At 74.7% G+C, this 56,479-nt stretch carries 56 protein-coding genes and 1 pseudogene (1 of these 57 cut by a window edge); 37 read left to right on the plus strand and 20 right to left on the minus strand.

Annotated features, from left to right (window positions below; genetic code table 11):
- Positions 1–21: 21 nt before the first annotated feature.
- The 4 genes from ACZLKG_RS03435 to ACZLKG_RS03450 all read right to left on the minus strand — a co-directional run bounded on the left by ACZLKG_RS03435 (position 22) and on the right by ACZLKG_RS03450 (position 3,476).
- On the minus strand, positions 22–459 hold the full coding sequence (locus tag ACZLKG_RS03435; RefSeq protein WP_463647970.1) for a septum formation family protein: 438 nt from the start codon (positions 457–459) through the stop codon (positions 22–24).
- A gap of 158 nt (positions 460–617) precedes the next feature.
- Positions 618–1,637 (minus strand): anion permease, encoded by a 1,020-nt coding sequence (locus ACZLKG_RS03440; protein ID WP_463647971.1) that lies wholly within the window; start codon positions 1,635–1,637, stop codon positions 618–620.
- Positions 1,634–2,260, minus strand: coding sequence for a hypothetical protein (locus ACZLKG_RS03445; protein ID WP_463647972.1), 627 nt, complete (start codon positions 2,258–2,260; stop codon positions 1,634–1,636). The genes ACZLKG_RS03440 and ACZLKG_RS03445 overlap by 4 nt, the downstream gene beginning before the upstream one ends.
- Before the next feature lie 466 nt (positions 2,261–2,726).
- Positions 2,727–3,476, minus strand: coding sequence for a winged helix-turn-helix transcriptional regulator (locus ACZLKG_RS03450; protein WP_463647973.1), 750 nt, complete (start codon positions 3,474–3,476; stop codon positions 2,727–2,729).
- A gap of 117 nt (positions 3,477–3,593) precedes the next feature.
- On the opposite strand from ACZLKG_RS03450, the gene ACZLKG_RS03455 reads away from it, so the two are divergent.
- The 6 genes from ACZLKG_RS03455 (at position 3,594) to dtd (ending at position 8,425) form a co-directional block, all read left to right on the plus strand.
- Positions 3,594–4,352, plus strand: a complete 759-nt coding sequence (locus tag ACZLKG_RS03455) for a hypothetical protein (protein ID WP_425707761.1) — start codon at positions 3,594–3,596, stop codon at positions 4,350–4,352.
- A gap of 133 nt (positions 4,353–4,485) precedes the next feature.
- Positions 4,486–5,067, plus strand: a complete 582-nt coding sequence (locus ACZLKG_RS03460; protein WP_463647974.1) for a heme-binding beta-barrel domain-containing protein — start codon at positions 4,486–4,488, stop codon at positions 5,065–5,067.
- Positions 5,067–6,230: a CAF17-like 4Fe-4S cluster assembly/insertion protein YgfZ gene (gene ygfZ / locus ACZLKG_RS03465; RefSeq protein WP_463647975.1), complete on the plus strand. Its 1,164-nt coding sequence runs from the start codon at positions 5,067–5,069 to the stop codon at positions 6,228–6,230. Before ACZLKG_RS03460 ends, ygfZ begins: the two co-directional genes overlap by 1 nt.
- Positions 6,231–6,235: 5 nt before the next feature.
- Positions 6,236–7,453: an FUSC family protein gene (locus ACZLKG_RS03470; protein ID WP_463647976.1), complete on the plus strand. Its 1,218-nt coding sequence runs from the start codon at positions 6,236–6,238 to the stop codon at positions 7,451–7,453.
- A gap of 77 nt (positions 7,454–7,530) precedes the next feature.
- Entirely contained in the window at positions 7,531–7,902 is a 372-nt protein-coding gene (locus ACZLKG_RS03475; RefSeq protein WP_425707765.1) for a DUF2516 family protein, read from the plus strand.
- Positions 7,903–7,990: 88 nt separating this feature from the next.
- Entirely contained in the window at positions 7,991–8,425 is a 435-nt protein-coding gene (gene dtd / locus ACZLKG_RS03480; protein WP_425707766.1) for a D-aminoacyl-tRNA deacylase, read from the plus strand.
- 93 nt (positions 8,426–8,518) lie between these two features.
- Here the strand turns inward: dtd and ACZLKG_RS03485 are convergent, their stop codons facing one another.
- A complete protein-coding gene (locus tag ACZLKG_RS03485; protein ID WP_425707767.1) occupies positions 8,519–9,196 on the minus strand; it encodes a hypothetical protein in 678 nt (225 codons plus the stop codon).
- Positions 9,197–9,438: 242 nt separating this feature from the next.
- On the opposite strand from ACZLKG_RS03485, the gene ACZLKG_RS03490 reads away from it, so the two are divergent.
- The gene (locus ACZLKG_RS03490; RefSeq protein ID WP_425707768.1) at positions 9,439–12,015 is read left to right on the plus strand and encodes an ATP-dependent Clp protease ATP-binding subunit; all 2,577 of its coding nucleotides are present in this window, start codon (positions 9,439–9,441) and stop codon (positions 12,013–12,015) included.
- A gap of 131 nt (positions 12,016–12,146) precedes the next feature.
- Here ACZLKG_RS03490 and ACZLKG_RS03495 read toward each other — a convergent pair whose 3' ends face one another.
- On the minus strand, positions 12,147–13,310 hold the full coding sequence (locus ACZLKG_RS03495; protein WP_463647977.1) for a DUF4349 domain-containing protein: 1,164 nt from the start codon (positions 13,308–13,310) through the stop codon (positions 12,147–12,149).
- A gap of 223 nt (positions 13,311–13,533) precedes the next feature.
- Entirely contained in the window at positions 13,534–14,265 is a 732-nt protein-coding gene (locus tag ACZLKG_RS03500; protein ID WP_463647978.1) for a glutamine amidotransferase, read from the minus strand.
- A 280-nt stretch (positions 14,266–14,545) separates the two neighbouring features.
- On the opposite strand from ACZLKG_RS03500, the gene ppdK reads away from it, so the two are divergent.
- Both ppdK and ACZLKG_RS03510 read left to right on the plus strand, forming a co-directional pair.
- Positions 14,546–17,263, plus strand: coding sequence for a pyruvate, phosphate dikinase (gene ppdK, locus ACZLKG_RS03505; RefSeq protein ID WP_463647979.1), 2,718 nt, complete (start codon positions 14,546–14,548; stop codon positions 17,261–17,263).
- Positions 17,264–17,321: 58 nt separating this feature from the next.
- Positions 17,322–20,441, plus strand: a complete 3,120-nt coding sequence (locus tag ACZLKG_RS03510) for an FAD-binding and (Fe-S)-binding domain-containing protein (protein WP_463647980.1) — start codon at positions 17,322–17,324, stop codon at positions 20,439–20,441.
- A gap of 4 nt (positions 20,442–20,445) precedes the next feature.
- Here ACZLKG_RS03510 and ACZLKG_RS03515 read toward each other — a convergent pair whose 3' ends face one another.
- The 6 genes and pseudogenes from ACZLKG_RS03515 to ACZLKG_RS03540 form a co-directional block, all read right to left on the minus strand.
- Positions 20,446–20,880, minus strand: coding sequence for a type II toxin-antitoxin system VapC family toxin (locus ACZLKG_RS03515; RefSeq protein ID WP_425707773.1), 435 nt, complete (start codon positions 20,878–20,880; stop codon positions 20,446–20,448).
- Between the two features lie 2 nt (positions 20,881–20,882).
- On the minus strand, positions 20,883–21,170 hold the full coding sequence (locus ACZLKG_RS03520) for a type II toxin-antitoxin system Phd/YefM family antitoxin (protein WP_463647981.1): 288 nt from the start codon (positions 21,168–21,170) through the stop codon (positions 20,883–20,885).
- Positions 21,171–21,230: 60 nt separating this feature from the next.
- Positions 21,231–22,472 (minus strand): alpha/beta hydrolase, encoded by a 1,242-nt coding sequence (locus ACZLKG_RS03525; RefSeq protein WP_463647982.1) that lies wholly within the window; start codon positions 22,470–22,472, stop codon positions 21,231–21,233.
- A 64-nt stretch (positions 22,473–22,536) separates the two neighbouring features.
- Positions 22,537–23,721, minus strand: a complete 1,185-nt coding sequence (gene metX, locus ACZLKG_RS03530; RefSeq protein ID WP_463647983.1) for a homoserine O-acetyltransferase MetX — start codon at positions 23,719–23,721, stop codon at positions 22,537–22,539.
- Between the two features lies 1 nt (position 23,722).
- Positions 23,723–25,048 carry a bifunctional o-acetylhomoserine/o-acetylserine sulfhydrylase gene (locus ACZLKG_RS03535; protein WP_463647984.1) on the minus strand — a complete coding sequence of 442 codons (1,326 nt, stop codon included), beginning with the start codon at positions 25,046–25,048 and terminating at the stop codon, positions 23,723–23,725.
- Positions 25,049–25,330: 282 nt separating this feature from the next.
- A pseudogene (locus ACZLKG_RS03540) lies at positions 25,331–25,807 on the minus strand (inorganic diphosphatase); the annotation flags it as partial.
- 166 nt (positions 25,808–25,973) lie between these two features.
- On the opposite strand from ACZLKG_RS03540, the gene ACZLKG_RS03545 reads away from it, so the two are divergent.
- The 14 genes from ACZLKG_RS03545 (at position 25,974) to panD (ending at position 41,263) form a co-directional block, all read left to right on the plus strand.
- Positions 25,974–27,374, plus strand: coding sequence for a D-alanyl-D-alanine carboxypeptidase/D-alanyl-D-alanine-endopeptidase (locus tag ACZLKG_RS03545; RefSeq protein WP_463647985.1), 1,401 nt, complete (start codon positions 25,974–25,976; stop codon positions 27,372–27,374).
- 130 nt (positions 27,375–27,504) lie between these two features.
- Positions 27,505–28,545, plus strand: a complete 1,041-nt coding sequence (locus tag ACZLKG_RS03550; protein WP_425707779.1) for a zinc-dependent metalloprotease — start codon at positions 27,505–27,507, stop codon at positions 28,543–28,545.
- Entirely contained in the window at positions 28,542–29,684 is a 1,143-nt protein-coding gene (gene tilS / locus ACZLKG_RS03555; RefSeq protein WP_463647986.1) for a tRNA lysidine(34) synthetase TilS, read from the plus strand. The genes ACZLKG_RS03550 and tilS overlap by 4 nt, the downstream gene beginning before the upstream one ends.
- A gap of 19 nt (positions 29,685–29,703) precedes the next feature.
- Positions 29,704–30,258 carry a hypoxanthine phosphoribosyltransferase gene (gene hpt, locus ACZLKG_RS03560; RefSeq protein WP_463647987.1) on the plus strand — a complete coding sequence of 185 codons (555 nt, stop codon included), beginning with the start codon at positions 29,704–29,706 and terminating at the stop codon, positions 30,256–30,258.
- Positions 30,259–30,450: 192 nt separating this feature from the next.
- Complete coding sequence (gene ftsH, locus ACZLKG_RS03565) at positions 30,451–32,577, plus strand: ATP-dependent zinc metalloprotease FtsH (protein ID WP_425707782.1); 2,127 nt, start codon at positions 30,451–30,453, stop codon at positions 32,575–32,577.
- Positions 32,578–32,699: 122 nt separating this feature from the next.
- Positions 32,700–33,296 (plus strand): GTP cyclohydrolase I FolE, encoded by a 597-nt coding sequence (gene folE, locus ACZLKG_RS03570; RefSeq protein WP_425707919.1) that lies wholly within the window; start codon positions 32,700–32,702, stop codon positions 33,294–33,296.
- A 5-nt stretch (positions 33,297–33,301) separates the two neighbouring features.
- Positions 33,302–34,189: a dihydropteroate synthase gene (folP, locus tag ACZLKG_RS03575; protein ID WP_463647988.1), complete on the plus strand. Its 888-nt coding sequence runs from the start codon at positions 33,302–33,304 to the stop codon at positions 34,187–34,189.
- Between the two features lie 113 nt (positions 34,190–34,302).
- Positions 34,303–35,205 (plus strand): 2-amino-4-hydroxy-6-hydroxymethyldihydropteridine diphosphokinase, encoded by a 903-nt coding sequence (gene folK / locus ACZLKG_RS03580; protein ID WP_463647989.1) that lies wholly within the window; start codon positions 34,303–34,305, stop codon positions 35,203–35,205.
- The gene (locus ACZLKG_RS03585) at positions 35,202–35,672 is read left to right on the plus strand and encodes a DUF3180 domain-containing protein (protein WP_463647990.1); all 471 of its coding nucleotides are present in this window, start codon (positions 35,202–35,204) and stop codon (positions 35,670–35,672) included. The genes folK and ACZLKG_RS03585 overlap by 4 nt, the downstream gene beginning before the upstream one ends.
- Before the next feature lie 231 nt (positions 35,673–35,903).
- Positions 35,904–36,557: a PH domain-containing protein gene (locus tag ACZLKG_RS03590; protein WP_463647991.1), complete on the plus strand. Its 654-nt coding sequence runs from the start codon at positions 35,904–35,906 to the stop codon at positions 36,555–36,557.
- Positions 36,554–38,587, plus strand: a complete 2,034-nt coding sequence (locus tag ACZLKG_RS03595; protein ID WP_463647992.1) for a PH domain-containing protein — start codon at positions 36,554–36,556, stop codon at positions 38,585–38,587. The genes ACZLKG_RS03590 and ACZLKG_RS03595 overlap by 4 nt, the downstream gene beginning before the upstream one ends.
- Positions 38,584–39,477, plus strand: coding sequence for a Rossmann-like and DUF2520 domain-containing protein (locus tag ACZLKG_RS03600; RefSeq protein WP_463647993.1), 894 nt, complete (start codon positions 38,584–38,586; stop codon positions 39,475–39,477). Before ACZLKG_RS03595 ends, ACZLKG_RS03600 begins: the two co-directional genes overlap by 4 nt.
- 410 nt (positions 39,478–39,887) lie before the next feature.
- A complete protein-coding gene (gene panC / locus ACZLKG_RS03605; protein ID WP_463647994.1) occupies positions 39,888–40,772 on the plus strand; it encodes a pantoate--beta-alanine ligase in 885 nt (294 codons plus the stop codon).
- A 29-nt stretch (positions 40,773–40,801) separates the two neighbouring features.
- Positions 40,802–41,263: an aspartate 1-decarboxylase gene (panD, locus tag ACZLKG_RS03610; protein ID WP_425707920.1), complete on the plus strand. Its 462-nt coding sequence runs from the start codon at positions 40,802–40,804 to the stop codon at positions 41,261–41,263.
- Positions 41,264–41,275: 12 nt separating this feature from the next.
- On the opposite strand, the gene ACZLKG_RS03615 is transcribed toward panD, so the two are convergent.
- Positions 41,276–42,538 carry a GTP-binding protein gene (locus ACZLKG_RS03615; protein ID WP_463647995.1) on the minus strand — a complete coding sequence of 421 codons (1,263 nt, stop codon included), beginning with the start codon at positions 42,536–42,538 and terminating at the stop codon, positions 41,276–41,278.
- 53 nt (positions 42,539–42,591) lie between these two features.
- Here ACZLKG_RS03615 and rpmB point away from each other — a divergent pair, with 53 nt between their 5' ends.
- The 7 genes from rpmB (at position 42,592) to ACZLKG_RS03650 (ending at position 46,370) form a co-directional block, all read left to right on the plus strand.
- Entirely contained in the window at positions 42,592–42,828 is a 237-nt protein-coding gene (rpmB, locus tag ACZLKG_RS03620; RefSeq protein WP_425707791.1) for a 50S ribosomal protein L28, read from the plus strand.
- Positions 42,828–42,998, plus strand: coding sequence for a 50S ribosomal protein L33 (rpmG, locus tag ACZLKG_RS03625; RefSeq protein ID WP_425707792.1), 171 nt, complete (start codon positions 42,828–42,830; stop codon positions 42,996–42,998). The genes rpmB and rpmG overlap by 1 nt, the downstream gene beginning before the upstream one ends.
- The gene (gene rpsN, locus ACZLKG_RS03630; protein ID WP_425707793.1) at positions 42,998–43,303 is read left to right on the plus strand and encodes a 30S ribosomal protein S14; all 306 of its coding nucleotides are present in this window, start codon (positions 42,998–43,000) and stop codon (positions 43,301–43,303) included. The genes rpmG and rpsN overlap by 1 nt, the downstream gene beginning before the upstream one ends.
- 8 nt (positions 43,304–43,311) lie before the next feature.
- A complete protein-coding gene (locus tag ACZLKG_RS03635; protein WP_425707794.1) occupies positions 43,312–43,590 on the plus strand; it encodes a type B 50S ribosomal protein L31 in 279 nt (92 codons plus the stop codon).
- On the plus strand, positions 43,587–43,709 hold the full coding sequence (gene ykgO / locus ACZLKG_RS03640; RefSeq protein ID WP_463647996.1) for a type B 50S ribosomal protein L36: 123 nt from the start codon (positions 43,587–43,589) through the stop codon (positions 43,707–43,709). The genes ACZLKG_RS03635 and ykgO overlap by 4 nt, the downstream gene beginning before the upstream one ends.
- 38 nt (positions 43,710–43,747) lie before the next feature.
- Entirely contained in the window at positions 43,748–45,301 is a 1,554-nt protein-coding gene (gene lysS / locus ACZLKG_RS03645) for a lysine--tRNA ligase (protein ID WP_463647997.1), read from the plus strand.
- A 97-nt stretch (positions 45,302–45,398) separates the two neighbouring features.
- Positions 45,399–46,370, plus strand: coding sequence for an aldo/keto reductase (locus ACZLKG_RS03650; RefSeq protein ID WP_425707797.1), 972 nt, complete (start codon positions 45,399–45,401; stop codon positions 46,368–46,370).
- A 22-nt stretch (positions 46,371–46,392) separates the two neighbouring features.
- Here ACZLKG_RS03650 and ACZLKG_RS03655 read toward each other — a convergent pair whose 3' ends face one another.
- On the minus strand, positions 46,393–47,085 hold the full coding sequence (locus ACZLKG_RS03655) for a uridine kinase family protein (protein WP_425707798.1): 693 nt from the start codon (positions 47,083–47,085) through the stop codon (positions 46,393–46,395).
- 78 nt (positions 47,086–47,163) lie between these two features.
- Between ACZLKG_RS03655 and ACZLKG_RS03660 the strand changes: the two genes are divergently transcribed.
- Positions 47,164–47,451 (plus strand): hypothetical protein, encoded by a 288-nt coding sequence (locus tag ACZLKG_RS03660; protein ID WP_425707799.1) that lies wholly within the window; start codon positions 47,164–47,166, stop codon positions 47,449–47,451.
- A gap of 12 nt (positions 47,452–47,463) precedes the next feature.
- On the opposite strand, the gene ACZLKG_RS03665 is transcribed toward ACZLKG_RS03660, so the two are convergent.
- The gene (locus ACZLKG_RS03665) at positions 47,464–48,324 is read right to left on the minus strand and encodes an SMP-30/gluconolactonase/LRE family protein (protein WP_425707800.1); all 861 of its coding nucleotides are present in this window, start codon (positions 48,322–48,324) and stop codon (positions 47,464–47,466) included.
- A 175-nt stretch (positions 48,325–48,499) separates the two neighbouring features.
- On the opposite strand from ACZLKG_RS03665, the gene ACZLKG_RS03670 reads away from it, so the two are divergent.
- From ACZLKG_RS03670 to ACZLKG_RS03690, 5 genes are all read left to right on the plus strand, one after another.
- Positions 48,500–49,066 carry an LppA family lipoprotein gene (locus ACZLKG_RS03670; protein ID WP_463647998.1) on the plus strand — a complete coding sequence of 189 codons (567 nt, stop codon included), beginning with the start codon at positions 48,500–48,502 and terminating at the stop codon, positions 49,064–49,066.
- Entirely contained in the window at positions 49,060–50,724 is a 1,665-nt protein-coding gene (locus ACZLKG_RS03675) for an alpha/beta hydrolase (protein WP_463647999.1), read from the plus strand. The genes ACZLKG_RS03670 and ACZLKG_RS03675 overlap by 7 nt, the downstream gene beginning before the upstream one ends.
- 99 nt (positions 50,725–50,823) lie before the next feature.
- Entirely contained in the window at positions 50,824–51,354 is a 531-nt protein-coding gene (locus ACZLKG_RS03680) for an amino-acid N-acetyltransferase (RefSeq protein WP_463648000.1), read from the plus strand.
- A gap of 208 nt (positions 51,355–51,562) precedes the next feature.
- Complete coding sequence (locus ACZLKG_RS03685) at positions 51,563–52,414, plus strand: hypothetical protein (protein WP_463648001.1); 852 nt, start codon at positions 51,563–51,565, stop codon at positions 52,412–52,414.
- A gap of 148 nt (positions 52,415–52,562) precedes the next feature.
- Positions 52,563–52,718 carry a hypothetical protein gene (locus ACZLKG_RS03690; protein ID WP_425707805.1) on the plus strand — a complete coding sequence of 52 codons (156 nt, stop codon included), beginning with the start codon at positions 52,563–52,565 and terminating at the stop codon, positions 52,716–52,718.
- Between the two features lie 118 nt (positions 52,719–52,836).
- On the opposite strand, the gene ACZLKG_RS03695 is transcribed toward ACZLKG_RS03690, so the two are convergent.
- Both ACZLKG_RS03695 and ACZLKG_RS03700 read right to left on the minus strand, forming a co-directional pair.
- Complete coding sequence (locus tag ACZLKG_RS03695; RefSeq protein WP_425707806.1) at positions 52,837–53,271, minus strand: hypothetical protein; 435 nt, start codon at positions 53,269–53,271, stop codon at positions 52,837–52,839.
- A gap of 20 nt (positions 53,272–53,291) precedes the next feature.
- Positions 53,292–54,209 carry an HhH-GPD family protein gene (locus ACZLKG_RS03700; protein ID WP_463648002.1) on the minus strand — a complete coding sequence of 306 codons (918 nt, stop codon included), beginning with the start codon at positions 54,207–54,209 and terminating at the stop codon, positions 53,292–53,294.
- A gap of 88 nt (positions 54,210–54,297) precedes the next feature.
- On the opposite strand from ACZLKG_RS03700, the gene ACZLKG_RS03705 reads away from it, so the two are divergent.
- Entirely contained in the window at positions 54,298–55,077 is a 780-nt protein-coding gene (locus tag ACZLKG_RS03705) for a hypothetical protein (RefSeq protein WP_425707808.1), read from the plus strand.
- Positions 55,078–55,086: 9 nt separating this feature from the next.
- Here ACZLKG_RS03705 and disA read toward each other — a convergent pair whose 3' ends face one another.
- Positions 55,087–56,142 (minus strand): DNA integrity scanning diadenylate cyclase DisA, encoded by a 1,056-nt coding sequence (disA, locus tag ACZLKG_RS03710; RefSeq protein ID WP_463648003.1) that lies wholly within the window; start codon positions 56,140–56,142, stop codon positions 55,087–55,089.
- Between the two features lie 64 nt (positions 56,143–56,206).
- On the minus strand, positions 56,207–56,479 hold the 3' end of the coding sequence (radA, locus tag ACZLKG_RS03715; protein WP_463648004.1) for a DNA repair protein RadA. It continues 1,098 nt past the right edge of the window; 273 of the gene's 1,371 nt are visible here — the last part of the coding sequence; its start codon lies beyond the right edge, outside the window; the stop codon is at positions 56,207–56,209.

Raw genomic sequence — 56,479 nt, forward strand, 5'->3', positions numbered from 1 at the left:
TCGCGCTGCGCTACCGCGTCGTCAGCTCGCCGAGCCCTGGGCGGAGCCGGTCGTGTCCTCGCTCGTGGAGAGGATGCAGATGCCGTCGCGGTCGTCGGCCTCGTCCCAGGTCTCCGGGGTCGGGGTGAGGAGCTGGACCATGTACTGGCTGGAGGCGTAGTCGGTGCCGACGTAGCCCTCGAACTCGTCCGCGCATGCCGTCTCGAGCTCGGTCGCGACCTGCGACTCCCCGGGGAAGTCGCCGTCCGCGAAGGTGTGGACGTAGTAGACCTCGCCCGTGTGCGGGTCCTCGCAGTCGATCGTGGGGATCTCGGAGACGGTGCCGCCGGTCGCATCGGACAGGTCGAGGCACTCGCCGACCTCGAACTGCTGAACCGTGGAGCCGCAGGCGGCGAGGAACGGGACGGCGAGGGCCGCGGCGGCGACGGCGGCCGCTCGGCGGGCGTGGATGGCACGCATGGATCGGGGTCCTTCCGGAAAGGGGGAGAGGTCGGTGGCGGTGAGGCCTCCGGCAGGATATCGGTAACCGTCGGCGTTCCTGGCCCCGCACGCCGGGCAGTTCGCCCCATCTCGCGCCGGTCGGCGCACCCCTCGTGCCGGCCCTGCGCGGGTGTGGCTCACCCGTTCGGCAGCGCCGCCACCACGTCGTGGGCGATGCCCGCGAGGAGGCCGGCGACGACGGCGACCACCGGCAGCGTGACGAGCCACGCGACGAGCACGCGCCGGGCCGTCACCCACCGCATGCGCCCGGGCGTGACGAGACCCGAGCCGATCATCGCGGCCCCGACCGTGTGGGTCGTGGAGACCGGGAGGCCCGGGGTGAGCGCGATGACGCCGAACGTCGTCACGGCCGCGGTCTGGAGGAAGGCGCCGCGCCCGACGTCGTGCCCGACCATGAGGTCGCCGAGCGTGGCGATGATGCGACGGCCGCCGACCGCGGTCCCGGCGGCGAGCGCGACGGCGGCCGTGAGGACCACCCAGAACGGGGTGTCGCCGTCGGTGGTCCGGCCGGCAAGCGTGAGCGCGAGGGTGAGGACGAGGATCGCTTTCGTGCTGCCGAGCAGGCCGATGAACATCGCGGACGCCGTGCTCGCCGCAGACAGCAGGACGCGTGCGGCGGGCTCGACCCGGTCCGCGTCGGTCGCCATCGCCACGCGCCGCCCGATCCGGGTGCCGACGTGCGCGACGACGAGAGCCACCACGGCGCAGAGCAGCATCGGGGCGAGCACCCGGGTGGCGAGCAGGTCCCACCGCACCTCCGCCCCGGTGGTCACGGCGGCGCCGACCAGTGCGCCGACGAGCGTGTGGGTCGTCGAGACCGGCAGCCCCTGGTGGGCCATGAGCGCGAGCCAGCCCGCCGTGCAGGCGAGCACGACGACGAGGGCCGCCAGCCCGGGCGGACCGCTCGGCGTCGTGGCCACGCCGAGCCCCGACTGGTCCGACAGGTAGGGGTGCAGCCACCAGCTCGCCAGCGCGCCGACGAGGACCATGACGGCGGCCCAGCGCGTGGCGGAACGGGGCGTCAGCGAGCGGGTGGCGACCGCGGTGGCGACCGCGTTCGACGCGTCCTGCACGCCTGCCGCGAACGCGTAGCCGAGCCCGAGCGCCACCGCGAGCGCGAGGAGGACGTCCGTCACCGGCGTCCGGCTCCGGCGGCGAGGATGCGGAGGTCGACGACCAGGTCGGCGCACTCGGAGACGACGTCGGCGAGCGCACCGAGGACCTCGTCCGGGCGTGCCCGGGAGGCGCGCTCCGGGGAGGTCGAGGCGGAGCGCATCGCCTGTGCGCGGGCCTCCTCCAGGTCCTCGCGGACCCGGGCGGTCTCGCGCGCGACGTCGGCGAGCCGCTCGGGCGTGCGCAGTGCGCCGGTGGCGACGACGAGGAGCTCGGTCGCGCGCAGGACCTCGTCGGCGGCGGCGACCACCGGACGGGACGTGGGGGCGGAGCGGTCCGCCAGCAGTGTGCGCGCCACGCGCAGCAGGCCGTGCACCACCCGGCGCTCCGCCGCGAGCACCCGGTGGAGGTCGCCGCGCTCGAACGGTAGGACGAGGTCGCCGACGAGACGGTCCGTGAGCTCCTCGCCCAGGCGGTCGGTGGTGCGGGAGAGGTCGCCGACCTGCTCGTGGAGCTCGGGCAGGTCCGCCGACGTGGCGCCCACGACGCGGACGAGCAGCAGCCCGGCGTCGACGGTCAGCCGTGAGCTGGTGGCCAGGCTGGGGCCGTGCCCGGACACCACGGACGGGCGGCGCGACAGGCGCACGGCGACTCCTGGTGAACGAGGCGTGACGGGCGGGTGAACGGGAACCCTAACAGGGCCTGGTGCCGGTCCGGGGCGTGGCCTGCGCCGCGGTCGTGCGCCGTGGTGGCGCCCGGCGTCGAGGCGTTCGGAGCCGTGGGTGTGCCGTGGGTCTGCCGGCGGCGGGGCGGGGTGCCGGGTCCTGCGCCTGTCGGCGGGGGACCGCGCCGTCCCCGGGGCCGGGAGACGTCACCGGCGAAGGAGGGACGACGGACCGGAGAGCGCCTGTCGGCGCGAAGGCCGCTCGTAGCGGCAAATGTTGGAGCCCGGGGCTTTCGCGGTCCGCCGTCGAGAACCAACGTACGCCCCGTCCCGCCCTCCTGTCACGTCACCCGGCGGAGGTCGACGAGGCCGCGCCCACGGGCGCCGCTCGCACGGGAGGCCGACACCGCTCGCACGGGAGGCCGAGCCGTCGGGGGAGCCCCGCGGGTCACCGCTCGCGTGGAGCGGCCGTGTCCGGACCGTCCTCGTCGGCCTGGGCGTCGGCGGGGCGGGCCTCGAACCGGTAGCCCACGTTGCGCACGGTGCCGATGAGCTGGTCGTGCTCGGCGCCGAGCTTCGCGCGCAGCCGTCGCACGTGGACGTCCACGGTGCGGGACCCGCCGTAGTACTCGTAACCCCACACGGCCTGGAGGAGCTGCTCGCGGGTGTGCACCCGGCCAGGGTTCGACGCGAGGTGGCGCAGGAGCTCGAACTCACGGAACGTGAGGTCGAGCACGCGGCCCCGCACCCGGGCGGTGTAGGCCGCAGGCTCGATGACGAGGTCGCCGGCGTCGACGATTTCGGCCTCGGCCTCCTCGGGGGTCGGCCCCGGGCTCGGCGAGGAACGGTCGAGGAGCATCCGCAGGCGGGCGTCGAGCTCGGCGGGTCCGGCGCCGTCGAGCACGACGTCCCAGGCACCCCACTCGCTCGACACCGCGGCGAACCCGCCCTCCGCGAGGACGAGCAGGAGCGGCACCCCCTCCGGCAGCGTCCCGCCGATGCCCGCGGTCCGGGACAACGAGCGCGCGCCGACGAGGTCGTGGCGGCCGTCGACGAGGATGACGTCGGCCCGGTCGTGGGCGACCAGCCCGCTCATCGTCATCGGGGCGACGGTCACGCGGTGGCGGAGGAGGGTGAGCGCGGGCAGCACGCGTCCGGCACCGCCGGGGTCGGCGGTGAGGAGCACGAGCTCGGCCATCCGCTCTCCTCTCGTCCGGATGAGAAGTCTAATCGGCACCGGGCCCGACGGATTCCGCATGCCGCTCGAGGGGGCACGGCTCCCGGCGGACCGGCACCGACCTGGGATGATCGACGCGTGTCGACGCCGTCCCCGCCCTCCGTGCCGCCCTCGCGGCGGGGGACCTCGCTGCGCGCGGCGCTGACCGCCGTCCTCGCGGCGGCACTCGCCGGGACCGCGCTCGCACCGCCGGCGGTGGTCGCCGTCCTCACGCTCGTGTGCTCGGTGCTCCTCGCCGTCGGGCTGCCGCGTCTCCTCGACCTCCCGCACGGCTCGGGCGCGGCCTGGTTCCTGTCCGCCGGGGCGCTCGTCGTCACCGTGGTCGTGTGGTTCGGCGGCCTGGACCGGGTGGTCCTGCTGCTCGCGGCGGCGGTGGTCGCGGCGTTCGTCCACCAGATGGTCCGGCGCGACGGCCGGCCCCGCCTCACCGAGTCCGTGGCCGGTGACGTCCTCGGCCTGGTCGTCATGTGTTTCGGCGCCGGCTGGTTCGTCACGGCGCGCGAGCCGGTGGGCGAGCTGTGGGTCGTCGCCGGTGCGCTGGCGATCGTGGTCGGCACCGTGTGCGCCGCGCTGCCCGTCACGTCGTGGCTTGCCGCGGCCCTCGCCGTCGTCGCCGGAGCCGGTTCCGGCGGCGCCCTCGGTGCGCTCACCGACGACGTCGGGTGGTGGCGGGGCGCCGTGCTCGGCCTCGTCGTGGGCGCCCTCGCCGCCGCGCTGCACCGCACCTCGGCGCGTTCGCCCAGCTCCTCGCGCCTGCGGCCGGCGCTCGCCGCGGCCACGATCCCGGTCCTCGTCGTCGGGTCGGTCGTCACCGTCATGGCCCTCGGCACCCGGTAGCGGGACCACGCCCGACGGCGGACGACCGCCCGGCCGATCCCGGCTCACGCCCGCGCGGACCCGCTCGGCCGTGCCCTGCTCACCCCGGCGACCATCGGGTCGACGCGGCGGCGCCCTCGCCTACCCTGGGGGCATGACGTTCTCGTTCCCCGAGGGACTGGCTCCCGAGAACTACCCGGTCGCCTGGCTGGTGGGCCGCTGGCACGGCTCCGGCGCCGTCGGCTACGACGGCATCGAGGAGCAGCTGGTGGTCCAGGAGATCGAGGTCGACCACGACGGCGGCCCCTACCTGCGCTGGCACGCGACCCTGTGGCTCGCCGACCCCGGACTGTCCGGCCCGGTCGCCAACGAGACGCCCGGCCTCGAGCGCTACGCGAACCTCGTCAAGGCCCAGCAGTGGTCCACCGAGACCGGCTACATCCGCGCCGTCCCCGCCGAGCAGGCCGCCGGAGCGCCCGCGCCGCAGACCGCGGAGCTCGAGGTCCTCCTCGCCGACCCGGCGGGCCACCTCTCGCTCTACGTCGGTCGCTCCCAGCCCGCCCGCATCGAGCTCACCACGGACGCCGTGGTCCGTTCGCCCAGCGCCGCCGAGCTGTCGGCGGGCTCCTGGATGCTCGGCCTGGTCCAGTCCGACCTCATGTGGGCCCGGGACATCGCGGCGTTCGGCAAGCCGCTGGCCCCCTACGCGTCCGGCCGGCTGGGGAGGGTCGAGTGATGCTGCCCGGGACCGCACCGGCGGCCGCCCCCGACCTCACCGACTGGCACCCGACCCCCTCGCCGTTCCTCGCCCGGGACGGGGCCGTCGAGGGGTCCGGGCCCGACGCCGGCGTGCCGCTCCACCTCGGCCGCCCCGTGCACGAGCAGCGCGCGCTCGAGGCCGGCGACGCCGTCGTCGACCTCTCCCAGCTCGGCGTCGTGACCATCACGGGCCCGGACCGCCTCACCTGGCTCGACACCCTGTCCTCGCAGTGGGTGCGGGACCTCGCGCCCGGAGCGTCCGCCGAGCTGCTGCTGCTGGACAACCAGGGGCGCCTCGACGTCGCCTCGGCGGTCGTCGACGACGGCGAGACGACCTGGCTGGTCGTCGAAGGCGCCGTCGCCAACAAGCTCGCGAACTTCCTCGACTCGATGCGGTTCATGCTCGACGTCGCCGTGCGGCTGCGCGACGACGTGACCGTCGTCGGCGCCGTCGGGCCCGGCCGGGACCGGCTCCGGTCGGCCGGGGCGCTCGCGCTGTGGGACGACCCGTGGCCGGCCACCGCGCCCGGCTCCACCTCGTACGGACCCGCGGACGCCGACCACCCCGGGACCGAGCACCCGGCCGGTCTCGCCGTCGTCGAGCGGGAGCGGCTCGAGGACGCCGTCGCGGCCGCCCTCGCCCCGGGCGACGGCCGGGGGGCCGGGTCGCTCGCCGGCACCTGGGCGTGGGAGGCCGTGCGGGTCGCTGCCTACCGGCCGCGGCACGGCCGCGAGGTCGACGACCGCACCCTGCCCCACGAGCTCGACTGGCTGCGCACCGGCGTCCACCTGAGCAAGGGCTGCTACCGGGGCCAGGAGACGGTTGCCAAGCTCGTCAACCTCGGACGCCCGCCCCGGCGCCTCGTGCTGCTCCACCTCGACGGCAGCGAGCACACCACCCCCGAGCCCGGCGCCGAGGTCGAGCTGGACGGGAGGGTCGTCGGCCGGCTGACCTCCGTGGTCCGGCACGGCACCGACGGCCCGCTCGCCCTCGCCGTCGTCAAGCGGTCGGTCGCCACCGACGCCGTGCTGCGCGCCGGCGGGGTGACCGCGGCGCAGGAGGTCGTCGTCGACCCCTCCGGGGTGACCGACGCGCGGCCGGAGGAGCGGCCCGGCGCCGGTCTGCGGCGCCCGAGGTAGCCGCCGTGGCGGACGAGGACGAGCGTTCCGACCGCGGTCTGCGCCACCTCGCGCTGCACATCCGCACGCGGCTGCGGCAGGGCACCCGCCGTGCCCGCTGGGCGTTCGCGCCCTCCCTCGTGGCGGCCGCCGCCGCGGCGGTCGCCCTCCTCGTCTCGTCCGAGCTGCTCGGGCACGAGATGCCGATCTTCGCGCCTACCGCGGCCTGGCTGTGCCTCGGCTTCACCTCCGACCGGCAGCTGCGCCGCGTGGCCGAGCTCGGCGTGGGCTGCACGCTCGGGGTCGCGCTGGGCGAGCTGTTCGCCGCCCTGTTCGGGGTCGGCCCGATCCAGGTGTTCGTCGTGCTCGTGGTGGCGACCATGTCCGCGCGACTCGTCGACCGCGGCGAGCTGCTCACCTACCAGGCCGGCATCCAGGGGATCGTCGTCATCGCGATGCCGGCGAGCGTCGCGCTCACCGACGGCGCGATCGGTCGCTGGACCGACGCGCTCGTCGGCGCGTCCCTGGCCTTCCTCGTGGCGGCATTCCTGCCGGACAACGCGATCCGGCGGCCCCGACGGCGTGCCCAGGCGGCGATCACGGACCTCTCCGACTTCCTGCGCACGCTCGGCGAGGCGCTGCGCCTCGCGGACCCGGACCTCGCCCGGGACGCCCTCACGCTGGGTCGCGACACCCAGCAGGTGCTCGACACCTGGGAGCGGACGGTCCGCAACGCCCGGCAGGTCATCGCCGTCAACCCGACGATGCGCGGCGACCGTGCCGAGGTGCGCCGCCTCGCCCGGGCCTCCGTGCTCGCCGACCGCGCCGTGCGCAACGCCCGGGTCGTCGCCCGGAAGGCGGAGAGCGTCGTGGAGGCCGGACCGCGCCCCGACCTCGCGCGCTCGCTCGACGCGCTGTCCTCCGGGCTGCGGCTGCTCGCCGTGGACCTCGGGCGCGGCGACCGGCCCGACCTGTCCCGCTCGCGGATCACCGAGGCCGCCCACACGCTCGACCCCGACGACTACGCCGTGGAGGGCTGGCCCACGCAGACGCTCGTGTCCGTGCTGCGCTCGCTCGTCGTCGACGTGCTGCAGATCGCCGGCATGACCGCTGCCGAGGCCCGCACCCAGCTCCCGACCGTCGACGGCGGATGGCCGTGGGACGCTGACGACGAGCACGACGAGCACGACGAGCACGACGGCGAGCAGCGGGCCGACCCGTCCGACGAGCGTCCCGCGCCATGAGGGTGCCCGCCCCCGGCGCGTGCCGTGGGCCGGGACCGGGTCGGTGCCGCCGCCTGCCGACGACTACCGTGTGAACCATGTTCGCCGCCATCCAGACCTACCTCATGCTCGCGTTGAGCATCGGGGCCGTCGTCCTCACGGGATGGGCACTCGTCGACTGCCTGCGGCGCACGGACGCCGCATACGTCGCGGCGGGCAAGCTGCAGCGTCGCGTCTGGATCATCATCCTGGCGGCAGCGCTCGGCGTCTCGATCGTCTCCGTGCCCCCGCCGATCGGCTCGGGCGGGGGAGTGGGCGGGCTGCTCTCGCTCGCCGCGGTGATCGCCGGCGCCGTCTACCTCGCCGACGTGCGGCCCGCCGTGCGGGACGCCTCGCCGCGCCGACGTCGCGGCGGACGCGGCGGCAGGGGCGGATTCGACGACCGGCCGCCGACCGCCTGGCGCACATGAGCCGCCGTGCCCGGACGCCGGCCTGCGCCTGGACGCCGGCCTGCACCCGGACGCCGAGCTGCGCGGGGCGCCCGCGGGCGGCCGCCCGGTGAGGGCCGTCCTGCAGCGGGTCTCGCGGGCCGCCGTGCGCGTAGCCGGTGAGGTCGTGGGGGCGATCGACCGGCCGGGGCTCGTGGCACTCGTGGGGGTCACGCACACGGACACCCCCGCCCAGGCCGAGGTCCTGGCCCGGAAGATCGCCGAGCTGCGGATACTCGACGGCGAGCGGTCCCTGATCGACGACGCGGCCCCCGTCCTCGTGGTCTCCCAGTTCACGCTCTACGGGTCGACGCGCAAGGGCCGCCGACCGTCGTGGTCGGCGGCCGCGCCCGGCCCGGTGGCCGAGCCGCTGGTCGAGGTGGTCGTGGAGCGGCTGCGCGTCGCGGGCGTCGAGGTCGCGACCGGCCGGTTCGGCGCGCACATGGAGATCGACATGACGGCGGACGGTCCGGTCACGGTGCTCGTGGAGTCCGAGGCCGGCTGAGGCGCCGACGCCGCGACCTCGCCGTGCCGGCATCCTGTGCGGCGGAGATCCGGGAGCGTCCGCCGGTCGCGCACCGGCGTCCGGGACGGCTCGTCAGGGTCGGCCGAAGTACTCGCGCGCGTCGTCGAGGAGATCGTCGAGCAGGCTGCGGCCGGGGTCCTCGTCGTCGCCCTGCCCGTCGGAGCCGCCGCCCGGGCCAGCCCCACGACCGTCACGGTCACCTCCGCGTCCGTCGTCGCCGCGTCCGTGGCCCGGGTCGGCGTCACCGTTGCCGTTGCCACGGCCGTCTCCCCGGTCGCGGTCGCGGCGGTCCTCGTCGTCGGTGCCGTCGGCCCCGGCCGCGTCGTCGCCCTGACCGAGCAGCTCGCGCAGGGTGCCCAGGGGGTCGCTGAGGCGGCGGCGGGCCTCGTCCTCGGCGTCCCGGGCGCGGTCGCGCAGCTCGCGGGCCTCCTCGTCGGCGCGCTCGCGCAGCCGGTCGGCCTCGTCGAGGGCGCTGTCGGTGAGGTCGCGCAGGCCGGTCCCGGTCTCGTCCTCGGGCTCCTGCGGCGCGGGCGTGCTGCTCGGCTCCTCGTCGGGCCCGCCGGCGTCGGACTCCGACTCCGCCGCCGCGGGCCGGTCGTCGAGGGTGAGGCTGCTGTCCTCGGCGCCGGTCTGTCCGCCGTCGCGCGGCCACAGGATGACCATGAGCGTGAGCGTCCCCACGAGGGCAGCCGTCACGAGGGCGGCGAGGAGGAGAACCCCGCGGCCCAGCGGCTGCTCGTTCGAGGACATGGCCCTCATGCTCCGCCGCGCGCGCCGGACCGGCAAGTGCCGCGGGCGGGGCGAGGTCCCCGTGGACGGTCAGGCTCCCGGGCCGACGCCCGGACGGGCCCGACCGCCGCCCGCACGGGCCCTCACGCCCGTGGCGAACACGGGCAGGAACAGCGCCGTCGCGCGGTTAGTGTCGTCGAACGCCCGCAGTAGGGTCGCCCGCTCGACCCGTGCGGCGACCGCACCACACCCAGGGAGTGCCCATGTTCGAACGGTTCACCGACCGCGCCCGTCGCGTCGTCGTCCTCGCGCAGGAGGAGGCGAGGATGCTCAACCACAACTACATCGGGACCGAGCACATCCTCCTCGGGCTCATCCACGAGGGAGAGGGTGTCGCGGCGAAGGCGCTCGAGGCCCTCGACATCTCGCTCGAGGCCGTACGTGCCCAGGTCACCGAGATCATCGGCGAGGGCCAGCAGGCTCCGGCCGGTCACATCCCCTTCACGCCGCGCGCCAAGAAGGTCCTCGAGCTGTCGCTGCGCGAGGCCCTCCAGCTCGGCCACAACTACATCGGGACCGAGCACATCCTCCTCGGCCTCATCCGCGAGGGCGAGGGCGTGGCGGCCCAGGTGCTCACCAAGCTCGGCGCCGACCTCAACCGGGTCCGCCAGCAGGTCATCCAGCTCCTGTCCGGCTACCAGGGCAAGGAGGCCGTCGCGGCCGGCGGTCCGGCCGAGGGGCAGCCGTCCGGCTCCGCCGTGCTCGACCAGTTCGGCCGCAACCTCACCCAGGCAGCGCGCGAGAGCCGGCTCGACCCGGTCATCGGCCGCGAGCAGCAGATCGAGCGCGTCATGCAGGTGCTCTCCCGCCGGACGAAGAACAACCCCGTCCTCATCGGCGAGCCCGGCGTCGGCAAGACGGCGGTCGTCGAGGGCCTCGCCCTGGACATCGTCAAGGGCGACGTCCCCGAGACGCTGAAGGACAAGCAGCTCTACACGCTCGACCTCGGTTCCCTGGTCGCGGGCTCCCGCTACCGCGGTGACTTCGAGGAGCGTCTGAAGAAGGTGCTCAAGGAGATCCGCACGCGCGGCGACATCATCCTGTTCATCGACGAGATCCACACGCTCGTCGGCGCGGGTGCCGCCGAGGGCGCGATCGACGCCGCCTCGATCCTCAAGCCGATGCTCGCCCGTGGCGAGCTCCAGACCATCGGTGCGACGACGATCGACGAGTACCGCAAGCACATCGAGAAGGACGCCGCGCTCGAGCGCCGGTTCCAGCCCATCCAGGTGCCGGAGCCGTCCGTCCCGCACGCGGTGGAGATCCTCAAGGGCCTGCGCGACCGCTACGAGGCGCACCACCGGGTCTCCATCACGGACGAGGCTCTGCAGGCGGCCGTCACGCTGGCGGACCGCTACGTCTCCGACCGGCACCTGCCGGACAAGGCGATCGACCTCATCGACGAGGCGGGGGCGCGCCTGCGGATCCGCCGCATGACGGCCCCGCCGGAGCTGCGCGAGCTCGACGAGCAGATCGAGGAGGTGCGCCGCGAGAAGGAGTCCGCGATCGACGACCAGGACTTCGAGAAGGCCGCCTCGCTGCGCGACGACGAGCGCCGGCTCACCGAGCGCCGCCAGGAGCGCGAGAAGGCCTGGCGCGAGGGCGACCTCGACGTGGTCTCCGAGGTCGACGAGGAGCTGGTTGCCGAGGTGCTCGCGATGTCCACCGGCATCCCGGTCGTCAAGCTCACCGAGGAGGAGTCCAAGAAGCTGCTCCACATGGAGGACGAGCTGCACAAGCGCGTCATCGGCCAGGACGAGGCGATCTCGACCCTGTCCCAGGCGATCCGCCGCACGCGCGCCGGCCTCAAGGACCCGCGTCGTCCGGGCGGCTCGTTCATCTTCGCCGGCCCCACCGGCGTCGGGAAGACCGAGCTCGCCAAGGCCCTCGCGGAGTTCCTGTTCGGCGACGAGGACGCCCTCATCACGCTCGACATGTCGGAGTACTCCGAGAAGCACACCGTCTCCCGCCTCTTCGGCGCGCCCCCCGGGTACGTCGGCTACGAGGAGGGTGGCCAGCTGACGGAGAAGGTCCGGCGTCGTCCGTTCTCGGTCGTCCTGTTCGACGAGGTGGAGAAGGCCCACCAGGACCTGTTCAACTCGCTGCTGCAGATCCTCGAGGACGGTCGCCTGACCGACAGCCAGGGTCGGGTGGTCGACTTCAAGAACACGATCATCATCATGACGACGAACCTCGGCACGAAGGACATCGCCAAGGGCCTGCAGACCGGGTTCCAGGCGTCCGGCGACCTGTCGACGTCGTACGAGCGGATGAAGAACAAGGTCAACGACGAGCTCAAGCAGCACTTCCGGCCCGAGTTCCTCAACCGCGTGGACGACACGATCGTCTTCCCGCAGCTCGACCAGGACGAGATCGTCCAGATCGTCGACCTCATGATCGACCGCCTGGACGCCCGCCTGCGGGACCAGGAGATGACGATCCAGCTCACCGACGCCGCCAAGGCCCTGCTCGCGGAGCGCGGCTACGACCCGGTGCTCGGTGCGCGTCCGCTGCGCCGCGCGATCCAGCGGGACATCGAGGACGTCCTGTCCGAGAAGATCCTGTTCAGCGAGGTCCGTGGCGGCCAGCTCATCAAGGTCGACGCCACCGGCGAGGGCATCCTCGGCGAGCTGACGTTCGAGTTCGTCGACCACGACGGACCGATCCAGAAGGTCGAGCGGCCCGAGACCGAGCGCGTCGCCACGGCCGGCCGGGCGCTCCCGGCCGCCGCACCGGTGGGCGGCGCCGGCGGCTCGGGGCAGATGCAGCCCGGGAGCTGACTCAGGCCGGCGGCCGACCCGGTCGCCGGGCACCACGACCGCCCGGACAGGGCGAACGGCGAGGGCCGGGGGTGGACATCCACCTCCGGCCCTCGCCGTCTCTGCGCGTATCGCCCGTCCGCGTCCCTCGGTCAGTCGTCCGACGGCGGATCGTCCACCGCCTCGCCCCGGGCCGCCGGGCGAGGATCGCGCGGGCCGGAGTGCCCCTCCGGACGCGAGGTGGTGCCGGCGCCGGCCGTCGTCCGGGCCGGCGCGGCCCCGTGCGTGACGGTCTCGGCGTCGCGCGCCCTGCGGTTGCGGCGCACGACGGTGAGGACGACTGCGCCGACGAGCGCCAGCACGACGAGCAGCGGCGCAAGGGCGGCCACCGCGACGACGACCCCGCGGATCGCCCCGGTGAACGCCTCCCCGGCGTCCTCCCACATGCGCGACCAGCCGGACTGCGAGCCGGTCGTCGACGGCGAGTCCTCCGTCACGAGATCGACGGTGAGCGTCGACATGGCCGCCTGCTCACCGAGGTTCGTGCGTTGCCCGCGAAGCTGGTCGAGCTCGGCCTGCCGGGCGGTCAGCTCGGTCTCGGCAGACAGCAGGTCGGCGACCGACCCGGCCTCCTCCATGAGCCCCTCGAGGCGGGCGACCGAGGTCTCGAGCGCGCTGATCTCGGCGTCGAGGTCGCGGACCGTGCCGGTCACGTCGTCGGCATTCGTCGAGACCTGCTCGACCTCGCCGATCTCGCCGAGGTCGGCGAGGAAGGCGTCGGTCCGGTCCGGGGCGACGCGGACGACGACCTGGCCCCAGGGACGGTCCTCCTGGCTGCTCAGCTGGCGGCCCTCGACGCGTCCCTCGTGGACCTCGACGAGGCCGACCACCTCGTCGGTGGCGGCCACGGGGTCCTCGACGACGACGGTCGCCTCCCCGGTGGTCACCACCACGCGGTCGACGCCGTCGGCCGTCACCTGCGCGGGGTCCCCGCTCGTGTCCGCGGCTGACTGCTCGGCGGAGGCGGCGCTGTCCGCGCCCTGGTCGGCCTCCTGCGCGGGCGCCCGGTCCGCGGTGCCCGCGTCCTCGTCGTAGCCACCGCCGTCGGAGCCCGACGAGCAGGCGGCGAGCGTGGCGGCGAGACCGAGCGTGAGCGCGGCGAGGGCCCGCCGGCCGGTCGGGCGGTGGGCCGGGCGGGCGGCGCTCCGTCGTCCGGGCGCTCGGCCTGCGGTCGAGTGTGCGGGAGCGGTCCCGACGTCGCCCGGTGGCGGCCCGTCGGTGCCCGGGGGTGCGGTGTCAGCGGATGAGGTTCGCATGTCGGAACCGTCGCAGGTCCGCACGTCGCGAGCCACGGCGGCAACCGTTTCGGGACCTCGCGGTGACCCTGCCGTCACCGAAGTTCTCCCCATCGACAGGAGGACCGCGGCCGTGCGTGGTGTGCCCCGGTCGCGCCCGACGACGGTGCTGCGCGGCGCTCCCGGGTGAGTCCCGCCGTCGTGTGGGGTGTGCCCAGGTGCGCCCGGCGGGGATGCGGGATCGTCAGCCGTACCTACGGGCGAAGGCGGCCAGGACGCCGTGGGCGTCGTCCACGCGGGCGCCCGAGATCTCGGCGACGACCCGCTCGAACTCCTCGGCGGGGAAGTACCCGGAGTGCAGGTAGTCGGTCATGCGCCGCACGAGCCCGGCCGTGTCGAGCTCCGGGTGGAACTGCGTGACGTACTGGTCGGCCCCGACCCGCAGCATCTGCACGGGCGTGGGGTCCGACGTCGCGAGGACCACCGACCCCGGCGGCGCCACGGTGACGGCCTCGTGGTGGCCGACGTAGGCGTCGAAGGCGACCGGGACGTCGGCGAGCAGGGGGTCCGTGCGGCCGGCCTCGGTGAGCTCGACCCGGACCGCCGAGGTCCCCCGCCCGTAGGTGTGGTCGACGACGGCGCCCAGGCGTCGCGTCAGCGTGCCGACGGCATAGCACAGACCCATGAACGGCACGCCGGCCGCGACGACCTGGTCGAGGACCGCGCCGAGCCGGTCCTCGGTGCGTCGCTGGAGGTCGGACTGCTCCTCGAGCGGCGTGGAGCCGGTGAACGGCGAGCCGCCCTGGAGCACGCCGGCGAACGCGGCCGGGTCCGGCGGCGCGTAGGCGTCGTCGGTGGCGGAGAGGCGGACCACGCGCTCGACCGGAACGCCCATGTGCCGGGCGACCGCCGAGTGCTCGTCGTCCGCGGCGCGCTGCTCCGGGCGCGAGGAGATCAGGAGGAACGGGGGGCGCACCGGACGATCCTGCCCCACCGGGGCGCGGGACGCCCGACGGTGGGCGCGCGTCCCATCATGCGGCCGCGTCGATGGAGGTCGCGGGGGTAGAGGCCGCGGATGCGCCCAGGGTCGCGCGGATGGCGTCGTGGCGGCACCGCCCGCCCGAGGTCATGGGCGTCGCGCATGAGCGGGTCGTGCGTTCCGCATGACGACGATCGGGCACGCGGGTGCTCGGGACGGCCTACGGTGCACACATGTTCGCGAGGCGGTGCGGGCTGTGAACGAAGGACGAGGAGCGATGGCGACGTACGTGTACCGGTTCACCGAGGGTGACAAGGACCAGAAGGACCTGCTGGGCGGCAAGGGGGCGAACCTCGCGGAGATGACGCGGCTCGGCCTCCCGGTGCCCCCGGGCTTCACGATCACGACCGAGGCGTGCCGGGCGTACCTGCGCGACGGCGACGTGCCGGCCGACCTGCGGGTCGAGGTCACGCTCGCGCTGCGCGAGCTCGAGGACACCGCCGGGCGCTCGCTCGGAGACTTCCACGACCCCCTGCTCGTCTCGGTGCGCTCGGGCGCGAAGTTCTCGATGCCCGGGATGATGGACACGGTCCTCAACATCGGGCTCAACGACGCCTCCGTGCAGGGCCTGACCGAGCTCGCCGGCGACGCCCGGTTCGCCTGGGACTCCTACCGGCGCCTCATCCAGATGTTCGGCAAGACGGTCCTCGACGTCGACGGCGAGCTGTTCTCCGACGCGCTGGACGCGAAGAAGGAGGCCCGGGGCGCGGCCGCCGACGTCGATCTCACCGAGGACGACCTGCGCGAGCTCGTCGACGAGTACAAGCAGATCGTCAAGGACAACGCCGGGCGGGAGTTCCCGCAGCACCCGCGCGAGCAGCTCGACCTCGCCGTCGAGGCCGTGTTCCGTTCGTGGAACACCGAACGGGCCCGGCTCTACCGCCGCCGCGAGCGCATCCCGGACGACCTCGGCACAGCCGTGAACGTCGTGACCATGGTGTTCGGCAACCTGGGCGACAGCTCGGGCACGGGTGTCTGCTTCACGCGCGACCCCTCCACCGGCGAGTCCGGCATGTACGGCGACTACCTCGTCAACGCCCAGGGCGAGGACGTGGTCGCCGGCATCCGAAACACGCTGCACCTCACCGACCTCGAGGAGCTCGACCCCCGCTCCTACGCCGACCTGCGTGCCGCGATGCGCCGGCTCGAGACGCACTACCGCGACCTGTGCGACATCGAGTTCACGATCGAGCAGGGCAAGCTGTGGCTGCTGCAGACCCGCGTGGGCAAGCGGACGGCCGGCGCGGCGTTCCGGGTGGCGACCCAGCTCGTCGACGAGAACCTCATCACGATGGACGAGGCGCTCGGACGTGTGACCGGGGCCCAGCTCAGCCAGCTGATGTTCCCGCAGTTCGACCCGGCAGCGACGAAGGAGCACCTGACGACGGGGCTGTCTGCGTCCCCGGGTGCCGCCGTCGGCGAGATCGTCCTCGACACCGCCCAGGCCGAGGCCCGTGCCGCGGCCGGCGCCGACGTCATCCTCGTGCGGCGCGAGACGAACCCGGACGACCTCGGCGGCATGATCGTGGCCAAGGGCGTGCTCACGGCGCGCGGCGGCAAGACGTCCCACGCGGCCGTCGTCGCCCGCGGCATGGGCACCTGCGCCGTGGTCGGGGCCGAGGAGATCGCCGTCGACGTCGAGGCGGAGACTGTGACGATCGGCGAGCGCGTGCTCCGTCCCGGCGACGTCGTGGCCATCGACGGGACCACGGGCGAGGTCTACCTCGGCGACGTCCCGGTCGCGGACTCACCGGTCATGGCCTACATCTCCGGCGGTCTCGACGCCGGGCTCGCCGCGGCCGGGGACGACGCCGACACGCGCGAGCTCGTCGAGGCCGTCCACCGCCTGCTCAGCCACGCCGACGCCCGGCGGCGCATGGCGGTGCGCACGAACGCCGACAACGCCGCAGACGCGCAGCGCGCCCGCGAGCGCGGGGCCCAGGGCATCGGCCTGTGCCGCACCGAGCACATGTTCCTCGGTGACCGGCGCACCCTCGTGGAGCGTCTCATCCTCGCCGAGGGGGAGGCGGAGCGGGACGCCGCGCTGGCCGGCCTGCTCGAGCCGCAGCGCTCCGACTTCGAGTCGCTGCTCGAGGCGATGGACGGCCTGCCCGCGACCATCCGGCTCATCGATCCGCCGCTGCACGAGTTCCTCCCCGACCTCACCGAGCTCGCGGTCGAGGTGGCGCTGGCCGACGAGCGGGGCGAGAGCGGCGACGAGGTCGAGCGGCGGCGCACGCTGCTGGCCGCCGTGCGGCGGATGCACGAGTCGAACCCGATGCTCGGCCTGCGGGGCGTACGGCTCGGCCTGAAGATCCCCGGCCTCTTCGCGCTGCAGATCCGTGCTGTCGCCGAGGCGGCGGCGCACCGGTCCGCCGCCGGCGGCAGCCCCCAGCCCGAGATCATGGTGCCGCTCGTCGGCTCGCGCCGGGAGCTGCAGATCGTGCGCGACGAGGCGGAGCGCATCGTCGCCGAGGTCGCGGCCGAGCAGGGCGTCACGCTCGACATCCCCGTCGGGTGCATGGTCGAGCTCCCGCGCGCGGCAATGACGGCGGAGCGGATCGCCGAGGAGGCCGACTTCTTCTCGTTCGGCACCAACGACCTCACCCAGACGGCGTGGGGCTTCTCGCGGGACGACGTCGAGGGCGCCTTCTTCGCCGACTACCTCGCGAACGGCGTGCTGACGATCTCCCCGTTCGAGACCCTCGACGCCGACGGTGTGGGTGCGCTCGTGCGGATCGGGGCCGAGCGGGGACGGTCGACGCGCCCGGGCCTGAAGATCGGGGTGTGCGGGGAGCACGGTGGGGACCCGGAGTCGATCCACTTCTTCGAGTCCGTCGGCCTGGACTACGTGTCCTGCTCACCGTTCCGCGTGCCGGTCGCGCGTCTCGAGGCCGGCCGCGCGGCGGTCAAGGGCGAGGACGCGACGCGGTAGCCGTCCCGTCGCGCGGCGCCTGGCCCGCGACCCGTGCGCAACGGGAGACACTGGGGACATGACGACGACGGCGGACCGCACCTCGGGCGCGGCGTACCCGGCCACGGCGGACCTCGTCGCCGCGCTCCGCGCCGCCGTCGACGGCGAGGTGAGCGACTCGGTGCGTCGCCGCGCCGAGTACTCCACCGACGCGTCGAACTACCGGGTCGTGCCCCAGGTCGTCGTCACCCCGCGCGACGTCGCGGACACGCTCGCCGCCCTCGACGTCGCGCGCACCGCCGGCGCGCCCGTCACCCTGCGCGGCGGAGGCACCTCGACGGCCGGGAACTCGGTCGGCCCGGGGGTCGTCCTCGACGTCTCCAGGCACCTCACCGCGATCGGCGAGATCGACCCGGAGGCACGGACCGCGGTCGTCGAGCCCGGGGTCGTCATGGCCGACCTCCAGCGGGCGGCGGCCCCGCACGGCCTGCGGTTCGGGCCCGACCCGTCGACCCAGAACCGCGCCACTCTCGGCGGCATGATCGGCACCAACGCGTGCGGGCCGCACGCGTTGGCCTACGGGCGTACCGCCGACAACGTCCACTCGCTCGACGTCGTCGACGGTCTCGGTCGGCGGTTCACCGCGGGCGCCGGGCGGAACGCGCTCGACGTGGTCGACGGACTGTCTGCGCTGGTCACGCGTGGCCTTGCGCCGATCAGGTCCGAGCTCGGTCGGTTCGGCCGTCAGGTGTCCGGCTACTCCCTCGAGCACCTGCTGCCCGAGAACGGGCGCGACCTGGCGAAGATGCTCGTCGGCTCCGAGGGCACGCTGGTGACGATGCTCGGCGGCACCGTGCGCCTGGTCCCCGTGGCCACGCGCCCGGTCCTCGTGGTCCTGGGCTACCCGGACATGATCGCCGCCGCCGATGCCGTTCCTGCGCTCCTCGAGCACCGTCCCCTCGCGGTCGAGGGGCTCGACGCGCGGCTCGTCGACGTGGTGCGGCGCGCCAAGGGGGCCGGCGCGGTGCCCGAGCTGCCGGCCGGGCAGGGCTGGCTCATGGTCGAGGTCGGTGCGGAGGAGCACGAGTCCGAGGCCGACGTCCTCGCCCGGGCGCGCGCGCTCGCCGCCGTCGGCGGGACCGACGCGGCGGTCGTCGTGCCGGCCGGCGCCGAGGCGGACGCGCTGTGGCGGATCCGGGCCGACGGCGCGGGGCTGGGCGGGCGCACCCCCGCGGGCATGCCGGCGTGGCCCGGCTGGGAGGACGCGGCGGTCCCGCCCGAGAACCTGGGCGCCTACCTGCGCGACTTCATGGGGATGCTCGACCGCCGCGGTCTGGACGGCCTGCTCTACGGGCACTTCGGCGACGGTTGCGTGCACGTGCGGGTCGACTTCCCCCTCGACGACGGGGAGCGCGGCGCGCGGGAGTTCGGCGAGACGGTGGCCGAGGCGGCGGACATCGCGGTGGCACACGGCGGTTCGCTGTCCGGCGAGCACGGCGACGGGCGCGCGCGCTCCGAGCTCCTCGACCGCATGTACGGGCCCGAGGTCATGAGCCTGTTCGGGCAGGTCAAGAACCTGTTCGATCCGAGATCGTCGCTCAACCCCGGAGTGCTCGTCGACCCGGACCCGGTGGCCGCGCACCTGCGCCGGCCGGCCGCGAAGCCCCTGCCGGTCGCCCCCGGCGGCGGGTTCGCGTTCAGCGAGGACGGTGGTGACGTCACGCGGGCCGCGCACCGGTGCACCGGCGTGGGCAAGTGCCGGGCGGACAGCTCGGCCTCCGGTGGGTTCATGTGCCCGAGCTATCTCGCCACCAAGGACGAGAAGGACGTGACCCGGGGCCGGGCGCGCGTGCTGCAGGAGGTCACCAACGGCGAGCTCGTCGCGCGCTGGGACGATCCGGCGCTGCTCGACTCGCTCGACCTGTGCCTGTCCTGCAAGGCGTGCTCCGCGGACTGCCCCGCCGGCATGGACGTGGCACGGCTGAAGTCCGAGACCCTGCACCGCGCGTACCGCGGCAAGCTCCGGCCGCGCACGCACTACACGCTCGGCCGGCTGCCGGTGCTCGCGGGGCTGGTCACCGCGGTCCCCGGCCTCGCGCGCCTGACCAACGCAGTCCTGAGCGTGGGGGCGCTGCGCCGGCTCGCGTTCGCGGTCGCCGGCGTCGACACCACCCGCGCCATGCCGGGCTTCGCCACGCAGCGGCTGTCGACGTGGTGGCGGAAGCGCTCCGGCGGTCGCGCCGCCGTGCGGGCGGCGGCGACCGCGGCGCTCGTCGGAGGCGAGCACGGCGATCGGGGTGCGGGCCCCGGGGCGCCGGCTGACGTCGTCGGGACGGGGGAGGAGACCGCGGACGTCGGCGCGGGGGCCTCCGCGGGCGTGTCCCTGCCCACCGACGCCCCGCGCGGCTGGCCGAACCGCACGCTCGAGGCCGACGAACCGCACGCTCGACGAACGGGGCGCAAGGACGCGCCGCGGTACGTCGTGCTGTTCGCCGACACCTTCTCCGAGACGCTCGACGGCGACGGCGCCAAGGCCGTCGCCGAGCTGCTCGAGACCGCCGGCTACACCGTGGTCCTGCCCGACCAGGCGGTGTGCTGCGGCCTGACCTGGATCTCGACCGGGCAGCTCGACGGCGCCCGCGCCCGCATGCGCAACCTCCTCGACGTCCTGGCGCCCTTCGCGGCCAACGGCATCCCGGTGGTCGGTGTCGAGCCGTCGTGCACGGCCGCGCTGCGCGACGACATGCCCGAGCTCCTGCCCGAGGACCCGCGCGCCCGCATGCTGGCCGACGGGACCCACACGCTCGCCGAGCTGCTCGGGTCGCCGGCCCCGCTCGGGCCCGGGGACCGGTGGAGCGCGCCCGACCTCACGGGCGTCGAGGTCGTCGCTCAGCCCCACTGCCACCACCACTCCGTCATGGGCTGGGACACCGACCGCGCGCTCCTGGCGTCGACCGGTGCCAGCGTGACCACCCTCGCCGGCTGCTGCGGCCTGGCCGGGAACTTCGGGATGGAGAAGGGGCACGCCGAGGTCAGCGCCGCCGTCGCGGAGAACGCGCTGCTGCCCGCGCTGCGCGACCACCCCGGTGCGACCTTCCTCGCCGACGGCTTCTCGTGCCGCACCCAGGCCGACCAGCTCGCCGGCCGCGGGGGAGTGCACCTCGCCGAGCTCCTGCTCGGGCGGGGAGTCAGAGGATGAGCCGTCAGCGCTGGACGGGGCTCGCCGGTGCCGGGAGGTCGTCGGGGTAGACGATGTCGATCTCCGAGATCGTCGTCGGGAAGTCCTTACGGTTGTTGGTGAGGAAGCGGTCCGCCCCTGCTGCCACGGCGGTCGCCAGGTGGGTGGCATCGGCGGCGCGCAGTCCGTGGCGAGCCGCCAGCGCCACCGAGAGCCGTGCCACCGGAGCGTCGACGGGAAGTAGCTGGAGCCGGCTGAGAAGGCTGATCAGTGACGCGCACTCGGCGGACCGCGGATCGGTGCGCATCGGCTTGGACAGGACCTCAGGCAGCAGGAGCAGCGACCCGACGCCGGTCGGAGCAGCGCCGGCATCCGCGAACAGGTGGGCGACTCGTGCGCCGAGAGCATGGCCCTCGGTGGCCGCGTAGATCAGCACGTCCGCGTCGAAGGCGCTCAGCACGGTCAGCGCGCGGTCCGGTCGGCACGGATCGAGTCGACCAGCTCCTCCGCCCTCGAGCGGCTGACCGCGGGCGGCTGCAGTGGTGCGTCCTTGGCCAGGTCGAGCAGTTCGCCGATCTGGTCCGCCTGGTCCCACGTCTCAGGTGCCCTGCGGGCTCGGATCGCCTCGGGGCTCACGAGTACCGCGACGACGTGCCCGTGTCGGGTGATGGCGATCTCCTCGCCCGCTGCGACACGATCGAGCTGAGCGGGCAGGGTCTGCCGGGCAGCGCTGGCGCTGATCGTCTCCATGTGGAGAATGTACATGAGTGTACAGAAACGTACGCAGTGGCGCTGCCGCCGCCCGACGCCTCAGCGCAGCACGTAGGCCCGCACCCAGCGACCCAGCTCGTCGTAGACGTTCCTGCGCACCTTCGGCGCGGAGAGCATGACGTCGTGGATCGCACCGTCGAACGCCGCGAGCGTGACGTGCGGCCCGAGGCGCAGCGCCGCCGAGCGGATCGCGGCCACGTCGAGCACGGTGTCGACGAAGCGCAGGTCGGGAGACCACCTGACGGCCTGCGCGGACCGGGCAGAGGTGAGGACGAGGACCGGGCACGAGATGTCGAGGCCGCCGGCGACCTGCCGCTGCCCGGTGAGGATAGCCGCGAGCCACCCGAAGCGCACGGGCCCGGCCGGAGCCATGCGCCATCGTCGGTCCGGCTTCCACCCGGTCCAGAAGCGGTCCTCGGCCTCGTCCGACGGCACCACCTCGTCGTCCCCCTCGGCCACCCCGTCGAGCGTGCGCTGGTAGAGGTCGACGGGACTGACGCGGACGACAGTCTTCGGTGACGTGCGGGCGATGCGCTCGATCACGGGGGTCGTCGCCGCGCCGACGAACCCCGGCATACCCGCGCTGATGAACGGCGAGTTGAGGACGAGCCCCCGGAGCGCGCCAGGGTGCCGGTGCGCCCACAGGGCGGCGGTCAGCCCGCCCGTCGAGTGGCCACCGAGCACGAGGTCCGTGCCCAGGCCGAGCTCGTCGAAGATGACGTCCCGGGCGGCGTGGAGGTCGTCGTCGTAGACGGAGAGCGAGTCCACGTACCCGCGGGACTGGTGGGGGCGCAGGCTGCGCCCGTACTTGCGCAGGTCGAGCCCGTAGAAGGCCCCGCCGAGCGCAGCGACGCGGCGGGCGAGCCCGACATTGTGGACGTAGTCGTTCCAGCCGTGCAGGTAGAGCATCGCCCAGGTCGCGGTGGCGGGTGTGCCGGGCAGCGCGTCCGGGTCCTCGCCCGGGCGGTAGGCGACGAGCGTCGCGACGACCTCCCCCTCCTCGTCGGCGGGCAGGGGGAGGGTGCGGGCGTGGAAGCCGGCCCCGAGCAGGTCGGGGACCCACTCGCCGGGCGGGGACGGGTCGTCGAGCGGCGGCAGGTCGGCCTCGAGCAGGTAGCTGCGGGCGGCGGGACCGACCCCGGTGCGGACCTTGCGGCCCGAGGCGTCGGGGGCGGCGTCCTCCTCGACGGCCGTGTTGGCGGTCGAGTGGGTGTCGGCCCGGTCCGGGTCCTCCGACGCGCGGCTGCCGGACGGGTCGCGTCCGAGTCGGAAGAAGTCCACCCGCCCATGGTGGCACCGGCACACGGGGCGGCGCGCCCCGGGGCGGCCGCTCCGCCCGGTCGGCTCAGTGGAAGGAGTCGACCCGGTCGGACAGGAATCGCGAGAGCGCCGCCCCCACCTGCGCGGACTCCACGAGGAAGCCGTCGTGCCCGTAGGGCGAGTCGATCTCGACGTAGTCGGACGGCCCAGCCACCCCGTCCGCGATCCGCCGCGCGTCGGCCGGGTCGAACAGACGGTCCGAGCTCACGGCGACGGCGAGGGTCCGCGACGTCACGCCGGCCAGCGCCTCGGCGACGCCGCCGCGGTCACGCCCGATGTCGTGGGTGAGCATCGTCCGGCTCAGGGCCACGTAGCTGCCGGCGTCGAACCGCGCGGCGAGCTTGCCCGCGTGGTGGTCGAGGTAGGACTGGACGGCGAACCGTCCGCCGTCGAGCGGCTCCTCCGCGCCCTGCGGGAGGCGTCCGAACCGCTCGTCCAGCTCGAACGCCGAGCGGTAGGTCGTGTGGGCGATCTGGCGGGCCAGGCCGAGGCCGCGGGCGGGCCCCTCGCCGTCGGGCGCGTCGTAGTAGTCGCCGCCGCGCCAGCCCGGGTCGAGCTCGATCGCGCCGATCTGGCTGTGCGCCCAGGCGATCTGGTCGGCGGACGTGCGCGCGTTGGACGCCACCACGGCCACCCGCTCCACGCGGTCCGGGGCCGTCACCGCCCACTCGATCGCGCGCTGCCCGCCGACCGAGCCGCCGACCACGAGCGCGAACGAGCTGATGCCCAGGGCGTCGGCGAGCCGCAGCTCCGCGGCGACCTGGTCGCGGACGGTGAGGATGGGGAAGCGGGCGCCCCACGGCATCCCGTTCGGGGACGTCGACGACGGTCCGGTCGAGCCCTGACAGCCGCCCAGGACGTTGGGGACGAGCACGAAGTAGCGGTCGGTGTCGATCGCCAGGCCAGGGCCGACGATCTCGGACCACCAGCCGGGGCCGGCCGGGTCGTCGCCCGGGTGCGTCGAGGTGACGTGCGTGTCGCCGGTGAGGGCGTGGAGCACGAGGACGGCGTTGGACCGGTCCTCGTTCAGCTCGCCGAACGTCTCGTAGGCCATCGTCGCGTGCGGGAGCCGGCCGCCGACCTCGAGGCGCAGGGCCCCGATCGGCGTCTGCCTGCGGTCACCCAGGTCCTGGCCGGCCAGCCACCCGCCGGAGACGGGGAGCGTGCGCGGCACGGAGCTGCGACCGGGACGGCGGCCGGCGCCCGCCACGTCAGGCGCCTTCCGTGCCGGCGACCGTCGCGGCCGCCGCGAAGCCGAGCTCGAGGTCGGCGAGGATGTCGTCGATGTCCTCCAGGCCCACGGCGAGGCGCACGAGCGTCGGCGAGGCCCCGGCGGCGGCGAGCTCGTCGTCGGTCAGCTGGGAGTGCGTCGTCGACGCCGGGTGGATGACGAGCGAGCGTACGTCGCCGATGTTGGCGACGTTGGAGTGCAGCTTCAGCGCGTCGACGAACGCGATGCCGGCCTCCTTGCCGCCGCTCGCGAGCTCGAACGCGAGCACCGCGCCCGGGCCCTTGGGCGTGTACTTCTGGGCGCGCTCGTACCACGGCGAGCTCGGCAGCCCCGCCCAGGCCACGCGCGCGACGTCGGCCCGCGCCTCGAGGAACTCCGCGACCTTGCGCGTGTTCTCCACGTGGCGCTCGACGCGCAGGGAGAGGGTCTCGATGCCCTGGCCGATGAGGAACGCGTTGAACGGCGAGACCGCGGGGCCGGTGTCGCGCAGGAGCTGGGTGCGCGCCTTGAGCGCGAGGGCCGGCGCACCGAGGTCGGCGAACACCAGGCCGTTGTAGGAGGGGTCGGGGGTGTTGAACCCGGGGAAGCGCTCGGGGTACCGCGACCAGTCGAACGTGCCGCCGTCGACGATGGCGCCGGCGACGGTCGTCCCGTGGCCCCCGAGGTACTTGGTCGCGGAGTGCACGACGATGTCCGCGCCGTGCTCGATCGGCCGCAGCAGGTAGGGCGTGGCGATGGTGTTGTCGACGATGAGCGGCACGCCGATGTCGTGCGCGACGGCAGCGACGGCCTCGATGTCGAGGACGTCGCCCTTGGGGTTGGGGATCGACTCGCCGAAGAACAGCTTGGTGTTCTCCTGGGTGGCGGCCCGCCAGGAATCGGCGTCGTCGGGGTCCTCGACGAAGGTCGTGGTCACGCCGAACTTGGGCAGCGTGTGCCGCAGGAGGTTGTAGGTCCCGCCGTACAGCGACGGGGAGGCGACCAGGTGGTCGCCCGCCTCGGCGATCGAGAGGATCGCGAGGGTCTCGGCCGCCTGCCCGGACGCGAGGAGCAGGCCGGCGACGCCGCCCTCGAGGTCCGCGATCCGGTTCTCGACGACCTCCTGCGTGGGGTTCGTGATGCGCGTGTAGATCGGCCCCGGGTCGGCGAGCGCGAACCGTGCCGCCGCGTGGTCCGCCGAGTCGAAGACGAACGAGGTCGTCTGGTAGATGGGCAGCGCGCGGGCGCCGGTCGCCGGGTCGGGCACCTGGCCGGCGTGGATCTGCCGCGTGGTGAAGCCCTGGGCGGGGGTCGGCGTGTCGGTCATGTCGCTCCTCGGGAGTGGCGTGGCGTGCGTTCGCGGGGGTCCGGTACGGGGTCGAAACTACGACTGCGCCGCAGCCCCGCGCACGGGAGCCACGGCGCCGTCTCAGGAGGTGGACGCCCGTCAGTCCTGCGGCTCGACGGGGATCGCGCGGGCGTCGCCGGGGCCGATCGGGCTGGCGTGGCCGCGGTCGCCGTCGAGGTCCGGCTCGCCGTCGGGGCCGGGCTGGCTCGCGGAGCCGCCGTGGCGCTGGTGGCCGGCACCGCCGTGCTCGTAGTAGCCGGTGTCGATCGCGCGCTGGTAGGACGCGCGGATCTCCTCCTCCGTCTCCTCGCGCCCCACCCAGTGGGCGCCCTCCACGGACTTACCGGGCTCGAGGTCCTTGTAGACCTCGAAGAAGTGCTGGATCTCCAGGCGGTGGAACTCCGAGACGTCCTCGATCTCCGTGCGCCACGACTGCCGCTGGTCGCCGGAGGGGACGGCGATGACCTTGTCGTCGCCGCCGGCCTCGTCCCGCATGCGGAACATGCCCAGGGCGCGGGCGCGGATCAGGCACCCGGGGAACGTCGGCTCCTCCAGCAGGACGAGGACGTCCAGCGGGTCGCCGTCCTCGCCGAGCGTGCCCTCGATGAACCCGTAGTCGTCCGGGTAGCGGGTCGAGGTGAAGAGCATGCGGTCCAGCCGGATGCGGCCGGTCTCGTGGTCCACCTCGTACTTGTTGCGGTTCCCCTTGGGGATCTCGATGGTGACGTCGAACTCCACAGCAAGCACTTCCTCGGGTGTCGGGCCGCACGGGGCGGCGAAGATCCACGGTCGGCCCTCGGTCGGAGGACCCTGGCACCGCCTAGTGTGGCGTACGCGGCGCCCCCGGTGCGCCGACGTGCCGGGGGACGGCACCTATCGACGGGCACGGCGGCGGACGGACGGCATGGCACGAATCGGCAGCACGGCACGCAGCACCGTCGTCTGGGTCGCGGGCAGCCTCGCCGTGGTGCTGCTCGCCGTCTACGTGCTCCTCGACGTCAAGGGCGCGGTCCCGGGGCTTCTCACCGACGAGCCCGCCCCGCCCGCGGCCGAGCCCTACCCGGGGGTGGCGCTCCCGGGTGCGCGCCCCGCGGCGGCCGCCGTCGACGTCCTCGATCCCGCGGCCCCGGCACCGACCACCGAGGGGGTCTCGGCCGTCGTCCAGCGGCTCGTGGACGACCCCGACCGACCGGGCGAGGTGGCGGTGCGCGTCGTCGACTCCGCCGACGGCGAGGTGCTCGCCGAGCGCGACCCGACCGCCGCCCTGCAGACGGCGTCCTCCGCGAAGATCCTCACGGGCGCCGCCGCGCTCAGCGTGCTGGGCCCGCAGACCCGGTTCACCACGAGCGTCGTCCCCGCCGGCGACGGCCTGCTCGTCCTCGTCGGCGGCGGTGACGTGATGCTCGCCGAGGGCGAGGGCGACCCCACGGCGACCCGCGGCCACGCCGGGATCGCCGACCTCGCCGACCAGGTGGTGGCCGAGCTGGAGGCGTCCGGCACCACCGAGGTGCGCCTCGCCGTCGACGACTCGCAGTTCACCGGCGATCCCTACGCCGACGACGTCACCGGGTGGGACCGGACCTTCACCATGGCCGCGACGACGGTCGCCGTGAACACCGGGGCCGTCGACGGTGCCTACACGGCCGACCCCGCCATGGGCGCCCTCGAGACGCTCGCCGACGCGCTGACCGAGCGCGGGGTGACGGCGAGCGTCGAGGGGCGGGCGACGGCCCCCGACGACGCCACCGCGATCGCGACGACCGAGTCCGCGCCGGTCGACCAGATCGTCCGCACGATGCTCCAGGACTCCGACAACGCCATCGCCGACGTGCTCTCGCGGATGGTGGCCCTCGCCGGAGGCATGCCGGGCGACTCGAGCTCGGGCGGCCAGGCCGTCGTCGACGCCGTCGCAGCCCTCGGGGTCGACACCACCGGCACCGTGATGATCGACGGCGCCGGACTGTCGATCACGGACTCCACGACCGTGACGGCGCTGACCGACCTGGTCGCCCTCGGGCTCGACCCCGCGGCCGCCGACCTCGCCGGGCTCCCGCCGTCCCTGCCGACCTCCGGGCTCGACGGCACGCTCTCCGACCGTCTCGCCGGCGAGGCCGCCGGCCGGGTGCAGGCCAAGACGGGCACGCTCGTCCGCTCCGTCTCGCTCACCGGCACCGTGCTCACCGCCGACGAGCGGCTGCTCACCTTCTCCGTCGTCCTGCACTCCTTCGACGAGGGCGGGGCGTGGGCCGCGCGCCAGTCGATGGACACGTTCGTCGCCGAGCTCGCCGCCTGCGGCTGCTCCTAGCGTCCGGGCTGCCGGGTACCGATCCCGCCGCGTGCCCGGACGCGCTGAGCCGCCCGCCCCGCCCCGTGCCCGGCCACCCCGGGGCGTCCCTGGCGGCGGCGGAGGGCGCCGCGCGGCTACCGTGGGTCGCGTGACCGATCCCGTCGACCTCCGGCTCGCCGCCCGACGCGCCGCCCGGCTCGCGCCCCCGGGTCCGCGCGGCACGCCCGAGGAGCTGACCGCCCTGGTCACCGGTCTGCGCGAGGCCGCGACCGCGGCCCCGCAGCACGTGGGACGACTCACCGGCCTGCGCGACGCCGCCCGGCAGGTCTCCGCCCAGCGCGTCAGCGTGGTCGACCGGCCGGGCTGGGCGCGTGTGAACGCGGAACTCCTCGGCCACGTCTCGACCGGGCTCCTGCCCCCGGCCGGGCGCATCGGTGCCCGGCTCGCCGGCGAGGAGGCCGGTGCCCTGCTCGCCTACCTCTCGACCAAGGTGCTCGGCCAGTTCGACCCGTTCGGCCCGGCCGCTCCGCACCTGCTGCTCGTCGCCCCCAACGTGCTCAAGCTCGAGCGCGAGCTCGACCTCGACGCTCGCGACTTCCGCCGCTGGGTGGCGCTGCACGAGCAGACGCACGCCGTGCAGTTCGCGGCCGCCCCCTGGCTCGCCGACCACCTCACGGAGATGATCCGGGGCACCGTCGGCCCGGCGCTCGCCGAGGACGAGGACCGCGACCTCGGTGGCATGCTCGGCGCACTGGTACGCGCCCTGCGCGACCGGGACGAGGCGGAGGCGCCCACGCTGGAGGTCGCCGGCCCGCTCGTCGACGCCCTGCTCACGCCGGCGGAGCGCGAGTCCCTCGGCCGGGTCGTCGCGGTGATGAGCCTGCTCGAGGGGCACGCCGACGTCGTCATGGACGCCGTCGGGCCCGCCGTCCTGCCGAGCGTGCGCCGCATCCGCCGTGCCTTCGAGCGGCGCCGCGACGGCACCGGCCCTGTCGACCTCCTCCTGCGCACCCTGCTCGGGATGCGGGCGAAGACCGCCCAGTACCGCAACGGCGCGTCGTTCGTCCACCAGGTCGTCGAGCGCGTCGGCCACGACGGGCTCAACGCGGTCTGGGCCGCACCGGACCGTCTGCCGACCCCCGAGGAGATCCTCGACCCGCCGGCGTGGGTGACCCGCGTCCACGCATGACCCGTCCGGCACCCCGACACCCGAAGGTCTCCGGGCCCGCGACGCTCGCGGCGCGCCGGGCCGTGCGCGAGTCGCTCGCGGACCTTCCCCCGGGCGCCCACGTGCTCGTCGCCTGCTCGGGCGGGCCGGACTCGCTCGCGCTCGCCGTCACGGTGGCCCACCTCGCGCCTGCGGCCGGCTGGCTCGCGCGCGCGCTGGTCGTGGATCACGGACTGCGCGAGGGATCGGCGAGCGAGGCCCGCGACGTCGTCGCTCGCCTCGACACGATCGGCCTGCCCGCGACCTCGGTGCGGGTCGACGCCGGTGCCGGGCCCGGCGGCCCGGAGGCTCGCGCCCGGGACGCGAGGTGGGCGGCACTGCGCGCCCACGCCGACGACCCGCCGGCCGTCCTCCTCGCCGGGCACACGATGGACGACCAGGCCGAGACGGTCCTGCTCGGACTCGCCCGCGGGTCCGGCGCCCGGTCGATCGCCGGCATGCGGGCCGCCGAGGACGGGGTCCGCCGCCCGTTCCTCCGGCTACGACGGGCCCAGACCGTGGCCGTGTGCGACGAGCTCGGCCTCGTGCCCGTCCACGACCCGACGAACGCCGCCGACGGCCCCTGGCGCGCCGCCGACGGCTCGGCCCTGCGTCGCGCCGCCGTCCGCGACCGCGCGCTCCCGGCGCTCGCGGACGCCCTCGGCGTCGACCCCGTTCCCGCGCTCGCCCGCACCGCCGAGCAGGCCCGGCGCGACGACGACGCCCTGGGCGCCGACGCCGAGGCCCTCCTCGACGCGGCGCTGAACGCCCGCGCCGACGCCGCGCCGAACGCCCGCGCCGACGCCGCGCCGAACGCCCGCGCCGACGCCGGGCCGACCAACAACGCCGGCGCCCCGCCGCACGCCCATGCACCCGTGCTCGTCCTCGACGTCGCCACGCTCGCGGCCGCCCACCCCGCCGTGCGCAGCCGGGCGCTGCGGGCGGCGGGGGAGCGCGCGGGCTGGCGACCGGGTGACGTCAAGGCCGCCCACCTCGCCGCGCTCGACGCCCTCGTCAGCGACTACGGCGGGCAGGGCCCCACGATGCTGCCCGGGGGCGTCGTCGCCCGCCGCGCGTGTGGCAGGCTGATGCTCTCGCGGAGCGAGCACCAGGCGGACTGACCAAGGACCAAGGAGCGACGTGGACGCAGCGGACATGGGCGACGACCTCGCCGAGGTGATCGTCTCCGAGGAGCAGATCGCGGCGCGACTGACGGAGATGGCGGCCGAGATCGACCGCGACTACCAGGGCCGCAGCGTGCTGCTCGTGGGGGTCCTGCGCGGCGCGGTCATGGTGATGGCGGACCTCTCGCGCGAGCTGCACACCCCGCTGGAGATGGACTGGATGGCCGTGTCCTCGTACGGGTCGGGGACGAAGTCCTCCGGCGTCGTGCGGATCCTCAAGGACCTCGACTCCGACCTCACGGGACGCGACGTGCTCATCGTCGAGGACATCATCGACTCCGGGCTCACCCTGTCGTGGCTCCAGGGCAACCTCCGCTCCCGCGGCGCCGCGTCCGTCGAGATCGCCACGCTGCTGCGCAAGCCCGAGGCCGCGAAGGTCGACGTCGACGTGCGATACGTGGGCTTCGACATCCCGGCGGCGTTCGTCGTCGGGTACGGGCTGGACTACGCGGAGCGGTACCGGAACCTGCCGTTCGTCGGACGCCTCGCGGAGCACGTCTACTCGCGCTGACGCACGGGGCGCTCCCGCCGACGCGGAGCCCGTCCACTCGCGCTGACGCACCCGGCGCGGCACCACGCCCGGGGGAGCCGTTCGCCGTGCGCGGAGCGGCACCGGGCGCCGGACCATCGGCGTGTCGCCCTCGGTTAACCTCGACTGGTCGCCCGGGGCGGGCGCCGACCGGACGGAGCGGCTGAGGCTGGCATGAAGACATCCTGGAAGAAGATCGCGCGGAGTCCCTGGCCGTGGGTGATCGGGGCCCTGCTGGTCGTCGTCGTCCTCGTGCCCTTCTTCGGCGGCGGTCGCGTCTCGCCGATCGACACCTCGCTGGGCATGGAGACCCTGCGCGGCGACACGGTCGAGCAGGCCCGGGTCAACGACACCACCCAGCGGGTCGAGCTCACGCTCACCGAGGACCTCGTCGCACCGAACGGCGACGAGGGCTCGGACAACAACGAGAACTACGGCACGCAGGTCGAGTTCGCCTACGCCGACGCCCAGGGCGGGCAGGTCACCGACCTCCTCGAGGACTCCGACCCGGTGCAGGGCTACGACGTCGAGGTGCCGCAGGGCAACGCGTTCCTGTCGCTGCTCGGCCTCATGCTCCCGATGATCCTCATCCTCGGGCTGTTCTGGTGGCTGATGTCCCGCTCGCAGGGCGGCGGGGTCATGGGCTTCGGGAAGTCGACGGCGAAGAAGGTCAACAAGGAGACCCCCGACGTGACGTTCGCCGACGTCGCGGGCGTGGACGAGGCGGTCGAGGAGCTCCAGGAGATCCGGGAGTTCCTCCAGGAGCCGAGCAAGTTCCAGGCGGTGGGCGCGAAGATCCCCAAGGGCGTGCTCCTGTACGGCCCGCCCGGCACCGGCAAGACCCTCCTCGCCCGGGCCGTCGCCGGCGAGGCGGGCGGCTCCTTCTACTCGATCTCCGGCTCGGAGTTCGTCGAGATGTTCGTCGGCGTCGGCGCCTCCCGCGTGCGCAACCTGTTCGAGCAGGCCAAGCAGAACACCCCGGCGATCATCTTCGTCGACGAGATCGACGCGGTCGGTCGCCAACGCGGCGCCGGCATGGGCGGCGGTCACGACGAGCGCGAGCAGACCCTCAACCAGCTCCTCGTCGAGATGGACGGGTTCGACTCGACGACGAACGTCATCCTCATCGCCGCCACCAACCGCCCCGACGTGCTCGACCCCGCGCTGCTGCGCCCCGGCCGGTTCGACCGCCAGATCTCCGTGGCGGCCCCCGACCTGGCCGGCCGCCACCAGATCCTGCGCGTCCACGCCAAGGGCAAGCCCATGACGCCGGACGTCGACCTCGAGGGCGTCGCCCGCCGCACCCCGGGCTTCTCGGGTGCGGACCTTGCGAACGTCCTCAACGAGTCGGCGCTGCTCACCGCCCGATCCGGCGCGCAGCTCATCGACAACCGGGCGCTCGACGAAGCCATCGACCGGGTGATCGCTGGCCCGCAGCGCCGCACGCGGGTGATGAACGACAAGGACAAGAAGGTCACCGCCTACCACGAGGGCGGTCACGCGCTGACGGCCGCCGCGCTGCGCTACACCGACCCGGTGACGAAGGTGACGATCCTGCCCCGCGGCCAGGCGCTCGGCTACACGATGGTCATGCCCACCGAGGACCGGTACTCGAGCTCGCGCAACCAGCTCGTCGACCAGCTGGTGTACGCGCTCGGTGGCCGCGTGGCCGAGGAGGTCGTCTTCCACGAGCCGACCACGGGCGCGGGCAACGACATCGAGAAGGCGACGAAGACCGCCAAGCAGATGGTCACCGAGCTCGGCATGTCGGCCCGGATCGGCCCGGTCAAGCTGAGCGAGGGCAGCAGCGAGCCTTTCCTCGGCCGGGACATGGGTGGCTCGCGCGAGTACTCCGACGACGTGGCCCGGGTCGTCGACGAGGAGGTGCGCGCGCTCATGATGGACGCCCATCAGGAGGCCTGGGAGATCCTCTCCGAGTACCGCGACGTCCTCGACGACCTCGTGGTCGAGCTCATGGACCGCGAGACCCTCAACGAGGCGGACCTGCGCCGCATCTTCGCCCCGGTGGTCAAGCGCGAGCCGCGCGAGCTCTGGTACGCGTCGGCCAACCGGCCCGACCTCGCGCGCCGCCCCGTCCTCACGCGCGACGAGCAGGCCCGCCGCGCCGCCGAGCCGCCCCAGGCCGGCGACGAGCGGTTCCGGCCGGAGGACACGAGCGACCTGTTCGGCACCCAGCCGCCGCCGTCCTCCCCGGACTTCGGCTCGGGGGATCCCGGCCACGACGGCGGCGCACCGGACGGGTCCGCCCACGGCGGGCCCGCGCCCGAGGCACGGCCGTGACCGGTCCGGACGAGCGCGGTGCGCCGGCTCCGGGGGCGGACGGTCCGGACGCCGCCGGCACCCGCCCGTTCGACGCCGCCGGCACCCGCCCGGTCGACGCCGCCGGCACCCGCCGTACGCCGGTGCCCGAGGACGGTCCGCCGCGCTCCCGCCCGGTCGACGTCGACGCCGCCGAGCAGGCCGTCCGCGCGCTGCTCGTCGCGGTGGGGGAGGACCCCGACCGCGACGGGCTGCGGGAGACCCCGGCCCGCGTGGCGCGGTCGTTCGGCGAGCTCTTCGCCGGCCTGGGCGAGGACCCGGCCGACCACCTCGAGGCCGTCTTCGACCTCGGCCACCAGGAGATGGTCATCGTCGCCGACGTGCCGCTGTACTCGATGTGCGAGCACCACCTCCTGCCCTTCCACGGCAAGGCGCACGTCGGCTACATCCCCGGAGAGGACGGGCGCGTCACCGGACTGTCCAAGGTGGCCCGCATGGTCGAGGGTTACGCCCGCCGCCCGCAGGTCCAGGAGCACCTGACCAGCCAGATCGCCGACGCCCTCGTCGAGCGGCTCGGCGCCCGCGGCGCGCTCGTCGTCGTCGAGGCCGAGCACATGTGCATGTCGATGCGCGGCGCCCGGGCCACCGGCACCCGCACCGTCACCTCCGCCGTGCGCGGCATGATGCGCAACCCCGCGACCCGCGCGGAGGCGATGAGCCTCCTGCGCGCCCGCTCGTAGCCGCCGTGCGCACCGGCGACCTCGACCGCGGCGCACCCGCCGGACTGCCCGCCGCCGTCCCGTCCGGCCGCACCCTGGTCATGGGCGTCCTCAACGTCACGCCCGACTCCTTCTCCGACGGCGGCGCGTACCTCGACCCGCGGCGCGCCGTCGAGCACGGGATCGCCATGGTGGACCGCGGCGCGGACCTCGTCGACGTCGGGGGAGAGTCCACCCGCCCCGGTGCCACGCCCGTCGACCCGGACGAGGAGATCCGCCGGGTCGAGCCCGTGATCCGGGACCTCGCCGCGCACGGCGTGCTCGTCAGCGTCGACACCCTCCACTCGGCCACCGCGCAGGCCGCCCTCGACGCCGGCGCCCGGATCGTCAACGACGTCTCCGCCGGGGTCCACGACCCGCGGATCCTCGACGTGGCCGCCCGGGCCGACGCCGTCGTCGTCCTCCAGCACCGCCGGGGCGAGGCGGGCACGATGACGGAGCTGACCGACTACGACGACCTCGTGCCCGACGTCGTCGCCGAGCTCGCCGAGCGGCGCGAGGCGGCCCTTGGCGCCGGCGTGGCTCCGGAGAGGATCGTGCTCGACCCCGGCCTCGGCTTCGCCAAGACGGCCGCCCAGTCCTGGGAGGTGCTCGCCCGGCTCGGGGAGCTCGCCGCGCTCGGCCACCCGCTGCTGGTGGGCACGAGCCGCAAGCGGTTCCTCGCCCGCGCCGTCGCGGACGGGGCCGACCGCTCCGGCGACGCCACCGACCGCGACGCCGCCACCGCAGCGACGACCGCCCTGCTGGCCGCGCGCGGCGTGTGGGCCGTGCGGGTGCACGACGTCCGGCCGTCCGCCGACGCCGTCGCCGTCGCCGGCGAGCTCGCCCCGTACGACCGGGACCGGCCCCGATGACCCCGGGCCCAGATGCGCCCGGGACCGCGACGCCCGGACCAGGTGTGCCCGGCCCAGGTGTGCCCAGACCAGGTTTGGCCGGGCCGGCGGCGCCGGGGCCCGCGCGGATCAGCGTGACGGGCCTGCGCGCCCGCGCCCACCACGGCGTCTACGCGCACGAGCGCGCCGACGGACAGCACTTCGGCGCGGACGTCACCTTCGAGATCCCGACGGCCGCCGCGGCCGCGAGCGACGACGTCGCCGACACCCTGTCCTACGGCGAGGTCGCGCGCACCGCACGGGCCATCCTCGGCGGGGAGCCCGTCGACCTCCTCGAGACCCTCGCCGAGCGCATCGCCCGGGCCGTCCTCGACCTCGGTGCCGCCGCTGTCGAGGTGACGATCCACAAGCCGGAGGCGCCCGTCGGCGTCGAGGTCGACGACGTCACGCTCACCATCCGGCGGGAACGCGGCGCCGTCGACGACGTCGCGGACCGGGCCCTCCACGCCGTGCCCGCGGCACCGACCAGCGTCGTCCTCGCGCTCGGCGCCAACCAGGCCGGGGACCTGGCGGCGCCCGCCGACCAGGTGCGGCGCGCCGCCGACCGGCTCGCCCACGCGGGCGGCCTCCACGTCACCGCCGTCTCCCCTCTCGTCACCACCGCGGCCGCGCTGGCTCCAGGGCAGGCGCCGCAGCCGGACTACGTCAACGCCGTCGTCCTGGCGACGACGACGCTCGCCCCCTCCGGCGTCCTCGCCCTCGCGCGGTGGTGCGAGGAGGCGGCCGGGCGCGTGCGCACCGAGCGCTGGGCGCCACGCACGCTGGACGTCGACGTCATCGCCGTCGGGGACGTCGTGAGCGACGACCCGGCGCTCACGCTGCCGCACCCGCGCGCGGCGCACCGCGCGTTCGTCCTGGTGCCCTGGTCGCTCGCGGACCCGGGCGCAGAGCTGGCGGGGGCGGGCCGCGTGGCCGACCTCGCGGAGCGCGCCCTGGACCGGGACGGCGTGCGCGACGTCGAGGGGTGGACGCCGTGAGGCGCACGTCGGTCGCGTGGCTCGTGGGCGCCGCGATCCTCGCGGGGACGGCGTCGTGGGCGCTGCTCGGCATCGCCGACGTCTACGTCGAGGTCACCTGGCTGACCGCGGTGATCCTCCTGGGTCTCGCCGTCGCGCTCTGGTTCGCCGGTCGCGGTGTCAGGCGCCTCGTCGAGGGGGAGCGGACGACGATGACCCCGATCGGCGCCGCGCGCGTCGCCGCGCTCGCGCAGGCCTCGGCCTGGGGCGGGGCGCTGGTCACGGGCTGGTTCGGCGCCCAGGCGATCGTGGCGGTCGTCCACCGGCACGCGGCGTTCGCCACGGATCACCTGTGGGAGTCGATCGCGTCGGGCGTGGCCGCGGTGGTGCTCGTCGTCGTCGGCCTCGTGGTCGAGCACTGGTGCTCGATCCCGCCCGAGGACGACGCCGACGTGCGGTCGCCGGCCTCCGGGCCCGAGCCGGCCTAGCCGGACCCGACCGGGTCGGCGGACCTGGCTGGGCCGGCGGGCCCGGCGGGCCCGGCCGGACCGCCCCCGGGGTGATCCACGGACCGTCGCCCGCGCCCCAGGGTCCGTCGGTGGGTGGACCCCTGTGCGCCGCGTCCGCCCGGCGGTGGACCGCGTCCCGCGTCCGGCTTTGACATGATGCCCGCGCGGGGGCGCACACGTCCTCGAGCGGCGATCGCGATCGGAGCAGGCATGTCCCAGCAGTGGCCCGAACCCCACCCGGAGCAGACCGGGGCAGGGACGGACGGGCCCGACGGCGGCCGACCGTCCCCGTTCGCCCAGCCCGGAGGCGAGCAGGCGGCGCCGTTCGCTGCGCCGGGCCACGAGGGTCCGGCTCCGTCAGCCCCGCCCGAGGCCGAGCGCCCGTCCCCGTTCGCACCGCCGGGCGTGCCGTTCCGTCCGGTCGACCAGAACCTCGCCAAGGTCCGCATGATCTCCGCCGTGCTGTGGATCGGTCCGTTCATCGTGGCCGGCACGGTGTTCGCCATCTGGCTCGGTGGCTGGGGCTGGTGGCTCACCACGGGGATCCACGTCGTCGCGCTGGTGTGGACCCTGCTCCTCGTCCCGAGGCAGGTCCGCGCGATGGGCTACTGCGAGATGGACGAGGACCTGCAGTTCCGCAAGGGCCTGCTGTGGCGTTCGCTCGTGGTCGTGCCCTACGGCCGCATGCAGCAGATCGACGTCGAGGCCGGGCCGCTCGACCGCCGCTTCGGCGTCGCGTCGGTCAAGCTGAGCACGGCGTCCGCCCAGACCGACGCGAAGATCCCGGGCCTGCCCGCGGACGAGGCGGCACGCCTGCGCGAGTCCCTGACGTCGCGCGGCGAGGCACGGCTGGCCGGCCTGTGAGCGAGGCACCCGAGCGGACCGACCTCCCCGTCGACGCCGGCGACGGCTGGCGGCGGGTCCACCCCGTCACGCCCGTCCTGCTCGTCTGGCAGGTCCTCGCGGCCATCGTCGCCATCCTCATCTTCCAGGTGGGCCAGGAGCTGGCCGGGACCGGCGGCTGGACCTGGGTGATGGACCACCTGGGCACCGTCCTGCTGTGGCTGGGCATCGGCGTCGTCGTCGTGGTGGTGGTCGTCGGCATCTACTCGTCGCTGGCCTGGCGCAAGATGCGCTACCGGGTCGACGGCGACGGGGTCGAGCTCAACCAGGGAATCCTGTTCCGCCAGCAGCGCCGGGCCGCGCTGTCCCGCGTGCAGGCGGTCGACCTCCAGCAGCCGCTGCTCGGCCGGATGTTCGGCCTGGCACGGGTGAAGGTCGAGACGGCCGGCGCCGCGGACTCCAACGTGACGATCGCGTTCCTGCGCCTCGCTGACGCCACGGCCCTGCGCGCGGAGGTCCTCGCCCGCGCGGCCGGCGTCGACCTCGACGAGGTGCGCATCGTCGCCGAGGCCGCCGCATCCGGGCAGGACGCCGAGCAGGCGCTGCGGCAGGCGGCAGACCGCTCGGACGGTGGTGCGGGTGCGTCGGGCAGCGCGGCGTCGGGCGGGTCGGACAGCTCCTCCGGCGCCTCCCTGACGGCCGCGCGCACGGGCTACCGGGAGGCGCCGGAGCGCGTGGTGTTCGAGGTCGACAACTCGCGCCTCGTCGCCTCCACCGTGCTCTCCGGGGGCTTCGTCGTCGTCGCTCTCATGCTCGTCGGGGCCATCGTCGTGCTGGCGTCGCGCGCGCCGTTCGCCGCGCTCGCCGGCTTCCTCCCGGGCGTCGTCAGCGCCGGCGGATTCGTGTGGAGCCGATTCAGCGGGGCGTTCAGCTTCACCTCCGCGACCTCGCCGGACGGCATCCGCGTGCGCCGCGGCCTGCTCGAGACCACGTCGCAGACCATCCCGCCGCGGCGGGTGCAGGCGGTGCGCCTCAAGCAGCCGCTGCTGTGGCGGTGGCGCGGCTGGTGGCGGGTCGAGGGCTACATCGCCGGGTACGGCGTCACCGAGGGCAGCTTCGCCAGCTCGTCCAACACGCTCATGCCCGTGGGCACCCGTTCCGAGGCCCTCACCGCGATGTGGTTGGTCGTGCCCGACCTCGGCGCCGACGACCTGCCCGCCGTCCTCGACGCCGGGCTCGACGGCTCCGGGGACGCCGCCGGCTTCCTCACCTCCCCGCGGCGCGCCCGGTGGCTCGACCCGATGGCGTGGCGCCGGCAGGCCGTGCTCGTGACGCGGGAGGCCATCCTCCTGCGCACCGGGTGGCTCACGCGGCAGCTCGAGGTGGTGCCGCACGGCCGCACCCAGTCCGTCGGCATCACCCAGGGCCCGTGGGAGCGCCGGCTGCGCCTCGCGAACCTCCACATGCACACCGTGTCCGGCCCCGGGCAGCCGACCGTCCAGCACCTCGACGAGCAGGACGCCCTCGCCCTCCTGCGACACCAGGCGGAGCGCGCACGCGAGGCGCGGCACCGGGAGGGGCCCGAGGAGTGGGCCCGCCGGGTCGCCGTCCTGCCGGACGTCAAGGACCGCCCCGACGACGACGCATCGCCGAGCGCGCCCGCGTCCGGTGCGGCCGGGCCGCAGGGCGTCACGGGCCCGGGCTTCCCGGAGCACGTCCCGCCCGCGTCCGACCCGTCTGCGTCCGATCCGTCCGCGCACGGCGGGCCGGTGCCGCAGTCCGTCACCGCGCCCGAGGGGTCGAGGCATCCCGGTGCGTCCGAGCCCACCCACCGCCGCGGCCCGGACGGTGGCAGCTGGTCACCGTCCCACGGCACGGACGGCCAGCAGGGAGCGGCCGCTCCTCCGGCCGGCCCGGCGGGGCCACCTGTCGGACCGGCGGCGCCTCCGGCGGGACCGAAGGCGCCTCCGGCGGGACCGAAGGCGCCTCCGGCGGGACCGACGGCCCCGCCGGCCGGTCCGGCCGCCCCGCCGGCGGGCCCGGCCTCGTGACCGACGCGCGCCCGGGACGGCTCGACGTCGGTGTCGTCTCCGCCGGCCGGGCCGGTTCGGTGCTGGGTGCGGCGCTCGGCTCCGCGGGGCACCGGCTCGTCGGCGTCGCCGCACGCAGTGAGGCCAGCCGCGAGCGAGCGTCCGTCCTCCTCAAGGACGTGCCGGTGCGATCGGCTGCCGAGGTCGCGGCGGACGCTCAGCTCCTCCTCCTGGCGGTCCCCGACGACGTGCTTCCCGGCCTCGTCGGGGAGCTCGCCGACTCGGGTGCCGTCGGTGCGGGCCAGGTGGTCGTCCACGTGTGCGGCCGGCACGGGACCGACGTGCTCGAGCCCGCCTCCGCGCGCGGCGCGCTCGCCCTCGCCGTCCACCCGGCGATGACCTTCACCGGCACCTCGCTCGATCTCGGGCGGCTCCCGGGCTGCCCGATGGCGATCACCGCGGCGCCTGCACTCCTCCCGCTGGCACAGGCGGTGGCGGTCGATCTCGGAGGCGAGCCGGTCGTCGTCGCGGCCGCCGACCGTGCGCTGTACCACGCGGGCCTCGCGCACGGCGCGAACCACCTCGTCACCCTCGTGACCCAGTCGGCGCGGATGCTCGAGCAGGCCGGCGTGCCGGACCCGGGCCAGTACCTCCGACCGCTCCTCGAGGCGGCGCTGAGCAATGCCCTCTCCGGCGGCGAGAGCGCGCTCACCGGCCCCGTGGCCCGGGGTGATGCCGAGACCGTCCGCGCCCACACGACCGCCCTGGGCGAGCTCGACCAGCCCTCCCAGACCGACCTGCTCGCCACCTACGGGCATCTGGCACGGACCACCGCCGCCCGTGCGGTGCGCACCGGCCGCCTGGACCCGGACGCCGCGGCGGCGGTGCTCGACGCCCTCCCGCCCGGCTGACGAGCGTCCCGCACGGCCCACGTGTGCCGCCGCCGCGGTCCTCGACGCCTTCCCCCCGGCACCCGTGCGCCGAGTCAGTGGGGTAGGTGCGGCGGCAGTCCGCCCGCCCGGCACCCGTGCGCCGAGTCAGTGGGGTAACGCTCGAGTCAGTTCCCCCGGGCGATTGACTCGAGCGCTACCTGATTGCCTCGGCGAAGGGGTGGCTGCAGAACGCCCAAGGGGGGCGGCAGAACGGCGAAGGGGCGGCGGCAGAGCGCTGGCGATGGGTGGCTAAGCAGATGCGAAGGGGCGGTGGCAGAGCGCTGGCGAGGGGTGGCTAAGCAGTTGCGAAGGGGCGGCGAAGGGGTAGCGGAGGCGCAGTGCCGCGGGTGCACGAGAAGCGTCGATCCGCCCCCGCGTACCCTTGAGGGATGGACAGGCCCCGACCGACCGTCGTGCGCACGCTCGCGGACGCGCGCGCGGCACGCGAGGCCCTCGACGGCCGTGTCGCGCTGGTGATGACGATGGGCGCCCTGCACGACGGTCACCTCTCGCTCGTGCGCGAGGCTCGCGCGCGGGCCGAGCACGTCGTCGTCTCGATCTACGTCAACCCCCTCCAGTTCGGCCCGGGTGAGGACCTCGAGGCCTACCCGCGCGACCTCGACGCGGACCTCGACCTGCTCGCCGGCGACAGCGCTGACGCCGGGGTGACGTTCGTCCTCGCCCCCGACGACGCCGAGATGTACCCGCGCGAGCCTCTCGTGCGCATCGACCCCGGCCCGGTCGCCGAGGTGCTCGAGGGTGCCACCCGCCCGGGCCACTTCGCCGGCGTCCTCCAGGTCGTCGCCAAGGTGCTCGCCGCCCTGCACCCGGACGTCGCGGTGTTCGGCCAGAAGGACGCCCAGCAGCTCGCGCTGGTCCGCACGCTGGTCGAGGACCTCGGCCTCGGCGTCGAGATCGTCGGCGCCCCGATCCGGCGGGACCCCGACGGCCTGGCGATGTCCTCGCGCAACGCCTACCTGTCGGCGGTCGAGCGCGAGCGGGCGACGAGCCTGTTCGCCGCACTGGAGGCGGCCCGCACCGCGGCCGACGACGGCGCTCCGGCCGACCACGTGCTGGCGGCCGCGCGCGCCTCGATCGCTGACGCGCCCGGCGTCGAGGAGGACTACGTGGTGCTCGTCGACCCGGCGACGTTCCTCGACGTCGCGGCCGACCACCGAGGTGAGGCGCTGCTCGCGCTCGCCGCCCGCGTCGGGCCGACCCGCCTCATCGACAACATGACCGTCACCATCGATCCACGAAAGGTCACCACGTGACCCACGCCCCTGCCTCCCTGCTGCGCCCGATGATGGTCGGCAAGATCCATCGGGCGACCATCACGGGAGCCGACCTGCACTACGTCGGCTCGCTCACCGTCGATGCCGACCTGCTCGACGCCGCGGACCTGCCGCCCGGTCAGCAGGTCGACGTCGTCGACATCACCAACGGTGCTCGCCTCACGACCTACGTCATCCCCGGGGAGCGCGGCAGCGGCGTGCTCACCATCAACGGCGCCGCCGCCCACCACATCGCCACCGGGGACCTCGTCATCGTCATCGCCTACGGGCACATGTCCGACCAGGACGCCCGTAGCTACGAGCCGGCGGTCGTGTTCGTCGACGAGAAGAACCAGATCGTCGAGTGCTCGCACGAGCCGGGCCAGGTCCCGGACACCGACCGGGGCAGCGCCCCGGACATGGAGTCCTCCGGCGAGACGTTCGCCGCCTACCGGGCCGCACGGACGCTGGGCACGCTGCCGAAGGGCTGAACGCTCCTCCGGTTACGCGGCCTCCCCGGCGCCACGTGCTCCGACGGGGCCGAGGAACGGGGTGAGCGGGTCCGGTGCGTCGGCCCACCCGGCGGGAGGGAGATGTTCCTCCTCGGTGACGATCATCCGCTCGAACGCCGCCACCGCGTTGACGGGGTTGCCCCCGCGTCCGACGACGACGATGCGCGTCCCCACGTCGTCCTCGCCGACCGCGGCCACGCCAGCTGCGCCACCAGTGCCCACGCCAGCTGCGCCACCAGTGCCCACGCCAGCTGCGCCACCAGTGCCCACGCCGGCTGCGCCACCAGCGGCCACGCCCGCATGGCCGTTCGCCGGACCGATCCGCAGCGTGCCGCCGACCCCCTGCCAGCCGCAGGGGGAGTCGGGCCGGTTGGCCACGACGAAGCGGCCGCGCGAGACGGTGTGCTCCGGCGCGAGCGCCCGCGCGCTGCGGAGGAGGCGGCCCGGGTGCAGCGGGCGGTCGGTGGCGAGCACGAGGCGCCAGACGCCGGACCTGGTGACGTCCATCGTGGCGGTGGCGAACCGCATGTGCGGGGTGTGCACGTTGACCTGCTTCCCGGTGCGTGCCGCGGGGTCGAGGTCGTGGTGGGTGCCGGCGGTGGCCGGGTCGGACCGGTGCGCGAGTGCCTCGGCGTCGAGCGATCGGGTGAGGGCCGCCTCGAGCCAGGCCCCGCCGAGGTCCGGGACCACGGTCGACCCGGGGGCGCGCAGCGCCTCGACCAGGTCGAGGGTCGCCTGACGCACCGGTTCCTGGCCGCCGTCGGACAGGACGAGCACGTCGGCCGAGACGAGGTGGAGCAGGAGGTCCTCGTCGCCTCCCGCGAGCCCGGCGACGACCGCCTCGTCCCGGGCCACCATGACGACGCCGGCCGGCCGGTAGCCCGCGAGCTCGGCGTGGAGGTGCTGCTCGATGGTGCGTGCGGCGGGCTGCAGGTCGGCGCCGAGGGGGAGCACGACGAGTACCGCGAGGGCGTCGTCGTGCAGCTCGGCGAGTGCGGGGACGAGGTCCTCACGGGCGAGGCAGCCCAGACAGGGGTGGTCGAGGTCCACGGTGACGTCGGAGCGGGTGCCGCCGGCGTCGGCGATCGTTCGGCGCACCCGCAGGTCGCCGTCGGCGTCCTCGGTCATGTCGTGCGTGAGCACCACGAGGCCGGGCAGCCCGAGGAGCGCCTGGAGCACGGCGGCATCGCGCTCACCGGCCTCGGTGGAGGCGAGCAGGACGACGGGGACGGGGAGCAGGTTCTGGTCGGTCACCCTGCGACCCTACCGCTTGACGAGAACGATTCTCAATACGTAGGATCGGGGACATGTCACGCCACTGCCAGCTCACCGGCGCGCGCCCAGGCTTCGGCCGGCGCGTCTCCCACTCCGGACGGCGCACCTCGCGCCGCTTCACGCCCAACGTCCAGCGCAAGCGCTACTACGTGCCCTCGCTCGGCCGCACCGTCCGGCTGACGCTCACCGCCTCGGCGATCAGCACCGTCGATCGGATCGGCATCGAGGCCGCGATCTCCCGGATCGTCGCGCGCGGGGAGCGCATCTGATGGCCGCGAAGGCTGCGGACCTGCGACCTGTCGTCCGGCTCCGCTCCACCGCGGGAACGGGGTACACGTACGTGACCCGGAAGAACCGGCGCAACGACCCGGACCGGCTCGTCCTGCGCAAGTACGACCCGGTGGTCCGCCGGCACGTCGACTTCGCGGAGGTGCGCTGATGGCCAAGCGGTCCAAGATCGCCCGGGACGAGCAGCGGCGCAGGATCGTCGCCCGGTACGCGACGGTGCGGGCGCGGCTCAAGGCCGCCTCGGTCGACCCGTCGAGGAGCCCGGCCGAGCGCGCCGAGGCGATGCGCGGCCTGCACCGCCTGCCGCGCGACGCGAGCCCCACGAGGCTGCGGAACCGGGACGTCTCCGACGGCCGCGCCCGGGCCTACTACCGAAAGTTCGGGCTGTCCCGTATCCAGCTGCGCGAGCGCGCGCTGCGCGGCGAGCTGCCCGGAGTCACGAAGTCCAGCTGGTAGGAGAGCACATGAAGCACGACATCCATCCCGAGTACCGGCCGGTGGTCTTCCGTGACGTCTCGGTCCCCGAGGGCACGGAGGGGCGCGAGTTCCTCACCCGGTCGACGGCCTTCTCCCGGGCCACGGGGACGACCCTGTGGTCGGACGGTCGCACGTACCCGGTCATCGAGGTCCAGATCTCCTCGATCAGCCACCCGTTCTACACGGGGCGGCAGAAGATCGTGGACACGGCCGGCCGCGTCGAGCGGTTCAACCGGCGCTACGGCCGGACGGGGGGAGCGCGATGAAGGTCCGCGCCTCGCTGAGGTCGCTCGCGCGCAAGGACGGGGCGATCGTCGTCCGTCGTCGGGGACGGACATACGTCATCAACAAGAAGAACCCTCGCTGGAAGGGGCGCCAGGGGTAGACGCGGGCACCTCCCTGGTCCGCGACTACCCTGGTCGGGTGACCGACACTCCCGACCTCCCCGACGACGACACCCCCGAGCAGGTGCGGGTACGCGCCGAGAAGCGCGCCCGGCTCCTGGCGGCCGGCACCGACCCCTACCCGGTCACGCTCCCGATCACCACGACGATCGCACGGGTCCGCGCCGCGCACGGCGACCTCGAGGCGGGCACCGAGCTCGACGAGGTCCTCGTCGGTCTCGCGGGCCGCGTCATGTACCTGCGCAACACGGGCAAGCTGTGCTTCGCCACCCTCCAGGCCGGGGACGGCACGCGGATCCAGGTCATGCTCTCGCTGGCCGCCGTGGGTGAGGAGTCCCTCGCGGCGTTCAAGGCCGACGTGGACCTCGGCGACCACCTCTACGTGCACGGCCACGTCGGCGCCTCGCGCCGCGGCGAGCTGAGCGTCTTCGCGCGTCCCGGGCAGGTCGACGGCGAGCCGGCCCCCGCCTGGCGGATCGCCGCCAAGGCCCTGCGTCCCCTGCCGAAGTCCTACGAGGGCGCTGACGGCGAGGAGTCCTCGCTCTCGGAGGAGGGGCGGGTGCGGCAGCGGCACCTCGACCTCGTCATGCGCTCCGGCGCGCGGGACATGGTCCGGCTGCGCTCGGCCGTCACGCGGTCCCTGCGGCGCACGTTCGACGACCGGGACTTCCTCGAGATCGAGACGCCGATGCTCCAGGTGCTGCACGGCGGTGCGGCGGCCCGGCCCTTCGCCACCCACATGAACGCCTACGACACCGAGCTGTTCCTGCGTATCGCGCCCGAGCTGTACCTCAAGCGCGCGGTCGTCGGCGGCATCGACAAGGTCTTCGAGATCAACCGGAACTTCCGCAACGAGGGCGCGGACTCCACGCACTCCCCGGAGTTCACGATGCTCGAGGCGTACGAGGCCTACGGCTCCTACGACACGATGGCCGAGCTCACCCGCTCACTCGTGCAGACGGCGGCCCAGGAGGCGGTCGGCACGACGCTCGTCACCCTCGCCGACGGCACCGAGTACGACCTCGGTGGCGAGTGGACGAGCCTGGGTCTGTACGAGTCGCTCAGCGAGAACCTGGGCGAGGAGATCACGCCCGACACCGGTGAGGAGCACCTGCGGGCGCTCGCCGAGCGGCTCGACATCCCCGTTGCCCCGCACGCCACGCCCGGCAAGATCGTCGAGGAGATCTGGGAGGAGCGGGTCGGGGACCACCTGTGGGCGCCCACGTTCGTGCGTGACTTCCCGGTCGACACCTCTCCGCTCACCCGGGCCCACCGCACCCAGCACGGCAAGGTCGAGAAGTGGGACCTGTACGTGCGCGGCATGGAGCTGGCGACGGCGTACTCCGAGCTCGTGGATCCCGTCGTCCAGCGCGAGCGGTTCGAGGCGCAGGCCCTCGTCGCCGCGGCCGGGGACCCGGAGGCGATGGTCCTCGACGAGGACTTCCTGCAGGCCATGGAGGCCGGCATGCCGCCCGCCGGCGGCATGGGGATGGGCATCGACCGGCTCCTCGCCGCCATGACCGGGGCCGGTATCCGGGAGACGATCACGTTCCCGCTGGTCAAGCGGCTCTAGGTGGCCGAGCGGCTCTAGGGGTCAAGCGGCTCCAGGTGGCCGAGCGGCTCTAGGGGTCAAGCGGCTCCAGGTGGCCGAGCGGCTCTAGGCTGGCCCCATGGAACACGCACGCCTCGGCGCCTCCGGACTGTCCGTCTCCCGCGTCGGGCTGGGGTGCAACAACCTCGGCCGCCGCGGGACCGTCACCGAGCACCAGGAGGGCGCGACCGCGCTGGTGCACGCCGCGCTCGACGCCGGCATCACCTTCTTCGACACCGCCAACTCCTACGGACCCGGCGTCTCGGAGGTCCTCCTCGGCGAGGCGCTCAAGGGGAGGCGGGACGACATCGTCCTCGCGACGAAGTTCGGTATGAAGGCGCCCGACGACGACGGGCCCGACTTCGGCGCGCGCGGCTCGCGGCGCCACATCAAGCAGTCCGTCGAGCACTCGCTGCGCCGCCTGCAGACCGACCGGATCGACCTGTACCAGTACCACACGCCCGACGACGAGACCCCGATCGACGAGACGGTCGCCGCGATGGACGACCTCGTGCGCGAGGGCAAGGTGCTCTACATCGGGCACTCGAACCTGGCCGGCTGGCAGATCGCCGATGCGGCGCACGTCGCCGGTTCCCTCGGCGGGGCGCAGTTCGTGTCCGCGCAGAACCACTACAACCTGCTGGACCGCCGCGCCGAGCTCGAGGTCCTCCCGGCGGCAGAGCACTTCGGCCTGGGCGTGATCCCCTACTTCCCGCTCGCGAACGGCCTGCTCACGGGCAAGTACTCCGACGGCGTCGCGCCCGAGGGGTCCCGCCTCACCCTCACGCGGCAGCACCTGCTCAAGGACGAGGAGACCCTTGCGACGCTGAAGAGGTTCGGTGACTTCGCGCGGGCGCGCGACCTCACCGAGCTGCAGGTGGCGTTCTCGTGGCTGGCCTCGCGCGGCCCCGTCGCCTCGGTCATCGCCGGCGCGACGACGCCGGAGCAGATCCGGCAGAACGCCGAGGCCATCGCCTGGGTGCCGAGCGTGGAGGACGAGGCGGAGCTCGACGAGCTGTTCCCGCCGGTCCCGAAGGTCGCGCTGTTCTGACGGTCCGCCCGGGGCGCCGGTCTCAGACGTCCGCAGGCTCCGGCGGCAGGCCCGCGGCCACCCGCAGGATCGTGCGCTCGGCGTCGTCGACCGTCACGCGCCGCGTGCCCTTGGCAACGAGGTCGCGGTACATGGCCGGCTCGGCGAGCGTGAGCGAGAGCCCGCGGCGCAGGAGGTTGAGCGGCGGCTTGCGGCCCTCGTCCAGGTCGCGGGCGAGGCGGAACACGAACGTCTGCAGCCGTGGGCGCGTGAGGCACAGCGCGTCCGCGAGGATGCCCTCGGCGCGGCAGGCGCCGACGATCTCGGCGGCGAAGATCCCCTCCGCGACGACGGCGCGGGCGGTGCCGAGCTCGATGATCCGTGAGCCGACGCGCGCGTTGGACGGGATGTCGTACACCGGGACCTCGACGGCGCCGGTGGTCACCAGCTCGACGAGCGACGCCACGGCTGCGGACCCGTCCCAGCTCTCGGGCGAGTCCCAGTCGACCATCCCGTGGCGGCGGGGCAGGCCGGGGTGGTCGCCGTCGAGGTAGAAGTCGTCGAGCGCCACGGTGGGCAGACCGAGCCGGCGCGTGAGCCGGGTCTTTCCCGACCCGGACGGCCCCGTGACGAGCACGACCCTCGCGAGCGGCGTGCGCGCCGCGTCGGGGATGTCGAACAGGGGCTCCTGGGCGCCAACGGGGGCGTCGGTGGGCGGTCGCGCGTCGTCGTCCACGCCACCTCCGCATCCTCGGCGGGCCGGTGCCCGCACCGGACCAGGGTAGGTGAGGCGCGGGCGTGGCACGATCGCACCGTGAGCGACTTCGAGGCCGAGATCAGCCAGCTCGAGACGGCGGCGAGCAACGCGCGCGACGCCACGGAGGAGATCGCCGGCGTCGACCTGCCGGCCGCCCTCGACGGCATCGCGACGGCGATGCCCGGCTCGCGCTCGGCGCTGTCCGCTCCGGACCTGGGGACGAGCTGGACCGGCGAGAAGGACGCGCTGACCACCGGCCTGGACGAGTACGCGGGCGGCCTGGAGGCCGCCGCCCGCCTGTACCGCACGACCGACGACGCCGCGGCGGCCGACTTCGGGGGCTGACCCCCGGGCCGCTCAGCCGCCGAAGGTGCGGACCGGCCGGCCCGGGACCTCCACGCGGATGCGGAACACGGCCCCGGCCTCCGGCTCGGGGTCGTCGAGCTTCTCGCGCGAGGTGGTGACGAACAGCTCGCGGCCGTCCTCGCCGCCGAGCGTGCAGGCGGTGACGAGACGGACCGGCAGGTCGACGGTGACGAGCTCGGTGCCGTCGGGGGCGTGCAGACGGACCTTGCCGACGCGGTTGAGCGCGACCCACACGTTGCCCGCCGAGTCGACGGTGAGGCCGTCGGGCCGCTCGTCGGGGGAGACCGTCGCGAACCGTCGACGGTTGCGCAGTCCGGTGCCGCCCACGTCGAAGACGTCCGTCCCGCCGGCGGCGGTGTCGTTGTAGTAGGCGAGCGAGCCGTCGGGGGAGACGTCGAACCCGTTCGACGTCGTCACCCGCTCGACGGCGGTCGTCACGCCGCCGCCGGGGGTGATGCGGTAGAGGCTCGCGACCTCCGGGCTGCGGTCGTAGGCCATGTTGCCGGCGTAGAGGTTCCCGGCGGCGTCGCAGCCGCCCTCGTTCATCCGCAGCCCCTCGTGCCGCCACAGCGTGAGCCACGGCGACGCCTCGTCGTGGGGCAGGTCGGAGATGGCGAGACCACGCTCGGTGCCGACCACGTAGCCGCCGTCCGCGCGCGGGCGGACGAACGCCGCCACCGGCGAGCCGGTCGGCAGGCGGTCGACCTCGCCGTCCGGGCGGACCGTGAGCAGGTCGCCGGCGAGCATGTCGACGAATCTCAGGCCGCCCCAGGTCTCGGACCAGACGGGCCCCTCGCCGTGGTACGCGACCGCGTCGGTGACCTGCTCGGGGCTCGAGTGCACGTGAGTCATACGTCCATTGTCGGCCACGCGGGGAGCCCGCACGCCCGTCGCGGGAGGTCGATGGGGAGATCTCCCCGTCCGGTGCGTGGGGTCGATTCGGTCACGCGCGCCGGACGTGGCAGATTCGGAGGTGCCGGCCCCGCGTGGCCACCGCCGTCGACGAGCTCGCCGAGGAGATGCGCGCATGGACGATCCCGACGCCCAGCCGACCGATAGCGAGATCGTCGAGCTCGCCGGCGCCGTCAAGGATGATCTCGACGCCGCGCTCGGCGGGCTGACCTGGGTGCAGAACCGCCCCTCCCCGAGCACCGCGCGCACGGGGCCCGGCCCGGACGCGGTCGTCGAGCGGCACCACACGTTCGGCGTCGCACGCTCGCTGGACGACGACGAGTGGGACCGGGCGATCGCGATCGTCGCCGCGCACGCACGGCGGGTGGGCTACACGGCGGCGGAGCTCGCGGTCGACCGGGTGGGCGACCACGAGGCGCGCTTCTACGCCGAGGACGGCCGGACCCTCACGTTCGGCACGGCTGCGTCGACCATCCTGCGTGTGAGTGTGCGCCCCGGCGCGGGGGTGCCGTCCCGGCCCCAGGGACCCGCCCGGGGCGACGGCCCCACCGCCGCGGGCCGCACCGGTGACGGCCCCGTGGCGGGCGCCCCTGCCGACCAGGGGGCGCCCGTCGTCGGACCGGCGGACGGCCAGCTGCCCGAGGCCGCGCCCGACATCGTCGACGAGGTGCCCCGATGGTGACCTGGTCGGAGGTCCGCACCTGGTCGGCGTCGCACCTGTCCACCGAGGTGACCGCGCTCGGCAACGCCCGCGACACGCTCAAGGGCATCGGCGACGAGCTCGACGCCATGGTGACCCCGGCCGGCTGGACCGGGGACGCCGCCACCGCCGCCGGCACCCGCCGCGGCGAGATCGGCACCGCCGCACAGTCCATCGTCTACGAGGTCGCCCTCGTGCGCGCCGCCGTCGACGAGGCCGAGGACTCGGTGCGCACCATCGAGGAGAAGGTCGAGGCCGTCGCCGAGCTCGCGACCTCCCGCGAGGTCACCGTCGGCGACGACGGCTCCGTCACCGACAGCCGCACACCCCCGACCGACCTCGCCACGGCCGAGGAGCTCGACGCCTACACCCGGGAGCGGCAGGAGGCGGTCGACGTCGTCGCGCGGGCCATCACCGAGGTGCTCCTGCTCGCGGACTCCGCGGACACCACGCTGGCGGACGTCCTGGACTCCGCGCACGGCGACCAGCTCGACTCCGGGCACACCGACCTGACCGACGCGTCCGCCGCCGGGCACCGCGACGGACAGATCACCTGGCCCCGGCCTCCGGACGGCGACGAGCAGGCCCAGGCGGACTGGTGGGAGGACCTCACGCCCGCCCAGCGCCAGGAGATCCTCGACGACCACCCCGACCTGGTGGGCAACCGCGACGGCATCCCGGCCTCTGCCAGGGACGAGGCGAACCGCAACCAGCTGGGCGCCGAGCGGGAGGACGCCGAGGAGGCGCTCGCGGCGGCGCGGGCCTCGGGGGACGGCGGCGCGATCGAGGACGCCCAGGCGGCGCTGGACTCGATCACGCAGGTCGAGGAGACGATCGCCCAGGACGACCGGTACCTGATGCTCCTCGACACCGAGTCCGGCGAGCGGGTGCGGGCGGCGGTCGCCCACGGCGACGTCGACACCGCGGACCACGTCTCCGTGTTCACGCCCGGGTTCACCACCACGGTCGACGGCAGCCTGGCGAGCTACGACAGCCGCATGGCCTCCCTCAAGGCCGTCACCGAGGCCGAGCTCGACCGCTACGGGCACCACGACCAGACCGTCGCCACCGTCTCCTGGCTGGGATACGACGCGCCCCAGTGGGACGAGACCCTCACCGGCAACTCCGTGGCGCTGTCCGGTGCCGCGCAGCGTGGCGGCGAGGACCTCGCGGGCTTCTACACGGGCATCAACGCCTCTCGCGTCGACGACCCCCACCTCACGGCGCTGGGCCACTCCTACGGCTCGACCACCCAGGGCTACGCCCTCAAGCAGGAGGGCACCGGGGTCGACGACGCGGTGTTCATGTCCTCCCCGGGCATCTCGACGGGCGATCTCGACGACTTCCATGTCCTGTCCGACGGGCTGTACTACCTCGAGAACGACGAGGACCTCATCGCCGACCTCGGCCGCTTCGGGCCCGACCCGACGGGCATCGACGGGCTCACGCACCTGTCGACCTACGAGGGGCAGACCGGCTACGGCGAGCACCGCGACGGCACGACCGGCCACTCGTCGGTGTTCGACGACGGGTCGATGGCGCAGCACAACACCGGCCTCGTCGTGGCGGGCCTCGAGGAGCACATCGTCTCCGAGCGGGCGCACGAGTTCTGGACCGACCCGGTGGAGTGGCCCTGGTAGCGCAGCCGCACCGGCCCTGGCGAGGAGCGGTCGCGCGACGGGCGCTGGCTCCCGCCGGCTTCGGACGGCGGGCTCCGGCGCTGGTGGCATGATTCTCCGATGACGTCGCGACCGGACCCGCAGGCACGCGGCGCGGTCACCGTCCGTCCCGCGCTCGTGACGGACGTGCGCACGATCGCCCGGTTGGTCCAGCCCTACGCCCGGACCAACACCCTCATCACCAAGGACCTCGTCGCGTACTTCGAGTCCGTGCAGGAGTTCCTCGTCGCGGAGGCCCCCGACGGCGGGACGGTCGGCTGCGGCGCGCTGCACGTGATGTGGGACGACATCGGCGAGGTCCGCACCCTCGCCGTCGACGAGGCGTACCTGCGGCGGGGCATCGGCGGGATGCTCCTCGAGGCGCTCCTGGACCGTGCGCGGCGGCTCGGCCTGCGCCGCCTGTTCTGCCTCACCTTCGAGGTCGACTTCTTCGCGCGGCACGGGTTCGAGGTCATCGAGGGCACGCCGGTCGGCGTCGACGTCCAGGCCGAGCTCCTGCGCTCCCACGACGACGGCGTCGCGGAGTTCCTCGACCTCGCGCGCGTCAAGCCGAACACCCTCGGCAACACCCGGATGCTGCTCGAGCTGTAGTACCCCGGGGAGGGACGACGATCCCGCCCATGGTGCCGCTCCCGGTCGACGGAGGGTCTTTCCGCAGGTCAGGGCGGGGGAGAAGGCCCCATGGCCCGAATCTGCGCCCCGCGGCGGGCGCTTCCTAGCGTGGTTGACGACCGAGCACGACATCGACATTCCAGTTCGGGCCGACGGCTATCGAGCGCGGCCCGGGAGGGAGACGAACATGAACGCGAAGGTCACCCAGCGTCTGGCGCTCGGCTCGAGCGCGCTGCTCATCGCCGGGGGGATCGCCGCCTGCTCGGACGACGCGTCGGAGACCGTGGAGCCGCCCGCCGTCGAGGACACCCAGGAGCCGCAGGCCCCCGAGCAGGACCAGGCACCCGACGAGGGCGCCTCCGACGGCGGTGAGGGCGCCTCCGACGGCGCCCCGCTCGGCGAGGAGGGCGACTCCGAGGGTGGTGGAATGCCCGGTGAGCAGGCTGCTCCCGAGGGCGGCGTGCCCGGTGAGGAGGACGCACCCGAGGGCGGCGTGCCCGGTGAGCAGGACGCGCCCGAGGACGGCCTGCCCGGCGACGGTGGAGCGCCCGACGACGGCGGCGCGCCGCCCCAGGGCGGTGCCCCCGAGGAGGACGGCGCCGTCGAGGGCCAGCCGGCCTCGACCGGCGAGCCCGGCGTCGCGACCTACTCGGACTGGCTCGCCGTGCCCCTGCCCGAGGACTGGAGCGAGTTCGAGGACGGCGTCTGGACCGGCAACGACGGGGCGGCGCTCCACATGGGTGAGTGCAGCCCGCCGGACGAGGGCCCGCCGCTCGCCTACAGCGACTGCGTCGAGTTCGTGCCCAACGTCGGCCAGCCGAGCGCGAGCGACCCGACCACCGAGGTCGACATCCAGCAGCTGCAGCCGGTCGCCGAGGGCCTCAACGCCACCGAGGTGTCGGTGAGCGACGAGCAGACCGAGGTCGTGTACTGGATCGTCGAGAACCAGGAGACCGCGGAGGTCGCCGTCCTCGATTACAACAGCGAGGGTGTCGACGAGGCGGTCGTGGAGTCGGTCCGCGAGATGACGCTCCAGTGACCCCGACACGCACCTGACGGGATGCCGCGTCGAGCGTCGGGGACCGGGGAGTGCAGCCCGGCGAGCGGCCTGGCGCCGGACCGGGGTCGTCCCTAACGTGTGCACCGACAGCTTCAGGACCGCAGCACCGACCCCCGGAAGGATCATGATGAGCTCGAGGACCACCCGCCTGACTACCGCGGTCGCTGCCCTGCTTCTCGCAGGAGGCCTGGCTGCCTGCGCCGACGACGAGCCGATCGAGCAGGAGGCGCCCGTGGCGTCCGGCGAGACCGTCCTCGCGGGCGCCGGCGCCGCCCAGCGGTAGCTCCTCGCACACGGGTAGGGCAGGGCCCCCGACGTCGAACGGCGCCGGGGGCCCTGCCGCGTCACCGGTCGATGGCGGCGACGACGTGCCGCGCGCCAGCTCCTCGGGCCGGGTGCCCTCAGCGCGACAGGAGCCGCGCCAGCAGCCCGACCTGGGCGGCGACGAGCGCGCACCCCACCGTGGGCAACCACAGCCCCGGGTCCCACCAGGCCCACACGCCGACCGCGAGCACGAGTGCGACCAGCAGCGTCGGCCCGGTCGCCCGCAGGACCGCGCGCAGCCGCGCCGCACCCGGGTCGCGGCCCGCCAGGGCACGGCGGTGGCCCAGGGCCGCGAGCGCGAGCGCGGGCAGCGCGGCCGCCTGCCCGAGCAGCATCATCGTCAGCCCGGGCCAGGGGGACAGCGCGTCCCCGGACATCGCGACCAGGCCGATCCCCAGCACGCCGAGCGCACCCACGGCGCCTGCCATGACGAGCAGCGTCGTCCGCACGGCCCGGGCGCCCGTCGGGGGCGCGGGCCGTTCCTCGGGCGAGGGCGCAGGGTCGGTGGTCACCGGGGCAGGGTAGTCGTCGTTCACGGCAGGCTCAGGCCCGTGCCGCGCTCGACGAGCAGCCCGTCCGCGAGGAGCGAGGACACCGCCCGCTCGGCCTGCGCCGGGTCGGCGTGCGAAGTGCCGCCGCCGGCGGCCGCGACGAGCTCGGCCCACGTGTGGCGGGTGCCCGGCTCCCCGGCGCGCAGCGCCGCCATCACCCGGCCCCGGGCCTGCCGGTCGGTGCCCTCCCAGGCCTGGGTGCGGCGTCGGGCCGCGTGGGCGTCCGGCGGGTACCCGGCGCGGCGCCACGCGCAGCGGGCCGCCAACGGGCAGGCGTCGCACCGCGGCGACCGCGCCGTGCAGACGAGCGCGCCGAGCTCCATCACGCCCGCGTTCCAGCCCGCGGAGGCGTGGTCCTCCGCCGGGAGGAGCGCGGCAGCGAGGTCCCGCTCCGCCCGGGTCGGCGCCCCCGGCGGCGGTGCGGCGACGCCGGACACCACGCGGGCGAGCACCCGGCGGACGTTCGTGTCGAGCACCACCGCACGCCGGCGGTGCGCGAACGCCACCACCGCCGCGGCCGTGTACGGCCCCACCCCGGGCAGGGCGAGCAGCTCGTCCTCGCCGTGCGGGACCTCGCCGCCGTGCCGCTCGACGATCGCGGCCGCGCACTCCTTGAGCCGCAGCGCCCGGCGCGGGTAGCCGAGCCTGCCCCAGGACCGCAGCACGTCGGCGCCGGACGCGGCCGCGAGGTCGGCCGGCGTCGGCCAGCGCGCCATCCAGTCCACCCAGGCGGGCGCCACCCGCGCCACCGGCGTCTGCTGGCTCATCGCCTCCGAGACGAGGACACCCCACGCGGTGGTGCCGGGGCGACGCCACGGCAGGTCCCGAGCGTGCCCCGCCCAGAAGCCGGCGACGGCGTCGTGCAGGACGGCGGAGGTCGAGGCGGACGGGTCGGGCACCGGTCCAGTCTCACCCGAGCGCCGCCGTGCGTGGTACCGCACGGCGTGCCATCGAGGAGCCGGGGCCCGTCCTGCCTACGGTGGGCCCGTGCCCACCGACGACGACCGCGGACCCTCCCCGGCGCAGCGCCGCCGCCCCAGCCGGGCGACGATCTGGCGGCGCCGGATCACCGTGCTGCTGGCGCTGCTCGTCGTGCTCGCCCTGATCGTGTGGGGGATCGTCGCCGCGTGGGGCGCGCTGTTCGGCGGCGACGACGACCCCGGGACGGCGCCGGCCGACGCGGCGGAGACGAGCTCGGAGTCCGGCAGCGAGTCCGCCTCCGACGCCGCCCCGGCCGGCGACCCGGTGGCCTGCACCGACGACCAGCTCGACCTCGCCCTGACGGGGAGCGGGCAGTACGCCGGCGCCCCCGTCGAGTTCGCGGTCGACATGAGCAACTCGGGCGAGGGCGACTGCCTCGTCGACGCCGGCCAGTCCGCCCTGGTGCTCGAGGTCAGCTCCGGCAACGATCAGGTGTGGTCCTCCGCGCACTGTCCCACCGAGGAGTCCCGCATGCTGCTGCTCGGACCCGGCACCGCCTCGGAGTCGCTCGTCACCTGGCCCGGCACCCGGTCGAGCGCGGACTGCCCGGAGGACGCTCCCGCCGTCCAGCCGGGGACCTACCGCGCCGTGCTGCTGCGCGACGGCACCGAGGTCGTCGACAGCGCGACCGTCTTCACCCTCGAGGAGGCGCCGCCCGAGGCTCCGACCGACGGTGAGGAGCCCTCCGACGGCGAGGACCCTGCGGAGGGCGAGGCCCCTGCGGACGGCGAGACCCCCGCGGAGGGTGAGGCACCCACCGACGGCGAGACCCCCACCGACGGCTGACCGGCCGTCTCAGACGAGCGACGTCTCGGCGACCCGGCCCAGCCCCTCGCGCACCGCGAACGCCCGGGCCCGCCCCACGCCTTCGACCTCCTGGAGGTCGTCCGTGGTGGCGGCGAGCAGCGCCTGCAGCGAGTCGTAGTGGCTGACGATCGCGTTGGCCACGGGGAGCGGGAGGCGCGGGAGCTTCGCGATGAGACGGTGACCGCGCGGCGAGGCCGGCGTGTCCAGGTCGGCGCCGCCGGGGCCGCCCAGCCGCATGGCCCGGGCGATCACCGACAGGTCGACGAGATCGGTCGAGGACAGCGCGCCGAGCGCGTCCCGGACGCCGGCGGAGGCCCCGGTGGGCACGTAGTCGCGCACGAGCGAGCGCCGTTCCACGGCGAGGCCCACCATGAGGTCGTCGTGCTGGAGCCGCAGCAGGTGCCCCTCGGTGCCGGCCTGGACGGTCGCGGACTCGACGTCGGAGGAGATCCTGCGGATCATCTCCATGCGCTGGACGATCGTCACGACGTCGCGCACCGTGACCACGTCCTCCACCTCGAGGGCCGTGAACGTGCCGAGCAGCTGGTCGAGGCGCGCGCGGTAGCGCTCGAGGGCGGACAGCGCGAGCTCACCCTTGGCCAGGACGTCGGCCGTGTCGAGGACGAGGTGCCGCAGCTCGCCGACGTACAGCGCGACGGTCCGCATCGACTGGCTCACCGAGATCACCGGGTGCCCGGTCTGCCGGGCCGTGCGCTGGGCGGTGCGGTGGCGCATCCCGGACTCGACCGTGTCGACGTGCGTGCCGGGCATGAGCTGGACGTTGGCCCGGCGGATCCGGCCCGCTGAGCGGTCGACCACGACGGCGCCGTCCATCTTCGACAGCTCCCGCAGCCTGGTGGCCGACAGCTCGACGTCGAGGTCGAAGCCGCCCGAGGAGATCGCCTCGACCGACTCGTCGAAGCCCAGGACGATGATGGCGCCCGTCCGGCCGAGCAGGATGCGGTCGATGCCGTCCCGCAGGACGGTGCCCGGGGCGATCTCGTGGAGCATGGTGCGCATCGTCGCGTCGTCGTTGGTGCCCATGACTCCCCGTTCCCGGCGGAGGTGTCCCGCCACCGTCATCGTAGGCGCGCGGCCCCAGGATCGGTCAGCCCAGCGCGCAGGCGCGGGCGGCCTCGGCCAGGTGGTCGACGCGCGCGACACGGATGCCGGGGACGTGCGCGGGAGCCTCTCCGGCGGCGGGCACGACGGCGGTGGTGAAGCCCAGGCGGGCCGCCTCCGCCAGGCGCCGGCCGACGCCGGTCGTGGCGCGCAGCTCGCCGGTCAGCCCGACCTCCCCGACCGCGATGAGGCCCGGGGGGATGGGCCGGTCCCGGGCGGCCGAGAGCAGGGCGAGGCCGAGCGCGAGGTCCGCGGCCGG

It is taken from the genome of Georgenia sp. Z2081 (assembly GCF_055326445.1).

Bases quoted from the DNA above. Each gene is read 5' to 3' on its own strand.
- ACZLKG_RS03435 (WP_463647970.1), bottom strand. From the start codon at position 459: ATGCGTGCCATCCACGCCCGCCGAGCGGCCGCCGTCGCCGCCGCGGCC.
- ACZLKG_RS03450 (WP_463647973.1), bottom strand. From the start codon at position 3,476: ATGGCCGAGCTCGTGCTCCTCACCGCCGACCCCGGCGGTGCCGGACGC.
- ACZLKG_RS03460 (WP_463647974.1), top strand. From the start codon at position 4,486: ATGACGTTCTCGTTCCCCGAGGGACTGGCTCCCGAGAACTACCCGGTC.
- ygfZ (WP_463647975.1), top strand. From the start codon at position 5,067: ATGCTGCCCGGGACCGCACCGGCGGCCGCCCCCGACCTCACCGACTGG.
- ACZLKG_RS03475 (WP_425707765.1), top strand. From the start codon at position 7,531: ATGTTCGCCGCCATCCAGACCTACCTCATGCTCGCGTTGAGCATCGGG.
- ACZLKG_RS03485 (WP_425707767.1), bottom strand. From the start codon at position 9,196: ATGTCCTCGAACGAGCAGCCGCTGGGCCGCGGGGTTCTCCTCCTCGCC.
- ACZLKG_RS03490 (WP_425707768.1), top strand. From the start codon at position 9,439: ATGTTCGAACGGTTCACCGACCGCGCCCGTCGCGTCGTCGTCCTCGCG.
- ACZLKG_RS03495 (WP_463647977.1), bottom strand. From the start codon at position 13,310: ATGCGAACCTCATCCGCTGACACCGCACCCCCGGGCACCGACGGGCCG.
- ppdK (WP_463647979.1), top strand. From the start codon at position 14,546: ATGGCGACGTACGTGTACCGGTTCACCGAGGGTGACAAGGACCAGAAG.
- ACZLKG_RS03510 (WP_463647980.1), top strand. From the start codon at position 17,322: ATGACGACGACGGCGGACCGCACCTCGGGCGCGGCGTACCCGGCCACG.
- ACZLKG_RS03520 (WP_463647981.1), bottom strand. From the start codon at position 21,170: ATGGAGACGATCAGCGCCAGCGCTGCCCGGCAGACCCTGCCCGCTCAG.
- ACZLKG_RS03535 (WP_463647984.1), bottom strand. From the start codon at position 25,048: ATGACCGACACGCCGACCCCCGCCCAGGGCTTCACCACGCGGCAGATC.
- ACZLKG_RS03545 (WP_463647985.1), top strand. From the start codon at position 25,974: ATGGCACGAATCGGCAGCACGGCACGCAGCACCGTCGTCTGGGTCGCG.
- tilS (WP_463647986.1), top strand. From the start codon at position 28,542: ATGACCCGTCCGGCACCCCGACACCCGAAGGTCTCCGGGCCCGCGACG.
- ftsH (WP_425707782.1), top strand. From the start codon at position 30,451: ATGAAGACATCCTGGAAGAAGATCGCGCGGAGTCCCTGGCCGTGGGTG.
- ACZLKG_RS03590 (WP_463647991.1), top strand. From the start codon at position 35,904: ATGTCCCAGCAGTGGCCCGAACCCCACCCGGAGCAGACCGGGGCAGGG.
- panC (WP_463647994.1), top strand. From the start codon at position 39,888: ATGGACAGGCCCCGACCGACCGTCGTGCGCACGCTCGCGGACGCGCGC.
- panD (WP_425707920.1), top strand. From the start codon at position 40,802: ATGATGGTCGGCAAGATCCATCGGGCGACCATCACGGGAGCCGACCTG.
- rpmB (WP_425707791.1), top strand. From the start codon at position 42,592: ATGTCACGCCACTGCCAGCTCACCGGCGCGCGCCCAGGCTTCGGCCGG.
- rpmG (WP_425707792.1), top strand. From the start codon at position 42,828: ATGGCCGCGAAGGCTGCGGACCTGCGACCTGTCGTCCGGCTCCGCTCC.
- rpsN (WP_425707793.1), top strand. From the start codon at position 42,998: ATGGCCAAGCGGTCCAAGATCGCCCGGGACGAGCAGCGGCGCAGGATC.
- ACZLKG_RS03635 (WP_425707794.1), top strand. From the start codon at position 43,312: ATGAAGCACGACATCCATCCCGAGTACCGGCCGGTGGTCTTCCGTGAC.
- ykgO (WP_463647996.1), top strand. From the start codon at position 43,587: ATGAAGGTCCGCGCCTCGCTGAGGTCGCTCGCGCGCAAGGACGGGGCG.
- ACZLKG_RS03650 (WP_425707797.1), top strand. From the start codon at position 45,399: ATGGAACACGCACGCCTCGGCGCCTCCGGACTGTCCGTCTCCCGCGTC.
- ACZLKG_RS03665 (WP_425707800.1), bottom strand. From the start codon at position 48,324: ATGACTCACGTGCACTCGAGCCCCGAGCAGGTCACCGACGCGGTCGCG.
- ACZLKG_RS03670 (WP_463647998.1), top strand. From the start codon at position 48,500: ATGGACGATCCCGACGCCCAGCCGACCGATAGCGAGATCGTCGAGCTC.
- ACZLKG_RS03675 (WP_463647999.1), top strand. From the start codon at position 49,060: ATGGTGACCTGGTCGGAGGTCCGCACCTGGTCGGCGTCGCACCTGTCC.
- ACZLKG_RS03680 (WP_463648000.1), top strand. From the start codon at position 50,824: ATGACGTCGCGACCGGACCCGCAGGCACGCGGCGCGGTCACCGTCCGT.
- ACZLKG_RS03685 (WP_463648001.1), top strand. From the start codon at position 51,563: ATGAACGCGAAGGTCACCCAGCGTCTGGCGCTCGGCTCGAGCGCGCTG.
- ACZLKG_RS03690 (WP_425707805.1), top strand. From the start codon at position 52,563: ATGAGCTCGAGGACCACCCGCCTGACTACCGCGGTCGCTGCCCTGCTT.
- disA (WP_463648003.1), bottom strand. From the start codon at position 56,142: ATGGGCACCAACGACGACGCGACGATGCGCACCATGCTCCACGAGATC.